The organism is Novosphingobium sp. CCH12-A3, from assembly GCF_001556015.1.
In the GTDB taxonomy this organism is placed as follows: domain Bacteria; phylum Pseudomonadota; class Alphaproteobacteria; order Sphingomonadales; family Sphingomonadaceae; genus Novosphingobium; species Novosphingobium subterraneum.
Map to the genome: position 1 here is coordinate 1 of NZ_LSIA01000116.1, position 55,318 is coordinate 55,318.

Annotated in this window: 55 protein-coding genes, 1 tRNA gene and 1 pseudogene (1 of these 57 cut by a window edge); 33 read left to right on the forward strand and 24 right to left on the reverse strand. The window is 63.4% G+C overall.

The genetic code is table 11. The features are described 5' to 3' along the window. The 3 genes from AX703_RS08195 to sucC all read right to left on the reverse strand — a co-directional run. Positions 1-806, reverse strand: an 806-nt coding sequence (locus AX703_RS08195; protein WP_062343583.1) for an electron transfer flavoprotein subunit alpha/FixB family protein, incomplete at its 3' end; no start/stop codon positions are given. Next, positions 806-1,558 (reverse strand): electron transfer flavoprotein subunit beta/FixA family protein, encoded by a 753-nt coding sequence (locus AX703_RS08200; protein ID WP_039337173.1) that lies wholly within the window; start codon positions 1,556-1,558, stop codon positions 806-808. The genes AX703_RS08200 and AX703_RS08195, both read right to left, overlap by 1 nt. 236 nt (positions 1,559-1,794) lie before the next feature. Continuing rightward, a complete protein-coding gene (gene sucC, locus AX703_RS08205) occupies positions 1,795-2,994 on the reverse strand; it encodes an ADP-forming succinate--CoA ligase subunit beta (protein WP_039337175.1) in 1,200 nt (399 codons plus the stop codon). 489 nt (positions 2,995-3,483) lie between these two features. Here sucC and AX703_RS08210 point away from each other — a divergent pair, with 489 nt between their 5' ends. Further along, the gene (locus tag AX703_RS08210; RefSeq protein ID WP_197423653.1) at positions 3,484-4,011 is read left to right on the forward strand and encodes a PA2169 family four-helix-bundle protein; all 528 of its coding nucleotides are present in this window, start codon (positions 3,484-3,486) and stop codon (positions 4,009-4,011) included. A 20-nt stretch (positions 4,012-4,031) separates the two neighbouring features. Here AX703_RS08210 and AX703_RS08215 read toward each other — a convergent pair whose 3' ends face one another. Beyond that, positions 4,032-4,889: a TetR/AcrR family transcriptional regulator gene (locus tag AX703_RS08215; RefSeq protein WP_231735459.1), complete on the reverse strand. Its 858-nt coding sequence runs from the start codon at positions 4,887-4,889 to the stop codon at positions 4,032-4,034. On the opposite strand from AX703_RS08215, the gene AX703_RS08220 reads away from it, so the two are divergent. The 5 genes from AX703_RS08220 (at position 4,803) to AX703_RS08240 (ending at position 10,928) form a co-directional block, all read left to right on the forward strand. Then, complete coding sequence (locus tag AX703_RS08220; protein WP_062343657.1) at positions 4,803-5,720, forward strand: sugar phosphate isomerase/epimerase; 918 nt, start codon at positions 4,803-4,805, stop codon at positions 5,718-5,720. The two genes, AX703_RS08215 and AX703_RS08220, sit on opposite strands and share 87 nt — an antisense overlap. Then, on the forward strand, positions 5,713-6,117 hold the full coding sequence (locus AX703_RS08225) for a DUF6379 domain-containing protein (protein ID WP_039338632.1): 405 nt from the start codon (positions 5,713-5,715) through the stop codon (positions 6,115-6,117). Before AX703_RS08220 ends, AX703_RS08225 begins: the two co-directional genes overlap by 8 nt. 89 nt (positions 6,118-6,206) lie before the next feature. Continuing rightward, a complete protein-coding gene (locus AX703_RS08230; RefSeq protein ID WP_082734487.1) occupies positions 6,207-8,585 on the forward strand; it encodes a TonB-dependent receptor in 2,379 nt (792 codons plus the stop codon). A gap of 92 nt (positions 8,586-8,677) precedes the next feature. Beyond that, positions 8,678-9,595 (forward strand): alpha/beta hydrolase, encoded by a 918-nt coding sequence (locus AX703_RS08235; RefSeq protein WP_062343659.1) that lies wholly within the window; start codon positions 8,678-8,680, stop codon positions 9,593-9,595. 1 nt (position 9,596) lies between these two features. Then, positions 9,597-10,928, forward strand: a complete 1,332-nt coding sequence (locus AX703_RS08240; RefSeq protein WP_062343584.1) for a glycoside hydrolase family 1 protein — start codon at positions 9,597-9,599, stop codon at positions 10,926-10,928. 3 nt (positions 10,929-10,931) lie between these two features. Here the strand turns inward: AX703_RS08240 and AX703_RS08245 are convergent, their stop codons facing one another. The 4 genes from AX703_RS08245 to hppD all read right to left on the reverse strand — a co-directional run bounded on the left by AX703_RS08245 (position 10,932) and on the right by hppD (position 15,506). After that, on the reverse strand, positions 10,932-13,244 hold the full coding sequence (locus tag AX703_RS08245; protein WP_062343585.1) for a molybdopterin cofactor-binding domain-containing protein: 2,313 nt from the start codon (positions 13,242-13,244) through the stop codon (positions 10,932-10,934). Next, positions 13,241-13,762, reverse strand: coding sequence for a (2Fe-2S)-binding protein (locus AX703_RS08250; protein ID WP_039338637.1), 522 nt, complete (start codon positions 13,760-13,762; stop codon positions 13,241-13,243). Before AX703_RS08250 ends, AX703_RS08245 begins: the two co-directional genes overlap by 4 nt. Before the next feature lie 86 nt (positions 13,763-13,848). Further along, positions 13,849-14,391, reverse strand: coding sequence for a VOC family protein (locus tag AX703_RS08255; RefSeq protein ID WP_062343586.1), 543 nt, complete (start codon positions 14,389-14,391; stop codon positions 13,849-13,851). Then, entirely contained in the window at positions 14,388-15,506 is a 1,119-nt protein-coding gene (gene hppD, locus AX703_RS08260) for a 4-hydroxyphenylpyruvate dioxygenase (RefSeq protein ID WP_369821001.1), read from the reverse strand. The genes AX703_RS08255 and hppD overlap by 4 nt, the downstream gene beginning before the upstream one ends. Positions 15,507-15,704: 198 nt before the next feature. On the opposite strand from hppD, the gene AX703_RS08265 reads away from it, so the two are divergent. Then, entirely contained in the window at positions 15,705-15,953 is a 249-nt protein-coding gene (locus AX703_RS08265) for a hypothetical protein (RefSeq protein ID WP_156451977.1), read from the forward strand. Between the two features lie 21 nt (positions 15,954-15,974). On the opposite strand, the gene AX703_RS08270 is transcribed toward AX703_RS08265, so the two are convergent. From AX703_RS08270 to AX703_RS08280, 3 genes are all read right to left on the reverse strand, one after another. Beyond that, a tRNA-Thr gene (locus AX703_RS08270) sits at positions 15,975-16,050 on the reverse strand. 30 nt (positions 16,051-16,080) lie between these two features. Beyond that, positions 16,081-16,965 carry a hypothetical protein gene (locus tag AX703_RS08275; RefSeq protein ID WP_062343588.1) on the reverse strand — a complete coding sequence of 295 codons (885 nt, stop codon included), beginning with the start codon at positions 16,963-16,965 and terminating at the stop codon, positions 16,081-16,083. Further along, positions 16,962-18,284 carry a replication-associated recombination protein A gene (locus tag AX703_RS08280; protein WP_039338647.1) on the reverse strand — a complete coding sequence of 441 codons (1,323 nt, stop codon included), beginning with the start codon at positions 18,282-18,284 and terminating at the stop codon, positions 16,962-16,964. Before AX703_RS08280 ends, AX703_RS08275 begins: the two co-directional genes overlap by 4 nt. Positions 18,285-18,382: 98 nt before the next feature. Between AX703_RS08280 and AX703_RS08285 the strand changes: the two genes are divergently transcribed. Both AX703_RS08285 and AX703_RS08290 read left to right on the forward strand, forming a co-directional pair. After that, positions 18,383-19,033, forward strand: a complete 651-nt coding sequence (locus AX703_RS08285) for a PadR family transcriptional regulator (protein ID WP_062343660.1) — start codon at positions 18,383-18,385, stop codon at positions 19,031-19,033. A gap of 86 nt (positions 19,034-19,119) precedes the next feature. Continuing rightward, on the forward strand, positions 19,120-19,572 hold the full coding sequence (locus AX703_RS08290; protein WP_062343589.1) for a hypothetical protein: 453 nt from the start codon (positions 19,120-19,122) through the stop codon (positions 19,570-19,572). A 9-nt stretch (positions 19,573-19,581) separates the two neighbouring features. Here the strand turns inward: AX703_RS08290 and AX703_RS08295 are convergent, their stop codons facing one another. After that, the gene (locus AX703_RS08295; protein ID WP_039335294.1) at positions 19,582-20,772 is read right to left on the reverse strand and encodes a glycosyltransferase family 1 protein; all 1,191 of its coding nucleotides are present in this window, start codon (positions 20,770-20,772) and stop codon (positions 19,582-19,584) included. A gap of 172 nt (positions 20,773-20,944) precedes the next feature. Between AX703_RS08295 and AX703_RS08300 the strand changes: the two genes are divergently transcribed. Further along, positions 20,945-21,571 carry a hemerythrin domain-containing protein gene (locus AX703_RS08300; protein ID WP_039335232.1) on the forward strand — a complete coding sequence of 209 codons (627 nt, stop codon included), beginning with the start codon at positions 20,945-20,947 and terminating at the stop codon, positions 21,569-21,571. 112 nt (positions 21,572-21,683) lie between these two features. Further along, the gene (locus tag AX703_RS08305; protein ID WP_062343590.1) at positions 21,684-22,577 is read left to right on the forward strand and encodes an outer membrane protein; all 894 of its coding nucleotides are present in this window, start codon (positions 21,684-21,686) and stop codon (positions 22,575-22,577) included. A gap of 636 nt (positions 22,578-23,213) precedes the next feature. On the opposite strand, the gene typA is transcribed toward AX703_RS08305, so the two are convergent. Further along, positions 23,214-25,040 (reverse strand): translational GTPase TypA, encoded by a 1,827-nt coding sequence (gene typA, locus AX703_RS08315; protein ID WP_039335228.1) that lies wholly within the window; start codon positions 25,038-25,040, stop codon positions 23,214-23,216. A gap of 410 nt (positions 25,041-25,450) precedes the next feature. Here typA and AX703_RS08320 point away from each other — a divergent pair, with 410 nt between their 5' ends. After that, positions 25,451-28,141 carry a TonB-dependent receptor gene (locus tag AX703_RS08320; RefSeq protein WP_062343591.1) on the forward strand — a complete coding sequence of 897 codons (2,691 nt, stop codon included), beginning with the start codon at positions 25,451-25,453 and terminating at the stop codon, positions 28,139-28,141. Between the two features lie 75 nt (positions 28,142-28,216). Here AX703_RS08320 and AX703_RS08325 read toward each other — a convergent pair whose 3' ends face one another. From AX703_RS08325 to pdeM, 4 genes are all read right to left on the reverse strand, one after another. Beyond that, positions 28,217-28,903, reverse strand: coding sequence for a hypothetical protein (locus AX703_RS08325; RefSeq protein ID WP_369821002.1), 687 nt, complete (start codon positions 28,901-28,903; stop codon positions 28,217-28,219). Positions 28,904-29,057: 154 nt separating this feature from the next. Then, positions 29,058-29,357, reverse strand: a complete 300-nt coding sequence (locus AX703_RS08330) for a hypothetical protein (protein WP_039335290.1) — start codon at positions 29,355-29,357, stop codon at positions 29,058-29,060. A 316-nt stretch (positions 29,358-29,673) separates the two neighbouring features. Next, complete coding sequence (gene infC / locus AX703_RS08335) at positions 29,674-30,195, reverse strand: translation initiation factor IF-3 (RefSeq protein WP_039335224.1); 522 nt, start codon at positions 30,193-30,195, stop codon at positions 29,674-29,676. A gap of 146 nt (positions 30,196-30,341) precedes the next feature. Next, positions 30,342-31,031 carry a ligase-associated DNA damage response endonuclease PdeM gene (gene pdeM / locus AX703_RS08340; RefSeq protein WP_062343592.1) on the reverse strand — a complete coding sequence of 230 codons (690 nt, stop codon included), beginning with the start codon at positions 31,029-31,031 and terminating at the stop codon, positions 30,342-30,344. Between the two features lie 64 nt (positions 31,032-31,095). Here pdeM and hemF point away from each other — a divergent pair. The 5 genes and pseudogenes from hemF (at position 31,096) to AX703_RS08365 (ending at position 36,362) form a co-directional block, all read left to right on the forward strand. After that, positions 31,096-31,945: pseudogene (gene hemF / locus AX703_RS08345) on the forward strand (oxygen-dependent coproporphyrinogen oxidase). A gap of 88 nt (positions 31,946-32,033) precedes the next feature. Then, positions 32,034-32,570, forward strand: coding sequence for an N-acetyltransferase (locus AX703_RS08350; protein WP_082734495.1), 537 nt, complete (start codon positions 32,034-32,036; stop codon positions 32,568-32,570). A gap of 74 nt (positions 32,571-32,644) precedes the next feature. Beyond that, positions 32,645-34,732, forward strand: coding sequence for a bifunctional (p)ppGpp synthetase/guanosine-3',5'-bis(diphosphate) 3'-pyrophosphohydrolase (locus AX703_RS08355; RefSeq protein ID WP_062343663.1), 2,088 nt, complete (start codon positions 32,645-32,647; stop codon positions 34,730-34,732). A 148-nt stretch (positions 34,733-34,880) separates the two neighbouring features. Then, complete coding sequence (locus AX703_RS27850) at positions 34,881-35,798, forward strand: RNA 2'-phosphotransferase (RefSeq protein WP_231735460.1); 918 nt, start codon at positions 34,881-34,883, stop codon at positions 35,796-35,798. Positions 35,799-35,846: 48 nt separating this feature from the next. Continuing rightward, complete coding sequence (locus AX703_RS08365; protein ID WP_156451979.1) at positions 35,847-36,362, forward strand: hypothetical protein; 516 nt, start codon at positions 35,847-35,849, stop codon at positions 36,360-36,362. A gap of 12 nt (positions 36,363-36,374) precedes the next feature. On the opposite strand, the gene AX703_RS08370 is transcribed toward AX703_RS08365, so the two are convergent. Then, complete coding sequence (locus AX703_RS08370; RefSeq protein ID WP_062343594.1) at positions 36,375-37,115, reverse strand: transglutaminase family protein; 741 nt, start codon at positions 37,113-37,115, stop codon at positions 36,375-36,377. 95 nt (positions 37,116-37,210) lie between these two features. After that, complete coding sequence (locus AX703_RS08375) at positions 37,211-37,618, reverse strand: DoxX family protein (protein WP_082734488.1); 408 nt, start codon at positions 37,616-37,618, stop codon at positions 37,211-37,213. Positions 37,619-37,998: 380 nt separating this feature from the next. On the opposite strand from AX703_RS08375, the gene rpsM reads away from it, so the two are divergent. The 15 genes from rpsM to AX703_RS08445 all read left to right on the forward strand — a co-directional run bounded on the left by rpsM (position 37,999) and on the right by AX703_RS08445 (position 50,794). Continuing rightward, complete coding sequence (gene rpsM / locus AX703_RS08380) at positions 37,999-38,367, forward strand: 30S ribosomal protein S13 (protein ID WP_062343665.1); 369 nt, start codon at positions 37,999-38,001, stop codon at positions 38,365-38,367. Positions 38,368-38,416: 49 nt separating this feature from the next. Then, on the forward strand, positions 38,417-38,806 hold the full coding sequence (gene rpsK, locus AX703_RS08385; protein ID WP_008065643.1) for a 30S ribosomal protein S11: 390 nt from the start codon (positions 38,417-38,419) through the stop codon (positions 38,804-38,806). Between the two features lie 120 nt (positions 38,807-38,926). Next, complete coding sequence (locus AX703_RS08390; RefSeq protein WP_039335210.1) at positions 38,927-39,991, forward strand: DNA-directed RNA polymerase subunit alpha; 1,065 nt, start codon at positions 38,927-38,929, stop codon at positions 39,989-39,991. A gap of 118 nt (positions 39,992-40,109) precedes the next feature. Next, positions 40,110-40,535 (forward strand): 50S ribosomal protein L17, encoded by a 426-nt coding sequence (gene rplQ, locus AX703_RS08395; RefSeq protein WP_039335208.1) that lies wholly within the window; start codon positions 40,110-40,112, stop codon positions 40,533-40,535. Positions 40,536-40,668: 133 nt separating this feature from the next. Further along, the gene (locus AX703_RS08400; RefSeq protein WP_062343596.1) at positions 40,669-42,798 is read left to right on the forward strand and encodes a prolyl oligopeptidase family protein; all 2,130 of its coding nucleotides are present in this window, start codon (positions 40,669-40,671) and stop codon (positions 42,796-42,798) included. A 65-nt stretch (positions 42,799-42,863) separates the two neighbouring features. Then, positions 42,864-45,095 (forward strand): prolyl oligopeptidase family protein, encoded by a 2,232-nt coding sequence (locus AX703_RS08405; protein ID WP_082734496.1) that lies wholly within the window; start codon positions 42,864-42,866, stop codon positions 45,093-45,095. A gap of 109 nt (positions 45,096-45,204) precedes the next feature. After that, complete coding sequence (locus tag AX703_RS08410; protein WP_039335203.1) at positions 45,205-45,798, forward strand: hypothetical protein; 594 nt, start codon at positions 45,205-45,207, stop codon at positions 45,796-45,798. Positions 45,799-45,922: 124 nt separating this feature from the next. Next, positions 45,923-46,444: a hypothetical protein gene (locus AX703_RS08415; protein WP_231735461.1), complete on the forward strand. Its 522-nt coding sequence runs from the start codon at positions 45,923-45,925 to the stop codon at positions 46,442-46,444. 104 nt (positions 46,445-46,548) lie between these two features. Then, positions 46,549-46,872 (forward strand): DUF1476 domain-containing protein, encoded by a 324-nt coding sequence (locus AX703_RS08420; RefSeq protein WP_039335200.1) that lies wholly within the window; start codon positions 46,549-46,551, stop codon positions 46,870-46,872. Beyond that, the gene (locus AX703_RS08425) at positions 46,872-47,105 is read left to right on the forward strand and encodes a BolA family protein (RefSeq protein ID WP_039335197.1); all 234 of its coding nucleotides are present in this window, start codon (positions 46,872-46,874) and stop codon (positions 47,103-47,105) included. The genes AX703_RS08420 and AX703_RS08425 overlap by 1 nt, the downstream gene beginning before the upstream one ends. Positions 47,106-47,129: 24 nt before the next feature. Continuing rightward, positions 47,130-47,453 carry a Grx4 family monothiol glutaredoxin gene (gene grxD / locus AX703_RS08430; protein WP_039335195.1) on the forward strand — a complete coding sequence of 108 codons (324 nt, stop codon included), beginning with the start codon at positions 47,130-47,132 and terminating at the stop codon, positions 47,451-47,453. Positions 47,454-47,764: 311 nt separating this feature from the next. Next, the gene (locus AX703_RS08435; RefSeq protein WP_052242485.1) at positions 47,765-48,562 is read left to right on the forward strand and encodes an NUDIX domain-containing protein; all 798 of its coding nucleotides are present in this window, start codon (positions 47,765-47,767) and stop codon (positions 48,560-48,562) included. A gap of 70 nt (positions 48,563-48,632) precedes the next feature. Beyond that, positions 48,633-48,926, forward strand: a complete 294-nt coding sequence (locus tag AX703_RS27305) for a hypothetical protein (protein ID WP_156451980.1) — start codon at positions 48,633-48,635, stop codon at positions 48,924-48,926. A gap of 23 nt (positions 48,927-48,949) precedes the next feature. After that, positions 48,950-49,423 carry a hypothetical protein gene (locus tag AX703_RS08440; RefSeq protein ID WP_039335193.1) on the forward strand — a complete coding sequence of 158 codons (474 nt, stop codon included), beginning with the start codon at positions 48,950-48,952 and terminating at the stop codon, positions 49,421-49,423. A gap of 84 nt (positions 49,424-49,507) precedes the next feature. Next, positions 49,508-50,794, forward strand: coding sequence for an amidohydrolase family protein (locus tag AX703_RS08445; protein ID WP_062343598.1), 1,287 nt, complete (start codon positions 49,508-49,510; stop codon positions 50,792-50,794). A gap of 7 nt (positions 50,795-50,801) precedes the next feature. Here the strand turns inward: AX703_RS08445 and AX703_RS08450 are convergent, their stop codons facing one another. Both AX703_RS08450 and AX703_RS08455 read right to left on the reverse strand, forming a co-directional pair. Continuing rightward, positions 50,802-51,275: a hypothetical protein gene (locus AX703_RS08450; protein WP_156451981.1), complete on the reverse strand. Its 474-nt coding sequence runs from the start codon at positions 51,273-51,275 to the stop codon at positions 50,802-50,804. Next, positions 51,272-51,652, reverse strand: coding sequence for a winged helix-turn-helix domain-containing protein (locus AX703_RS08455; protein WP_062343667.1), 381 nt, complete (start codon positions 51,650-51,652; stop codon positions 51,272-51,274). The genes AX703_RS08450 and AX703_RS08455 overlap by 4 nt, the downstream gene beginning before the upstream one ends. A gap of 66 nt (positions 51,653-51,718) precedes the next feature. On the opposite strand from AX703_RS08455, the gene AX703_RS08460 reads away from it, so the two are divergent. Next, positions 51,719-52,855 (forward strand): aminotransferase class I/II-fold pyridoxal phosphate-dependent enzyme, encoded by a 1,137-nt coding sequence (locus tag AX703_RS08460; protein WP_062343600.1) that lies wholly within the window; start codon positions 51,719-51,721, stop codon positions 52,853-52,855. A gap of 10 nt (positions 52,856-52,865) precedes the next feature. On the opposite strand, the gene AX703_RS08465 is transcribed toward AX703_RS08460, so the two are convergent. The 3 genes in view from AX703_RS08465 to AX703_RS08475 are tightly spaced (at most 13 nt apart) and all read right to left on the reverse strand, a layout consistent with a single transcriptional unit that may run on beyond the window. After that, on the reverse strand, positions 52,866-53,906 hold the full coding sequence (locus AX703_RS08465) for an alcohol dehydrogenase family protein (protein WP_062343601.1): 1,041 nt from the start codon (positions 53,904-53,906) through the stop codon (positions 52,866-52,868). Positions 53,907-53,919: 13 nt separating this feature from the next. Further along, positions 53,920-55,146: an acyl-CoA dehydrogenase family protein gene (locus tag AX703_RS08470; protein ID WP_062343602.1), complete on the reverse strand. Its 1,227-nt coding sequence runs from the start codon at positions 55,144-55,146 to the stop codon at positions 53,920-53,922. Between the two features lie 11 nt (positions 55,147-55,157). Continuing rightward, positions 55,158-55,318: the end of an SDR family NAD(P)-dependent oxidoreductase gene (locus tag AX703_RS08475; RefSeq protein WP_062343603.1), read on the reverse strand. Its footprint extends 577 nt past the window's final position; only the last 161 of its 738 coding nucleotides appear in the window; its start codon lies off the right edge, out of view; the stop codon is at positions 55,158-55,160.

The following is a 55,318-nucleotide window of genomic DNA, read 5'->3' on the forward strand; positions in this document are numbered from 1 at the left end:
CCGGCAAGGTGCTGGATCGCGCCCGAGATGCCGACGGCGATGTAGACTTCGGGTGCCACGATCTTGCCGGTCTGGCCGACCTGATAGTCGTTGGGCACGTAGCCTGCGTCGACCGCGGCGCGGCTGGCGCCGATGCCGGCGTTCAGCTTGTCGGCCAGCGGGGTGATGATCTGCTCGAACGTGGCAGCGTCCTTCAGCGCGCGGCCGCCCGAGACGATGATCTTGGCGCTGGTCAGTTCCGGCCGCTCGGACTTGGCGATCTCGGCGCTGACGAAGGTCGACAACCCGCTGTCACCGGTGGCTGCGACGGCTTCGACGCTGGCCGATCCGCCAGTGGCGGCAGCCTTGGCAAAGGCGGTGCCGCGCACGGTGATGACCAGCTTGGCGTCGGAGCTTTCGACCGTGGCGATGGCGTTGCCGGCGTAGATCGGACGGGTGAAGGTCCTGGGCCCCTCGACCGAGAGGATGTCCGAGACCTGCATCACGTCGAGCAGCGCGGCAATGCGCGGGGCGACGTTCTTGCCGGTGGTCGTGGCAGGGGCGACGAAGGCGTCGTAATCGGCCATCAGGCCGGCGACGAGCGGGGCGACGTTTTCAGCGAGCGCGTTGCCCAGCGATGCGTCGTCGGCCTTGAGCACACGGGCGACGCCGGCGATCTGCGCAGCAGCCTGTGCAGCAGCGTCGCAGTTCGATCCGGCAACAAGGGCAGTCACTTCGCCCAGTTGAGATGCGGCAGTGACGGCGGCGAGCGTGGCGTCCTTTACGGAAGCGTTGTCGTGTTCGACGAGAACGAGAACCTTGGACATCAGGCTACTCCCATTTCCTTGAGCTTGGCGACCAGCGTGTCGACATCGGGCACCTTGATGCCGGCTGAGCGCACCGGCGGTTCGCTGACCTTGAGCGTCTTGAGGCGCGGCGCGATGTCGACGCCGTAGTCGGCGGGCGACTTGGTGGCGAGCGGCTTGGACTTGGCCTTCATGATGTTGGGCAGCGAAGCATAGCGCGGCTCATTGAGGCGCAGGTCGGTGGTGACCACCGCGGGCAGCGCCAGCTTCACCGTCTGCAGGCCGCCGTCGATCTCGCGCTTGACGACAACCGCATCGCCCTCGACCGAAACTTCGTTGGCAAAGGTGCCCTGGGGCCGTCCCAGCAGCGCGGCGACCATCTGGCCGACCTGGTTGCTGTCATCGTCGATCGCCTGCTTGCCGGTGATGATCAGCGCGGGCTGCTCCTCATCGGCAATCCCCTTGATGATCTTGGCCACGGCCAGCGGCTCGACCTCGGTGCCGTCCTCGACCTGCACCAGCACCGCCCGGTCCGCACCCATCGCCAGCGCCGTGCGCAGCGTTTCCTGGCTCTTGGCCACGCCCACCGACACCGCCACGATCTCGCTCACCACGCCCTTTTCCTTCAGGCGAATGGCTTCCTCGACCGCGATCTCGTCAAACGGGTTCATGCTCATCTTCACGTTCGCAAGATCAACACCACTCCCATCCGCCTTCACACGTGGCTTCACGTTGTAGTCAATCACCCGCTTCACGCAGACCAGGGCTTTCATCGCCAGGCGTCCTTTCCTTGATTCCGTAGGCCTCGGCATAATTCGCGCTTACGTAAACGTCAACTGCACATCTGGCCATGCGTTTGTCGGCAGGGTTGGAGTGCTGGGCGGCGCAAAAAGTTCGCCGCCGAGAAGCCCTCGTCAGCGTGGCGTGTTCGAAAGGACGTGCGGCCGGCAAATGAAAAGGGGCGCCGGTTGCCCGACGCCCCCTGATCAAACCGCAGTCCGGTGAAAGGTCAGGCAACCTTCCGGACTTCAGCGACGATCTTCTTGGCGGCATCGCCGAGGTCGTTGGCGGGGACGATGGGCAGGCCGGAATTGGCGAGGATGTCCTTGCCCTGCTGGACGTTGGTGCCTTCGAGGCGGACGACCAGCGGAACCTGCAGGTTCACTTCCTTGGCCGCGGCAACGATGCCGTCGGCGATGATGTCGCACTTCATGATCCCGCCGAAGATGTTGACGAGAATACCCTTCACCGCCGGGTCCTTGAGGATGATCTTGAACGCCGCGGTGACCTTCTCGGTCGTCGCGCCGCCGCCCACGTCGAGGAAGTTGGCGGGGAATTCGCCGTTCAGCTTGATGATGTCCATCGTCGCCATGGCAAGGCCGGCGCCGTTGACCATGCAGCCGATGTTGCCGTCGAGCTTGATGTAGGCAAGGTCGTACTTGCTGGCTTCGATCTCGGCCGGGTCTTCCTCGGTCTCGTCGCGCAGCGCCATCACGTCGGGGTGGCGGTAGAGCGAGTTCGAATCGAAGCTCATCTTGGTGTCGAGGACGAGCAGGTTGCCATCCTTCGTTTCCACCAGCGGGTTGATCTCGAGCATGTCGCAATCGAGCGCGACAAAGGCGTTGTAGAGCTGCTCGGCGATCTTGCCGGCCTGCTTGTTGAGATCTCCGGTCAGCTTGAGCGCATAGCCGACGGCGCGGCCGTGGTGCGGCATGAAGCCTTCAGCCGGGTCGATGGTGATCGTCGCGATCTTCTCAGGGGTCGAATGCGCGACCTCCTCGATGTCCATGCCACCCTCGGTCGAGACGATCATCGCGACGCGGCTCGAAGCGCGGTCGACGACCATCGAGAGGTAGTATTCCTTCGCGATATCAACGCCATCGGTGATGTAGAGGCGATTGACCTGCTTGCCGGCCTCGCCGGTCTGCACCGTGACGAGCGTGTTGCCGAGCATTTCCTTTGCAAAGGCCTCGACTTCCTCGATGCTCTTGGCCAGGCGCACGCCGCCCTTGGCATCGGCAGGCAGTTCCTTGAACTTGCCCTTGCCGCGACCGCCAGCATGGATCTGCGCCTTGACCACATAAAGCGGCCCCGGAAGCTGCTTGGCCGCAGCAACCGCTTCCTCAACCGTCAGCGCCGCAATCCCAGCCGGAATGCCGACACCAAACTTCGCAAGCAGTTCCTTCGCCTGGTACTCATGGACGTTCATTCAACATCTCCTTGGCGCCGAGCGCCATATCGACCACCAGTACGCAGGAAGCATGAAGCTTGCCGCCCTGTTCACTGGTGCAAAGTTCGCCACAGCGCGCTCTCAACCCTGTATCAGCAGCCCGCAGGCCGGTCAGGAGATACCGCAAGCACGGGTTTCCCGGACAGATCAGGGCCGTGAGCGGCCTTCCGCGCAGCCTCCGTGCATTCCACGGCTTGGCCTGTCAAATGCAATTCCGCAAACTTGCGAATCTCCGATTTGCAACCATCCACGCCATCGGACAGCTCATCCACAGTGCTTGGCCGGGGCAAGGCGAGGCGACGCAGCATCGCTCATCGTCTCCCGCCTGGGGCGACGCCACCGATCGGCTTGGTAAATCGACAGAACGCCCGCTGCGTGGGGGATGCCGTTGCCATGGCAGCGACTTGGCCCGGACCCGCCGACGGCTTCCGACCGTTGAAGGGGGACACCCTCAACCGGAGATTAACGATGGATTCGAACAACCCGACATTCGGCACGACTGTAAGCACGAACGGGGCAAGCATGAACGGGGCGAGTGTGACTGGCGGCGATCCGGATGGCGATGTCACCGTACTCAACACGCTGATTGCGACATTGCTGGACAGCGTCGAGGGCTACCAGACATCAGCCGAAGATGTCGACAACGAGCAGTATCGCCGCATCTTCCTTGACCGTGCCCGCGAACGGCAGTCGGTGGTAACTAAACTGCAGGCTGCAGTTGGCCAGCTTGGCGGGAATCCCGAGGACGACAGTTCGACCATGGGGGCGATCCATCGCGCGTTTGTCGATCTGAAGTCGGCAGTCATGGGCCGCGACGACAAGGCTATCATCAACGAGGTCGAACGTGGCGAAGACTATCTGAAGGAAAAGTTCGAGACCGCGATGAACAATGCGGACCTCTCGGCTATTGCGAGGCAGGCCGTCAACGAGGCCTGGGGCTCAGTGCGCGAAGGCCATGACCAGATGCGCAACCTGAAGCACGGACTTACGCGCTGAGCCAGCCGTTTTCCTGACCATCAGGCCATCAGCCTGAGTGCCTGCCGGACGATCTCGGGTGCGAGTTCGTCCGGCATTGGTTCCAGCGGATGTGCGCGCAGCATCGCTCGGTTGGTCTGAAGCGCAAACCCGAAGATCGCGCTCCAGATCGTGGCGATGCGCAGGCTGCGCTCACGCTCGGACAAGTGCCCCGTGGCGCGCGAGACTTCACGTCGCAACATCTGGAAGCCCACTTCCTGTTCAGGGGCAAGCTCGGGCGCTAGCTGTGGGCGGACCAGTTCGCTTTCGTACATCAGCGTGAACATGTTCGGATTTGCAGCAGCAAACCGGATGAAGTGAAGAAGGTTGGCGAAAAGCACTTCCTCTGGCGCATCTGCGACCGCTTTTTCGGTTTCGGCGAAAAGTTGGCGATACCCTTCGAGGGCCACCGCAACGAGCAGCGCCCGTCGATCGGGAAAATGGTGATACGGCGCCCCGGGGGACACGCCGATCTCCTCAGCCAGCTTTCGAATCGACAACCCTTCATGACCTTCGCGCGCGACGAACGCGCAGGCCGCTGCGAGCAGCTCGCTGCGTAGATCATCGCGGTGCGAAGGCTTGCCCCGCCGTTCCCGTATCGCTGCGTTCCCCGTCATTCCTGCAGCTTTGCTTGGTTTGACGCCAATGCGCAAGCCGCTTGCGCACCCTCTTGCGCCCCCCTTGCCCTCGTATTGATCATCGATTAATAGGCGCTCAAATAAGCGGTGATCAATAGCGTCAATCCGGACGCCGCCGCGACAGGAGAGGTTAGCGTGAGCAGCTTCAAGTATGGCGTATCGCTGTACAGCTACACTGATGACTTCGGCACGGTGATGACGCTGGACGATGCGTTCGATCATGTTGCCGACACCGGCTCGACCGGCATCGAGATCCTTGGCGAGACGAGCGTGCCGCTCTATCCTGAGCCGCCCGTTGCGTGGATCGACGACTGGTTTGCCAAGCTTGAGCGCTTTCGGCTCGAGCCGACCAATTTTGCTTGCTGGGTCGACACGCGCATCCAGCTGGACCGCAACATGAGCGTCGAAGAGGGCGCGGCGCAGATTGCGCAAGACCTGCGTCTGGCGCACAAGCTGGGCTTCAAGTTCATCCGGCCCAAGTTCGGCGTGATCGACCATGACCTGACGCCGGACCCAATCTGGGAAGGTGCGGTCGAACGGAATCTCGATCTTGCGCACGAGCTGGACCTGGTGATCCTGCCCGAGATCCATTCGCCCACGCCAATCCGTCATCCCGTTACCGACGCCTATGTGAAGTTCATCGAGCGCACCGGCACGAAGAACTTCGGCCTGATGATCGACACCGGCATCTTTCAGGATCGCCCGATCGATCACTGGGGCGGCGGCATCACCGACGAGATCAAGAAGGGCGCGCTGAGCTTCCTCAATGGCATCAACACGCCGGTCGAGCATCTGGCCGACGTGATCCAGTACGTGCCGTTCATCCAGGCGAAGTTCCACAACATCGACGAGACGCTGCACGACCACCAGATCCCGTGGGAGCGCATCGTGCCGATGCTCAAGAAGCTCGGCTACGCCGGTTATCTGTCGAGCGAGTACGAGGGTAAGCGCGACCCTTGGGTGGCGATCGAGCAGGTGCGCCGCCAGCACGCACTGATCCGCAAGCTCGAAGAAGAATATGACGCCGCGAGCATGGAGGCGGCCAATGCTTGAGCGCAGCCATATCCAGAGCACCGGCTTCCGCAACGTGGGGCCTGAAGGTGCGCGCACCGGGTTCGAGGTCCGCATCCGCCAGGCCAACTACCGCTCCTCGCGCCTGAGCCTGATCGAGGGCGTGGACATCACCGTCGACGGCGTCGTCTATCCCGCCGAGGGCAACCTGTTTCGTCTCGGTGACAAGGAATATACCCGGGATGAACTCAACGAAGCGACGCAGACCCGTCTTTACGTGGGCGACTACTTCACCGTGGTCGTTCCCAAGGAGGGCGGCCTGACGCGCGGGGTTCATCTCGTGGGCAGCGCGATCCGATACCGCCACCCCTATTTCCCGCCCGAATTTCAACCCGCCATCGTCCGCAACGAACGCCACGCGACGATCATCCTCCCCTGAAGGGCCGAACCTCCGGGGTGGAGCGCCGGCGGTGCGGACCGGTGGGCACCAGCACATTTCCGCATAATCGTTCAGAGGGAGGATAATCCGTGAACATCAGCAGGAAGACCCGGCTCGTGCAGTCGGCATCAATTGCAGCCATCGCGCTGTTCTCGTCTGTACCCGCATTCGCGCAGGCTGCCGACCAGTCGGCAGCGGACGAAGCCTCGGCACCCGGCGAAATCATCGTTACTGCCCAGCGTCGCAGCGAGAACGTGCTCAAGGTCCCGGTCAGCGTGACCGTGGTCGGCTCGGAGCAGCTGATCCAGCGCGGCGCCAATGATCTTACCGCCGTGACCAAGCTCGCACCGAGCCTTCAGGTGGCGCAGGACAACACTTTCTCGGTACGGGGTGTCGGTACGGCCACGTTCTCGAACACTGTCGAGGCCAGCGTCTCGCAGGTCATCGACGATGTCGTTCTCGGCAACCGTGAATATGCCGCCAATGCCTTCTACGACGTTGCTCGCGTCGAAGTCCTCAACGGCCCGCAAGGCCTCCTGTTCGGCAAGAACGCCTCGGCCGGTCTGGTGAACATTACCACCAACAAGCCGAAGCTGGGCGAGTTTTCGTTCAGCGCCGACGGCGAACTGGTGCAGCGTGCACGCCCGGGTGACGACGGCACCGGCTACCAGATCCGTTCCACCATCAACGCTCCGCTGGGTGACAAGGCGGCACTGCGTCTCAACGCCATCTACAGCGATCAGGACCCGATCACTGTCGGCAAGGTCAACCCCAACGTGCGCAATGACCTCGGTCTCGAGAACCTTGGCCTACGTGCCAAGCTGCTGTTCGAGCCGACCGACAACCTCTCGGTCTACGTGATTGGCGACTACAACCGGCAGCGCGGCATCACTGGCCGCTATGACATTACCTTCCGCCAGTTCGGCCCCGGCAGCCAGTACCCGGCGCGTGGCCTTGTCGCAGGTACGGACAACCTGAACTTCGCGGCTGAAGCGCCGAATTTCCGTGACAGCGATACCGGCGGCCTTCAGGCCAACATCAATCTGCGCCTCGGCAACGGCATGGAGCTGAGCAGCATCACCGCGTGGAAGCAGGCCAAGGTCGATTTCCAGTTCGATTCCGACCAGACGCCGTTCAACTTCTTCAGCTTCAACGGTGCCAATCAGAAGTACGACCAGTACTCGCAGGAACTGCGTCTGGCCCTCCCCAGCGGCAATGCCCTGTCGGGTCAGTTCGGGCTCTACTATTACCGCTCGGTCGGCAACAGTTCCGGCTACCGTGGTGGCAACAACGGCGTGCCAGACTTTGTCGCGGTCGGCTTCCCGTTCTGCATCGGCGCCACTGTCACGCAAGGGCCGCCGCCCGCTTGTGGCGTGAACAACCGCTCGTTCCTCGGCCAGGACTTCCAGTATCGCCTGCAGAACGACAGCTATGCTGCGTTCGGCCAGCTCGGCTACCAGCTGACCGACACCCTCAAGCTGACCGCTGGTGCGCGCCTGACCTACGAAAAGGCGCAAATCAACTTGCGCGAGAACTTCGGAAACTACTTCGTCACGCTTGGCGTGAAGAAGAACGTCACCGACCAGAGCACCGACGCCACCGATCTCAGCTACAAGCTGGGCTTCGACTGGCAGGCGACGCCGGACCTGATGGTCTACGGCTTCTACGGCGAAGGCTTCAAGGGACCGGGCTTCTCGAACACGGCACCCGCGCCGAATGCCGATCTCGCCGTACGTCCGGAAATCTCGCGCGGTGGTGAACTCGGCATCAAGGGCAAGGCTCTCGATGGCGCGCTGACCTTCAGCGTTTCAGGCTTCTACACGAAGTTCTATGACCTGCAGGTTCAGGCCTTCGTGCAGGCGCTCCGCACCTTCGTGCTGGGCAACGCGGCCACGGCAACGACCAAGGGCATCGACTTCTCGTTCCAGGCACGGCCCTTCGAAGGCCTGACCCTGTCGGGTTCGGCGTCTTATGCCGATGCGACGTTCGACGACTACCCGGGCGCGCAGTGCTACCCGACGCAGACGACCGGCGGCTGCAAGGCCGACATCAACTCGTCGCTGCCCGGCTTCGTCGGCACGTTCAACGCCAAGGGCTACCAGCTGCCGCTGTCCTCGAAGTTCACCGCGACGCTTGGCGCTGAATATGCTGCGCCGATCTCGGAAGGCCTCGAAGCACAGTTCGGCGTCGGCTACTACCACCGCTCGCCGCAATCTGCCGGTATCGGCGCACCGTTCACGATCCCGACCTGGGATACGATCGACCTGCGCGCCGGGATCAAGGCCGACAACTGGACCATCAGCCTGTTCTGCAAGAACTGCACGAACGAGATCCGTCCGATCTCTGTCGGTTCGGACGGTGGCGATGCCAACCCGGTTGGTGTCGCTCCGCCAGTGCTGACGTTGAACCAGCGCTTCAGCTTTGAATCAGTCCGCACCGTCGGCGTGCGGGCAGGCATCAACTTCTGATGCAAGAGGGGCCGCCGCCTTCGGGTGGCGGCCTTTGCTTCTGCCGCATCCGTCGAAGAGCGGACCGGCACCTGTCGAGAAGGATGAACTGGATGATCATGGCCGGACTTCGGCATTCGATGCTTGGCTTGGGCCTTGCACTCCTTGCGAGCGCATCCGTGGATGCGCAGAGCGGCATTTCGACCGAGACGGTCGCCGCACCGGCCCAACCGAACACCTTCACCCTGCCCACAGCCGGGAAGGTGGACCGCGAGGTCTGGCATCCCAGCGACCTTGGGCGCTATGCCGTGCGCAACGTCACCCGGCCGACGCTCACCGTGTTCCAGCCCGTCGGCAAGCCGTCGCCCGCGTCGGTGATCATTGCTCCTGGCGGGGCTTTCCTCGGCCTCGAGATGGACAAGGAAGGGTGGGAAGTAGCCCGCTGGTTCGCCAATCGCGGCGTGACCGCGTTCGTGCTCAAGTACCGCACCCTGCCAACACCGCCTGACCAGAAAGTCTTCGTCGCCGAACTCGACAAGATGATCAGCGGGCAGAAGGCCGCGTTCGCGCCTCCGGCCGACACGCCCGCCGAAGCGCTGGCGGATGGCATCGCTGCCCTGCGGCACGTCCGCGCCAATGCCGCCACCTTCGGCATCGACCCGAAGCGCGTCGGCTTCATGGGCTTTTCGGCAGGGGGCTTCCTGACGCGCAGCGTGGTGGAGAAGGGTGGCGCAGATCGGCCCGACTTTGCCGCGCCGATCTATCCCAACATGGCTGCCATGACTGTCCCTGCCGATGCGCCGCCGATGTTCGTAGCCATTGCAGCCGATGATTTTCTGCTGGCGCGCGAAAAGGGTCTGCCGCTGCTCGACAGTTATCGCGCTGCCGGCAAGTCGATCGAATTCCACCTTCTTTCATCGGGCGGTCACGGTTTCGGGGCCGGACCCGCTGGCTCTCCTGCGGAAGGATGGCTTGAGTTGATGTATCGCTGGATGCGCACGCAGGGCCTGCTGGCAACGGAGAAGAAGTGAGATGATCGATCGTCGCAGCTTGATGGCTTCGGCCGTGGCCCTCGGCGCTTCCGCCGCGGTTAGCAGCAGTGCGCTCGCGCGGGGTGCGAAGATCAAACCGCTTGATCCCAGGTTTCCCGAAGGCTTCCTGTGGGGTGCTGCAACTGCTGCTCACCAGATCGAGGGCAACAATCTCAACGCCGACCTGTGGGTGATCGAGAACGTCCCCGGCACGATCTTCGCCGAGCGATCAGGCGATGCCGCAAACAGTTTCGAGCTGTGGCCAGTTGACCTGGACTTGGTGAAGGGCATGGGCCTCAATTCCTATCGCTTCAGCCTGGAATGGGCGCGGATCGAGCCGAACGAGGGACATTTCTCCAACGCCATGCTCGACCATTACAAGGCGATGATCGAAGGGTGCCGCGCGCGCGGCCTCAAGCCGGTCGTCACCTTCAACCACTTTACCACCCCGCGCTGGTTCGCTGCCAAGGGCGGATGGCACAATCCTGAATCGTCCACGCTGTTCGCCCGCTTCTGCGATCGCGCCGCGCGGCATCTGGCTGCGGGCATCGAACTCGCCACCACGCTCAACGAGCCGAACCTCGCAGGCGTGATCGGCGAAATCCTGCCGCCGCAGTTGCTTGCCGGTGATCAGGCGACGCAGGAAGCCGCCGCAAAGCAGCTTGGCGTGCCGCTTTATACGCCGGGGGTCTCGCTCTACATCAAGGACCCCAAGACTTACCGTGCCAACATGATGGAAGGCCATCGTCGTGGCCTCGCCGCGATCAAGGCGGTGCAGCCTGACCTTCCGGTCGGCGTGAGCCTGGCCATTCTCGACGATCAGGCGGTCGGCAAGAATTCGATGCGCGACCGGATCCGCGAGCGCTACTACAATGAGTGGCTGCGCCTGGCGCGTGAGACCTGCGATTTCATTGGCGTGCAGAACTATGAGCGCAAGGTGTGGAATGCCAAAGGTCCGCTACCCGCACCTGCCGATGCGCGCCGCAATGCCGGCGGGATCGAGGTCTGGCCGGGCTCTCTGGCTGGTGCGGTGCGGTATGCCTACGAGGTTACCAAGCTACCGGTCTACGTCACCGAGCACGGCGTCAATTCCGACGACGATGCCTTGCGCCAGTGGCTGATCCCGGCCGCGCTTGCCGAATTGAAGCGGACAATGGACGATGGCGTACCGGTGCGCGGCTATTTCCACTGGTCGCTGATCGACAACTTCGAATGGGGCTTCGGCTACCACCACCGCTTCGGGCTGCATTCGTTCGACCGCGAGACGTTCAAGCGCACGGCCAAGCCCAGCGCCGAAATGCTGGGCTCGATCGCGCGAAGGAACTCGCTCTAGGACTCAGGCCAGCGCCGCTTTGACGTATGCCGGTCGGAGCGGCAGGCGGCGCACGGGTTTGCCGGTGGCGTCAAGGACGGCTGCGGCAATGGCCGGGGCGGCCAGGGCGTTGGCGCTTTCCGAACCTTGGCCATAGTTGCCCGCAGCAAGGTTGGTTTCGAACACCACCTTGATTTCCGGCGCTTCGGCCATGGTCAGGATCGGGTAGCTGGCCCAGTCGGCCGCGGTGATCGCGCCTCGGTCGAAGCTGACTTCCTCATGCAGCGCCTGGCTCACGCCCATCAGGCAGCCAGCCTGGATCTGGCGGCGCAACTGCAGCGGATTGATGACGATGCCGACATCGGCGACCATGGTCATCCGTTCGACCTTGATTTCACCGCTCTCCGGCATGACCGCGACGTGCGCCGCGCAGGCCCAGTAGCCGTTGTCGCGCAGCATGATCGACATGCCGCGGCCCTTGACCACGCCTTTTCCGCTGGCGCGGGCGCCGGGGGCGGGTGAGGGGCGGCTGTCCCACGCGGACTCGGTGCGCAGCTTCTCGATGATCGCCTTGAAACGCGGGTCGGTAACGTGATCGAGGCGGAATTGCAGCGCGTCCTTGCCCGCCAGCATGGCCGCTTCGCTCATTGCCACTTCACGCGGGAAGTTCTGCTGGAACTGGATCGGCGTGCGCATCGAATGGTCCCGCAGGCCCACTGCGATCGGCGATTCCTTCTCGCCGATCTGCCAGGTGCTCATCGCCTTTTCGTGCACGGCGGGGACGTTGCCGTAGACCCAGGTATCCTGCATCTCATTGATGCCGTTCTGGAACGGATCCTTGGTAACGGCCGCAGGGGCATCGATCACCGGCAGGCCGGCAAGCAGCGCACCGACCAGGCGATCATCCTGCATCGGCGGCACGCGGTGTTCGGCTGCATAGCCTGCAATGCGCCCGTCCTTGTCGAGCTTGATGGCGATATCCGCCAGCGCGCACGAGGATTGCGTGGTCCACTGCATCTCGTCGGCGCGCATCCACTGCACACGCACCGGCCGGCCAAGTTCGCGCGAGAGAAGCACGGCTTCGTCCTCGCTCCCTGCGCTGCCACCATTGGAGCGGCCATAGTGGCCCGATCCTGGATAGGTGCGCACTACCACCTTGTCCTCGCCCACGCCGAGCATCTTGGCGATCATGTGGCGCAGATGCTGGGGGTTCTGGCTCAGAGTGTGCAGGGTGACCGAGCCATCGGGGCGGTAGTCGGCCAATGTGACCATCGGGCCGATCGGGGCGTGCTTATGGTAAGGCAGGAAGTACGATGCCTTGTGCTCCCGCGCAGCCGTCACCTTTTCGGGCTCACCCTTGTTGGCCGCGCCATCGCGTGACGGGAAGACGGTCCAGTCGGCCTTCGACCGCAAATGGTCTGCCAGGCCTTCGTGGCCAGGCAGGCCCTGCCAATCGCTCCACTGCGTCTCGGCGGCAACAGCCTGAGCAGCCTGTACCGCCTCCCACTCGTCAGGTGAAACCACGGCAAGGAGGTTGCCGATCGTCACCAGTCGCGCGCCCGGGAACTGCGCTCCGTCCAGCTTCCCGGCCTTGACCAGCTTCGAACCCAGCGTTGCGGGGTGGATGGTGCGGGCGTGGAGCATGCCCGGCAACTTGACGTCGCCGACCCAGACCGCTTCGCCTGAAACCTTGGGGCGGGTCATGGGGTTGGCCGATGGCTTGCCAATGATCGTGTATTCGGACACCGGTTTCAGCGGCGGCTCGCCCTTGACCGTCAAGCCCATCGGGCTGGTCAGTTCGCCTTCTACCGGGATCGTCAGCTTGAGGTCCTGTCCTTTCACGAGATCGGCATAGCTTATCGCCTTGCCGCCGCCGGAGATGACGCCGTCCTTCACGCTCAACGCCTTGCGGTCGACCCCAAGCTTGCCCGCGGCGAGTTCAAGCGCCGCCTCGCGCATGTAGGCTGCAACCTTGCGCAGGTTCTGGACATAGCCAAGCAACCAGAACGTGCCGCCACCATCGGGCGTGCGGTCGGTGTCGCCGGTGATCACCGTGGTCATCGCCGAGAGCGGGACGCACAGTTCCTCGGCCACGATCTGGCGATAGGCGGTGTTGACGCTGCTCTGGCCGAAATCGCATTTGCCGGTGCGGATCGTGACCGTTCCATCCGCCTTGAGCTCGATCCAGCTGGCAGCCGTGGTTGCGTCGAGCGAGGCCGGGGCGGCGGTTGGCGAAGCCTTGACCGGCAGGCTGACCGCGACGGCGAGCGCTCCCCCGCTGCCGATGAAGGCGCGGCGGGAAAGTCGGGCGCCGTGGATGTCAAGGGCTGCGCTCATGCTGCACCTCCCTCGGCCATCAGCTTGGCCGCACGGTGCGCGCCTTCGAGGATCGCGGCATAGCTGCCGCAGCGGCACAAGTGCGGGGAGGGGCCGGAATTGGTCAGCGCCTCGCGGATATCCGCGTCGGTCGGCTTGGGGTTCGCCTCGAGCAGTTCGGTGACCTTGATCATCATGCCGAACTGGCAGATCCCGCACTGCGGCACCTGTTCGTCCACCCAGGCCTGCTGGACCGGGTGCAGCCGCTGCGGGTCGGGCGCGAGGCCCTTTTTCTCGGCCCAGCGCGCGGGCAGGCCGTCAACCGTGGTGACCGGCTTGCCTTCCACCGCCGAGACCGGCGTCACGCAGGCGCGCACCTCTTCGTCGCCAAGCAGGATCGAGCAAGCCCCGCATTGCGCAAGGCCGCAGCCGAACTTCACGCCCATCACATCCAGTTCGTTGCGAAGGACATAGAGCAGAGGCGTATCGGGCGAAGCCTTAACCTCGCGCTGCTTTCCGTTGACGACGATCTTGGTCACACGCAACTCCCCCGCGATGAAGAAACTGTTCTAACGGCAAATTCCGCCGTTGAACAGCGAAGGAGGGCGCGTCCCTGTTCCTTTGGTCAGGCCGTTGCCGGGTCCTTGTGCAGCCATTCGGCATGGCGTGGGGCGCGCTTGGTCTGGCTCCATTCCTCAAGCATCACCGGTGCAAGATCGGCCAGTTCGGCATATTGCTCTGCCGTGCCGATGTTGCAGGCCAGTTCGAGCCGGTGGCCGTTGGGGTCAAAGAAATAGATCGAGCGGAAGATGCCATGGTAGGTCGGCCCCAGCACGTCCACGCCTTCCGCCTCGAGATGAGCCTTGGCTGCCTGCAGGGCTGCCTCGTCCTCCACCTCGAAGGCGATGTGCTGGACCCACGCGGGCGTATTGGGATCCTTGCCCATTTCGGGCTGGTTTGGCAGTTCGAAGAAAGCCAGAACGTTGCCGCCCCCGCAGTCGAGGAAGATGTGCATGTAGGGGTCGTCTTCGCCGGTGGAGGGCACCTTGTCCTCGGCGAATGCGGTGGTGTAGCGCATGCCCATCACGCGCTCGTACCAGTCGACCGTTTCCTTCGCATCGCGGCAGCGATAGGCGACATGGTGGATGCGCTTGATCTGCGGGATCATTCTGCCGTTTCCTCGACCTGGAGGACGCCACGGCGCATCTGATCGCGCTCCATGGACTGGAACAGCGCGGTGAAGTTGCCTTCGCCGAAGCCCTCGTCCTTCTTGCGCTGGATAAACTCGAAAAACACCGGGCCGATCTGGGTTTCCGAGAAGATCTGCAGCAGCAGGCGCGGATCGCCCTTTTCGGTCGAGCCATCGAGCAGGATGCCGCGGCGCTTCAGTTCGTCCACCGGCTCGCCATGGCCGGGCAGGCGTTCGTCCAGCATCTCGTAGTAGGTGTCGGGCGGGGGCGACATGAACGGTGTGCCGGTGGCCTTGAGCCTGTCCCAGCCGCCGATCAGGTCATCACAGGCAAAGGCGATGTGCTGGATTCCCTCGCCATTGTAGGCGCGCAGGAATTCCTCGATCTGCCCGCCACCGGCCTTTGCCTCCTCGTTCAGGGGAATGCGGATCTTCCCGTCCGGCGCAGTCATCGCGCGGCTGGTGAGGCCGGTGTATTCGCCCTTGATGTCGAAATAGCGGATCTCGCGGAAGCCGAACACGCGCTCGTAAAACGCCGCCCAGTGGGCCATGCGCCCGCCGTAGACGTTGTGGGTGAGGTGGTCGATCGTGTGGAAGCCCGCTCCCACGGGGTGACGGTCCACCTCCGGCAGGTATTCGAAGTCGATGTCATAGATCGAAAGATCGCCGAACGCGCCGCCCTCGTAGCGGTCGATCAGGTAGATGATCGAACCGCCGATGCCCCGGATGGCCGGCAGGCGCAGTTCCATCGGACCGGTGCGCACTTCGACCGGCTCTGCCCCACGCTCGATCGCGGTGGCATAGGCCCTGGCCGCGTTGCGCACGCGCCAGCCCATGCCGCAGGCGGACGGCCCGTGTTCGGCGGCGAAATAGGCGGCGGGGCTGCGCGGCTCGTAGTTGGCGATGAGATTGATGCCGCCCTGGCGCCACAGTTGCACGGCTTTCGAGCGGTGGTTGGCGATATGGGTGAAGCCCATTCGCCGGAACACCGGTTCGAGGCTCCCGGCCTCGGGCGCGGAAAATTCGATGAACTCGAAACCATCGAGGCCCAACGGGTTTTCGAACAGGTCGGTCGAACTTGGGGACTGGCTCAAGGATATCTCCGATTCACCCGCGCGAAAGCGGTGGTTATGCAAAAATGGTTTCATTTAATACCAGATTGAAGCCTGCCTGTCGTGCACAATCTGCACCAGGTCGGCACGCGTCGCACCACCGCTGCCTTGCGACGAGCCGAACCGTGCCAATGCCGCGCCGCGCGGCATCGATCGAATTCTTCGTATTTTCAGGCAACCATGGTAGAAGGAGCCATGCATGGTGGGGTTCGGTCAGGTCCCAGCGATCAGCGCCTGCGCGAGATTGCCGCGCATCTGCGCACGGCTTTCCGCGTCAGCGACGATCATGACGTGACCCTTTCCGACCTTGCAACAGCCGTCGATTCCCCTGAACTGGCTGAGATCTATCAGGAGATAAGGGCGCTTCAGACGGAACAGGTTCAGCGTCTCGAGCGATTGCTTGCGCGAATTGCCGACAACGACACCTGACGTTCACAGCGCTGCGAAAAATGGTGCCGGCTACAGGATTCGAACCCGTGGCCCCCTGATTACAAATCAGGTGCTCTACCAACTGAGCTAAGCCGGCGTTGCGCGGTGCGCGTAGCGCTCCCTAGCCTTAGACGGCCCCAAACGTCCAGCCCTCGGTGCGCGCAATTTCGTCTGAAAGTTCGCGCGGGTGCCACAGGCGGGGATCGTGGGCGGCGGTGCGCAGCCATGCAGCCGTTACCAACGCGTCGCAGGTATGGTCGTCGAGCGGACCCGCAAGCCCGGAAGGAGGCGAGCCCAGAGCCGCGAGAGCTTCGTCGAGTTCCAAGGCCGAGCGCATCTTCGATCGCGAGGGCGTCCGTCCCGCCGCCATCGCCGCGATCGTGGTGTAGATTTCGCAGATGACCGGGCCCTCGTCCGGCAGGCCATCCACCGGCCACACGCTCGCCCGGTCGGCCAGACGGTGGAGGAGTCGCATCCCCGATAGGCTGGACTTGCCGACTTGCGCCGCGCCGACGAGATTGAAATTCGAATAAGGCTTGCAACCCATCCTGCGCTGGGCGGCCTCGGTGGCCCGGAACCTCCCCTGGCCGCCACCGAACAGAGCGCCTTCGCGGCCACCGTGACGGCGGAAGAAGGCGCACAAGTCAGGGTGATCGACCAGGGCCGAGACGCCGAGATGCGGTTCGTCCCCACAAATCCCGTCAATCAGCGCCCAAAGCTCGCGGGCACTGGCTGGCGTATCCCGCCACCCGGGAAAGAATGCGCCGTGATCCGCAAACGGCAGCGAGATGCCAAGATCCATGCCGACAAGCGCATCGTCCGGCAATTCGTTGCGCAGATAGTCCAGCACCTCGTTGCGCGACCAGCGATGGCCGGGGCGGATGCTCCTGGGCGCAGCATTGCCACGTGTCGCCATGGCAAGCGCGATGCCCTTGTGCCGCTCTCCTGCTGCGCCAGACCAGTCTATCGCAATGAAATGACCGAAGCGGTTTCCATGACTGCCAGCTGTCATTCGCCCTGGCGCTCGCGGCGCTTGCGCTCCCACCATTCGAGGCGTTTTGCCACCTCGCGTTCGAATCCGCGTTCGACCGGGGCGTAGTAGGTCTGCGGTGCCATGCCTTCTGGCCAGTAGTTCGCGCCGGAAAAACCGTCCTCGGCGTCGTGGTCGTACTGGTAGCCCTTGCCGTAGCCGATGTCCTTCATCAGCTTGGTTGGCGCGTTGAGGATGTTCGATGGCGGCATCAGCGATCCTGTATCGCGGGCCGATTTCCAGGCCGCCTTGTGCGCCATGTAGGCCGCGTTCGATTTGGGTGCGGTGGCAATGTAGAGAAGGGCCTGTACGATCGCCAGTTCGCCTTCCGGACTGCCGAGGAACTCGTACGCGTCCTTTGCAGCAAGACATTGCACCAGCGCTTGCGGATCGGCCATGCCGATGTCTTCCACCGCCATGCGCACCAGCCGACGCAGGACGTAAAGCGGCTCTTCGCCCGCCACCAGCATGCGCGCCATGTAATAGAGCGCGGCCTGCGGGTCGGAGCCGCGCACCGCCTTGTGCAGGGCCGAGATGAGGTTGTAATGCCCTTCGCGGTCCTTGTCGTAGACCGCCACGCGCCGCATGAGGAACTTGCCCAGGCCCTCGGGATCGAGCGGTGCCGGCAGCGATACGTCAAACAGCATTTCCGCCTGATTTAGCAGGAAGCGTCCGTCGCCATCGGCGGACGCGACCAGTGCTTCCCGGGCGGGCGGGGTAAGCGGCAGGCGCAGGCCGGTGATGTCTTCGGCCCGGTCCAGCAGCGTACCCAGCGCAGCGGCATCAAGCCGATGCAGGATCAGCACCTGCGCCCGCGACAGCAGCGCCGCGTTCAGCGCGAAACTGGGGTTTTCGGTCGTCGCGCCGACCAGCGTTACCGTGCCGTTCTCCACGAACGGGAGGAAACCGTCCTGTTGCGCGCGGTTGAAGCGGTGAATTTCGTCCACAAACAACAGCGTCCGTCGGCCGGCCAGTGCCATTGCTTCTGCTTCGGCAAAGGCCTTCTTGAGATCGGCGACCCCTGAAAACACGGCACTGATCGCGACATAGCGCATGCCCACCGCTTCGGCGAGCAGGCGCGCGATGCTGGTCTTGCCGGTGCCGGGCGGGCCCCACAGAATCATCGAGGTCAACTTGCCCGCCGCGACCATGCGCCCGATCGCGCCGTCCGGACCGGTCAGGTGGTCTTGCCCGATGATTTCCGCAAGCTCGCGCGGGCGCAGGCGATCGGCCAGCGGCGCTTCGGCGCTGGCTTCGGGCGGCGGGCGGTCCTGTGGAGGCGGGGCGAAGAGGTCGGCCATTTCCGCCGAGATAAGGTGCGCGCAGAAAAATTGCACGGGGCACTTGTCAGAATACATTTAAGATATATCTTAGACGCATCATGAAAGGATATGAATACATGAGATTCGAAAAAGGCCGCCATGGACGCGGTCGGCATGCCGTCGCGATGATGGCAATGATGGGTGGTCGGTTCGGCGGCCCGTTCGGAAGGAGCGGACCCTTCGGCGAAGATGGTCCCCCCGGTGGCGGCCCGTTCAGTGGCGGCCCGTTCGGCGGTGGCCGGGGCGGCCGGGGTGGCGGTCGTCGGGGCGGGCGCATGTTCGGTAGCGGTGAGCTTCGCCTGCTTCTGCTGCATCTCGTGGCAGAACAGCCGCGCCATGGCTATGACCTGATCCGCGCGATCGGCGAGCTTGCCAGTGGCGAATATGCGCCAAGCCCGGGCGTGGTCTACCCTACGCTCAGCCTGCTGGTTGACGAAGGGCTGATCGCGGAAGAGGCAGGTGAAGGCCCGCGCAAGGCTTTCGCTGTTACCGACAGTGGCCGGGCCGAACTGGTTGGCAAGGATGCGGAAATCGACGCGGTCCTCGCCCGGCTCAAGGCGCTGGGCGAACAGCGTGATCGTGCGGACAGTCCGCCGGTCCGCCGGGCAATGGGCAACCTTCACGCAGCCGTGCGCAATCGCGTCATGGCAGAAGGTTTCGATACCGAGACTGCCCATGCCATTGCCGACATCCTCGACGAGGCCGCACGCAGGATCGAACGCCTCTGATGCTCCATGAATCCGCGCTTTCGCGCCGCTTTGAGGATGCATTGGGCCATGATATCCTCTCCCCGGGTAACAGGGGGAGAGGACCCATGGATAACCTGCAAGACAATCCCGTGAAGACACCGGGCCATCTCTGGGCTGTCGGCGTGATCAGTCTGTTATGGAACAGCTTTGGTTGCGTCGACTACGCGATGAGCAAGCTCGACCCGCTTGGTTACATGAAGTCCGTCGGCATGACTGAAGCCGAGATCGCCTACATGCTCGCCATGCCCGCCTGGCTCAGCGCGTTCTGGGCGCTTGGTGTCTGGGGTTCGCTGGCAGGCTCGCTCCTGCTGCTGGTGCGTTCGCGCCATGCCGTTACGGCATTTGCGGTTTCGCTGGGCGGCCTTGGCGCAAGCCAGCTTGCGCATCTTCTCGACAGCACGATGCCCACATCCATGAACTCGGGCGCAATGATGGCGATGAACCTCCTGATCTGGGGCTCGCTCGTGTTCTTCCTGTGGTATGCGATCCGGATGAAGGCTGCAGGCGTGCTGCACTGAGCCTGGCGTCTATTGACCCGCCCGCGACTTGGACTTCTGGCGCACCAGCCTGAGGTAGGTATCGGCGACTGCCTGATTGATCCGGTCCCAGGAGAAGTCGAGACTGCGTTCCTCGCCCGCCATGCCGTGGCGGGCGCGAAGCCCTGCGTCTTCCACATAGCAACGCAGCGCCTCGGCAAACTGGCGGACGGCACCCGGCGTGATCAGGCGGCCCGATACGTTGTCGTCGACGAGGCTCTGGCTTCCGGTCGCTGCTGCGGCAACGACCGGTACGCGGCAAGCCATTGCTTCAAGAGTGACGTTGCCGAAGGTCTCGGTGACCGACGGATTGAAAAGCACGTCCATGCTCGCGACCGCGCGGCCGAGATCGTGCCCGCCCTGGAACCCGGCGAAGACCGCATCGGGCAACCGGGCGGCAAACCAGTCGTGTGCCGGGCCTTCACCAACCACGAGCACGCGATGTTTGACGCCCTTGCGCACCAGCTGGTCGACCGAGTCGGAAAAGACATCGAGGCCTTTCTCCATGACCAGGCGGCCAAGGAAGCCGATCACCACTTCGTCATCACCAATGCCGAGCGAGCGGCGCCATTCGAGACTGCGCGCTCCGGGGTGGAAGATCTCGCGATCGACCCCGCGCGACCAGATGTCGATGTCGTAATTCATCCGCTGGTCGCGCAGCACCTGCGCCATCGATTCCGACGGCGCGACCAGCGCATCGCAGCGGCGGTAGAAGCGACGCATCAGGGCTTCGACCACGGGTTCGGCCCAGGCCATGTTGTAGTAGCGGAAGTAGGTCTCGAACCGGGTGTGGACCGAGGCGAGGATGGGAAGCCTGCGGTGTCGCGCCCACGAAACCGCGCGGTGCGCGACGACGTCGGGTGAGGAGACGTGCACGACGTGGGGGGCAAACGTGGCCAGATCGCGGCGGATGCGTGGGGACAGGGCAAGCGGGAAGCGATACTCGGGACGGCCCGGGATCGCGAACGAGGGTACACCGATCAGCGTGCCGGTTGCCTCGAAGGCGGGTTCATCCACCTTGGGGGCATAGATGCGGACATCCGCGCCCTGGCGCAGAAGATAGCCGACGAGGCGGTTCAACGCCTGGTTCGCGCCATCGCGGACGTAATTGTAGTTGCCGCTGAACAGCGCGACGCGCAGCTTTGAAAGATCGGTCGGGAAGGGGGAGTTTGCCTCGCTCATCGGCTGCGCCATAGCCGGGCCGAAGCCGAATGGCGAGTGACGGTGACCGATTTGCGCGACATTTGCGCGGTTCGCGTCAGGCGTTGCACGACTGGCCGAGCGCTGCAACTAGCCTTGGAACTGACACCAAGCCTGTCCGCTCACCCTGCAAGGCTCAGCAGGAGTGGAGCAAATGTCCTTTCTCGACAAGATCGTAGCCGTCATCACCCCACCTGAAAGCGATGAAGATCGTCGCGAGGCGCGAGACAAGGCGCAGGCCTTGGCGCGGCCCGGCGACTGGATGACGCATGCGCTGGAACATCATCGCCGCATCGAGGCATGCTTCGAACTGGCGCTGGGCGCCAATTCCGTCGCCGAGCGGCGTGCCGCACTGCGCGACCTTTCGATGGTGCTGACCGCGCATGCCAATGCCGAAGAGGCAGTTCTCTATCCAGCGATGGCCAATGAGAGCAGCAAGGCAAGTGCTGGGCTGGCGTTCGAGGAGCACGCGATGACGCGCATCCAGATGGGCGCATTGGAGACGCTTGATCCGATGGGCCAGGACTGGCGCGACAAGCTTGGCCATATCCGCGGTGCTGTGCTCCACCATGTCTACGAGGAAGAGGGCAGCCGCTTTCCGGAGCTGCGCCACGCCATAGATCCGCAGGAAGACAAGCGGCTGACGCGGCGGTTCCTTGAGGAATTCGATCGCTACATGGGTGCCCAGGCTTTCGAACAGCCGCGGCAGATGGCGGCGGAAATTCCGAAGGATACCGGAAACCGGAATCCGCCCAGCAATTGGGGCGCGGCGGACTACTGAACCTGCCCCAAGTGCCGTACCCGTCCGATCCGGTGCGGTTTTGCGGAAACCAATCCCGCTCGCAGGGATTGGGGCTGCACGACCGGTCTCAGGCAATCCAGAGGGAATATCAATGACTTCGAAGAGCATTTTCACGAGGCCGCTGGCCGCGACGCTGGCGCTCGTCGCCGCTCCGGCCATGGCGCAGGACAGCATGGACAATTCCGACACCACGATGTCCACGGCCACCACCGCCGATGGCTTTGATCGCGACAGCCACTTCGACGGAGTCTACATCCAGGGCTTTGGTGGCATCAGTCTGCTCGGCAATAATCGTGGCCAGTTCGAGTTCGATACCGATCGCGATGGCAACTACGGCAACACCGTCCAAACGACGACGGGCGCCAATGCGTTCTCGCCTGGCTTCGCCAATTGCGGTGCCCAGGGCGCACAGCGTGGGGCTGGATGCGTGGCCGACAAGCAGGGAGCGGAATACGGCGTTCGCGTCGGCTTCGATGCGCGGTCGGGCAACATGGTGTTCGGCGGCCTGATCGAAGGTTCGCGCAATGAATCGATCTATCGCTCGACCGCTTTCAGCACCACGCCGGCGTCCTACCGTATCGACCGCCAGCTCGACTACGCCATTTCGGCGCGCGCGCGCCTTGGCTATACCCCGGGCGGCGGCGCTCTGTTCTACGTCACCGGTGGCGGCAGCTACGCCAAGATCAATCATGATTTCTCGACCACCAATACCGCCAATTCGTTCACCGAGCGCGACGACGGCAAGATGATCTGGGGCTGGCAGGCTGGTGGCGGCACCGAGATCATGCTGTCGAACAACCTGTCGCTGGGTTTGGAGTACCTCTACAGCCGGTATCAGGACGACAAGTATGAAGTCGAAGTGGGCCAGGGGACCGCGCCTGCGACCAACCCGTTCCTGCTGAACGGCGGCGGGACCAACCTGCGGGTTGCCGACCGGGTGTTCGACACGCACGCCCTGCGCGCTACTGTTGGCCTGCGTTTCTAAGAACGAGACGAAATACCTGCCGCGCGCCAGAAACGCGCGGGAAAGCGAACCCGGAGAAGCTGCGGCGACATGCATCGCCGCAGCTTTTTCGTGTCCCGCGCGGCCCGCATGGGCATCGCGCCGGACCTCGTCGACCGCCCGGCGGGCGCCAGAGGGTTGACGCTGTTTACACAGTTCAGGAGCGCAATCGCGGGCAAGCGATCGGGGCAGATCGATTGGCTGTGGGAATGCGCGGCCTGCGCCTTCCAAGAGGGCGTCGTTCAGGCGAATCAGCATTCCCGGAACCTGGCCACCCCCGGCCCATCCTGCCTGCAGGAGCGAGGAAAATCAGCGGTTTTCCGGTGTTTGAGCGGTGGTGGTGTTGGCGGGCAGCGTGATGGGGGCAGGGTGCGACATGGCGGGGATGCTATGTCAGCTGATGCCTTGTAGGACAGCGGTTTTTGTGCCTGTTTTGTTCAGGAAAGCTGGCGATTGTTCGCCACTTATGCTGACGTGGGCGTCAGCATCCCGTGGTGGTGAAATGCCCACCCCGAACCCTTCCGCCTGCCGGTGCGGAGAAGGTTGAAGCGTCTCTACGCACGTCGCTTGACGGACAAGCAAAGAGGGCGGCCCGAGGGAGCCGCCCTTTGTTATTCCTTATGCCGCTTCCTTCTTCCGCGACGCCTTCTTGCGCTCGTTCGGGTCGAGGATGGCCTTGCGGATGCGGATCGACTTTGGCGTGACTTCGACCATTTCATCGTCGTCGATGTAGGCGATGGCCTGCTCCAGCGTCATGATCTTGGGCGGGGTCAGGCGGATGGCGTCGTCCTTGCCGCTCGAACGGAAGTTCGTCAGTTGCTTGGACTTCATCGGGTTGACCTCGAGGTCTTCCGGCTTGGCGTTCTCGCCGATGATCATGCCTTCGTAGAGCGGGGTGCCGACGCCGACGAAGAGGATGCCGCGCTCTTCAAGCGGACCAAGCGCATAGGCAACGGCTTCGCCGGTGCCGTTGGAGATCAGCACGCCGTTCTTGCGGCCTTCGATCTTGCCCTTGTGCGGACCGTACTTCTCGAACAGGCGGTTCATGATGCCGGTGCCGCGGGTGTCCGAGAGGAATTCGCCGTGGTAGCCGATCAGCCCGCGCGAAGGGGCCGAGAACGTGATGCGGGTCTTGCCGCCGCCCGAGGGGCGCATGTCGGTCAGCTCGGCCTTGCGCATGGCCATCTTGTCGACCACGGTGCCCGAGTGCTCGTCGTCCACGTCGATCATGACGGTTTCGTACGGCTCGAGCAGGTTGCCGTCCTCGTCCTTCTGGAACAGCACGCGCGGGCGGCTGATGCCGAGTTCGAAGCCTTCGCGGCGCATCGTCTCGATCAGGACGCCCAGCTGGAGTTCGCCACGGCCGGCGACTTCGAAGCTGTCCTTGTCGGCCGATTCCGTGATGCGGATGGCGACGTTGGATTCCGCCTCGCGCTCCAGACGGTCGCGGATCATGCGGCTGGTGACCTTGCTGCCTTCGCGGCCTGCCATCGGGCTGTCGTTCACGGCAAAGCGCATAGACAGGGTCGGCGGGTCGATCGGCTGGGCCTTGATCGGCACGGTGACTTCCGGCGCGGCGATGGTGTTCGACACGGTGGCGACGGTGAGGCCGGCGAGGGAGATGATGTCGCCCGCGCGGGCTTCATCGACCGGCACGCGATCGAGGCCACGGAAGGTCATGATCTTGGAAGCGCGGCCGGTTTCGATGACCTTGCCGTCCATGTCGAGCGCACGGATCGGATCGTTGACGCGGATCACGCCCGACTGGACGCGGCCGGTGAGCACGCGGCCAAGGAAGTTGTCACGATCCAGCAGCGTGGCGAGGAAGGTGAACGGTGCGTCTTCATCGAGGTTCGGCGGCGGCACGTGATCGACGATGAGCTGGAACATCGGCTCCAGCGTGCCTTCGCGGCGATCGGGATCGGTGCTGGCATAGCCATTGCGGCCCGAGGCGTAGAGCACGGGGAATTCGAGCTGTTCGTCGTTGGCATCGAGCGTGACGAAGAGGTCGAACACTTCGTCGAGCACTTCCTGGATGCGCTCGTCCGGACGGTCGACCTTGTTTACCACGACGATCGGGCGCAGGCCGAGGGCGAGCGCCTTGCCGGTGACGAACTTCGTCTGCGGCATCGCGCCTTCCGAGCTGTCGACCAGTAGGATCACGCCGTCGACCATCGAGAGGATACGCTCCACCTCGCCACCGAAGTCGGCGTGGCCGGGCGTGTCGACGATGTTGATGCGCACGCCGTTCCATTCGATCGAGGTCGGCTTGGCGAGAATGGTGATCCCGCGTTCCTTTTCGAGATCGTTGGAATCCATCGCGCGCTCTTCCACGCGCTGATTGTCGCGGAAAGTGCCGGACTGGCGGAAGAGCTGGTCGACGAGCGTGGTCTTGCCGTGGTCAACGTGGGCGATGATCGCGATATTGCGCTGCTGGGCGGACATGAAAACGGGCTTTCAGTTGGAATCGGCTGGAGTCGGCACAAGCAAGGCTCGCTCCGGTTTCGGCGCGCGCTTACTCGCAATTGTGCGTTGCGGCAAGCACGCTTCTATAAAGGCATGCGTTGCAGCGAACACGCTTCTGTAAAGGCCTGCATTGCTACAAGCACGCTGAATGCGGGAAGGCGCGTTGCGGCAAGCTGGGCGTGGAACAGCAGCCAAGCGGTTGCAGGTGTGACTATCATGCAACAGCGCATGAAAATGCATGGGGACCGCGAAGGATTTCATCGAACTGGAATTGTTCGCATGTTTTCCGCGCCCTAGAAGGTCGGGTGGGAAACAGGATGACCTTCCGGCCGGATGACGGCCACCGTCCGGCGAAGGCCCGGCGGGTGAATAGAGGAACAGTTTTGCAGATGAAATCCTTGTATGCCGGTCGTGCCGGCCAGGCCGCGCTTCTTGCTGGAGCTTGCGGACTTGCTCTTGCGTTTTCCGCCACCGCCCACGCGCAGGACGCTGCCGTCGCGGCCGAGGAGGAAGCTCAGCCGGCACCGCCCGCGCCCGATCAGGCGGCAGAGGGCAACGAGATCATCGTCACCGCCACGAAGCGCGAACAGACCCTGCAGGACGTGCCGATTGCCGTCTCTGTAACGAGCGCGAAGACGCTGGAGCAGGCGCAGATCCGCGATCTGAAGGACCTGACGAGCGTGGTGCCCTCGCTGCGGGTGACGCAGCTGCAATCGAGCGCGAACACCAACTTCATCATCCGCGGCTTCGGCAACGGCGCCAACAACGCCGGTATCGAACCATCGGTCGGCGTGTTCATCGACGGCGTCTACCGCTCGCGCTCTGCCGCGCAGATCGGCGACTTCCCCGACGTGCAGCGCATCGAAGTGCTGCGCGGGCCGCAATCGACCTTGTTCGGCAAGAATGCCAGCGTCGGCGTGATCTCGATCGTGACCGCCGCGCCCAAGTTCGACTTCGGTGGCAATGTCGAGGCGAGCTACGGCAATTACGATGCGGTCGTGCTCAAGGGCGTGGTCACCGGGCCGGTGACGGACGGGCTGGCGGTGAGCCTTGCCGGTGGCGTCAACAAGCGCGACGGGTACAACAAGGACCTCGGCACCGGCAACGAAACCAACGAGCGCAATCGCTGGTTCGTGCGTGGCCAGGCGCTGTGGGAACCCAATGCCCAGGCCCGGGTGCGCCTGATCGGCGACTATTCGAAGATCGACGAGAACTGCTGCGGGGTGGTCAACCTCCGGCCCAGCTCTGCGACGCAGGCGATCCGTGCTCTGGGCGGGCGCGTCAACGGACCTGACGAGATCTACGCCAACCGGGTCTATTCGAATATCGATTCGGTCAACGACATCGAAAACTGGGGGGCTTCGGGCCAGGTCGACTACGACTTCGGTCCGCTGACCTTCACCTCGATCACTGCCTACCGGCGGTTGGACGCCTTCACCAATCAGGATTCCGACTTCACCAGTGCGGATCTGATCGGGTTCAATGCACAGGATCAGGGCATCAAGACCTTCACGCAGGAACTGCGTGCGGCCACCAACATGGATGGCCCGCTCAACTTCCTCGTAGGCGGATATTACTTCAACGAAAGCATCCGTCAGTCCAACCAGCTTGGCTGGGGCGAGGACGCGCGCGGTTATGCCGACGTGCTGATCCGGGGGCTGACGCAGAACACCCAGTCGCTTTCGAGCATCGAGACGACGATCAGCGGGCTGACCGGCACCAACTACACGGGCCGGTTCTTCGTGGCCGGGCAGAAGCTGGACGAGCGCTATCGCCTCAAGAATGAGGCTTTCTCGGTCTTCGGCCAGGCAGACTTCAAGATCGGTGACCGGCTGACCGTGACGGGTGGCATCAACTACACCAAGGACAAGAAGGACTTTGCCGCCTCGGCAACGTCGTCTGACGTGTTTGCGAACCTCGATCTGGTGCAGATCGGCGGCACGGCCTTGAGCCGCGGCTTCATCTCGACCGCGCTGGGCACGACGGACCCGCTGGCCATTGCCGCCTTCGCACAGGCCAATCCGACGGTGTTTGCCAACCTGCAGGCCCAGGCTTCAGGCTTTGCGGCGCTGAACGCGAACCTTTCGACCCAGCAGGCGGCTGCAGACAGCAATCCTCTTACGGTCGGCAATCCGCTGCTGGCGCTGCAGGATCTGCAATATCTGCCGCCCTTCCTGGCCGTGCCCAACGCGGTGGAGCCGGGCCGGACCCGTGACGACAAGTTCACCTACATCGTCCGCGTTGCCTATGACCTGACCGACGACATCAACGTCTATGCAAGCTATGCGACGGGTTTCAAGGCGAGCTCGATCAACCTCTCGCGCGACAGCCGCCCGCTGCTGAGCGATCGCGACGCGCTGATTGCGCGGGGACTGACAGTCGTCAACCAGACCTATGGCAGCCGGTTTGCCGGCCCTGAAAGCTCCACCGTCTATGAAATCGGGCTGAAGGCTGACTGGGGGCTGGTCACGGCAAACCTTGCCGCGTTCGACCAGCGGATCAATGGCTTCCAGTCCAACACCTTCACAGGGTCGGGCTTCGTGCTGGCCAACGCCGGCAAGCAGTCTGTTCGCGGTATCGAGTTCGAAGGTACGGTGAAGCCGGCCAAGGGCTGGCAGTTCAACGTGGCGATGACCTACCTTGATCCGAAGTACGACAGCTTCGTGCTTTCGGCGGTGGGCGACCTTTCGAAGACGCGACCGGCAGGCATTCCGGCGATCTCCTCGACCTTCGCGGCGAGCTATGACCATGAGTTCGACAGCGGCCACCACCTGATCCTGCGCGGCGACTTCCATTATGAATCGCCGGTGCAGATTGCCGAGGGGCTGCCCGGCTTCCTCGATGGCGGCACGCGCGTGGCGATCGAAGCGGCGCGGCCGTTCCGCCGTGAAGTGAACGAGGCCAATGCCTCGATCACCTGGGCCATGCCGAGCGGGTTCGAACTGACGCTGTGGGGACGCAACCTGACGGACAACCGCTATCTCCTGCAGATCTTCGATACCCCGGCCCAGCCCGGATCGATCTCTGGCTATACCAGCCAGCCGCGCACTTATGGCGTGGCGGCACGCTACCGGTTCTGAGGCGCGGGCTTCGGAAGGGGGAAGGGGAGCTTCGGCTCCCCTTTTTCGCATCAGGGCTGCCGCCGAGCGGCCAGGTCAGCGGCTGGGCGTGCTCTCGGCTGTTGCGACCTGTGCGGGGGTGAAGGGCCTGGCATGGAGTGGCGGGAAGGCGTCTTCCAGCGGCTTGCTATCGGGCAGGATGTAGACGTAGCCGCCCTTCTTGCCGAACATGGGGGCGATCTTACCGTTGTAGAGCGCCTTGGGGACGTTGATGCAGCCGAAGGTTATGCGGTTGTCGTCCACGTCGGGCGAAAGCATGCGTTTGGCCCGGTTCTCCTTGGGATTTCCCGGCGGGATGGTGTGGATGGCGACCGAGGTGGCGTAATCGACCCAGAGAACGCGGGTGTTGGCCGCAGCCTTGCCGAAGCGGGCAAGGAAGCGACCGGCCGGGGTGGTCTTCTCGGCGGGGCCGATTTCGGCAAGGCTCTTGTTTCCGACGCCAGGTGTGGCGTCGTCACCCAAGGCGCGGCCGATCAGCACCGGACCGAAGCCCACCGGCTTGCCGCTCGCATCGAAGGCGAAAATCGTGGCGCTTGGCTTGTCTATCACGAGGAAGGGCAGCCCGTTGTTGTCTGCGGTCTCCGTCACCCATGACGTCACGCGTTGTGTCGGGATCGTCAGGTCGGGCAGTTGGACGGGCTTCTGGACGGATTTCGTGCTCTTGCGCTTTTGCGCCTTGGCCTTCGAAGCTGTCGCGGTTGCCGCTTCGGCGGGGTCGGTCATCACAGAGGGGAGAGCCAGCGCCAGGCCGGCAAGCGCCGCAAGAGCCTTCATCATTTCGAACTTCACTCGCACCAAAGACGAAAAACCGGACAGGCCTTCCCTGGTTGTCTGACCACAGAAGACCTGTCCGGCACTTTAACGCGACAGTGGCCGATTAGTTGCGCGGACGCTTCTGCTGGGCCTGCATCATGCGCTGGTCCATGCTGTCGACGCGGCCAGTGAGCTGGTCGAGACGCTGGGTGTTGGTCTGGGCCTGCGCGTTGGCGGCTTGCGCTTCGCTGCGGGCAGCCTGGGCAACGCCGTCAGTTGCCTGGAGGCGGCTTTCCACGCCATCGATACGCTGGTTGACCGTGGCGATCTGCTCGTTGACGTAGCCCTTGGTGGCGCAACCGCCGAGGCCCAGCGAGCCAGCGAGAATCGCTACGGCGGGGATGATCTTGAGAGACGGCGTCATGTAATGCTCCTTGATGAAACCTGTTGGTTTTTTGGCGAACCGCAGCGGCAACGCGCAGATGCGCCAAACAGACATGGTTGAATCGGTGGAGCGTTGGTTGGTGGGGGCGAGTTGCGGAACGCGCGCCAGGGCGTTTCGGGGCGTCGATGACCGGTGTGCAGGCAAGGCGATCCGACAGCGTGCGGATTGCAGGTGCCGAGTGCCCACCCCGACCTCTTCCGCGTGCGGGAGGGGTAGATAACTGTCGCCTGTTCGGAAACGAAAAGGGCGCGCCTTGCGGCACGCCCCTTGCGGTTTGCAGCGTGTGGTCTCGTGCCTACTTCGGCGCGAGGACCATCAGCATCTGGCGGCCTTCCATGCGGGGGAAGGCTTCGATCTTGGCGATTTCAGCCACATCGTCCTGCACCTTGCGCAGGAGGTTCATGCCGAGCTGCTGGTGCGAAAGCTCACGGCCGCGGAAGCGCAGCGTGATCTTCACCTTGTCGCCTTCACCGATGAACTTCACGACGTTACGCATCTTCGTGTCGTAATCGTGGTCATCGATGTTCGGACGCATCTTGATCTCCTTGATCTCCTGCGTCTTCTGGCTCTTGCGCGCGAGGTTGGCCTTCTTCTGCGCCTCGTAGCGGAACTTGCCCACGTCGAGGAACTTGCAGACCGGCGGATCCGCATTCGGGGAAACTTCAACGAGGTCGAGGCCGACTTCGGCGGCCTGTTCGATCGCTTCACGGGTGTACATCACACCCAGGTTCTCGCCGTTCTCGTCGATCACGCGCACCTTGGGCACGTTGATCATCTGGTTGTAGCGAGGCCCGCTCTTGACGGGGGGCGCCATCATGCGCCGCGGTGGGGGAGCTATAGTGCTTTCTCCTGCAGTTTTTGCCCAATATGGTTCCGCGCGCTCATATCACAATGCGCGCACAGATAAAGGGCGGTTTTGCCCTTGGTTCTAAAGCCGACGGGTTTCGCGAAAGCATGTTGCTTTCAGGCTGCAGCGCGCCAGAGATTGAAGCGGGCCAGCTTTGCCCCGGCAGGGACGATCGCATCGATCGAGCGGGCGGGCTGCAATGCCGCCAGAATTGCCGGGTCGCCTGCGTCCATGCCTCCGGTCAAAGCGCCGAAAGCGGGAAGAATCAGGCGGTTCTCGCTCGCGACGGCACAGGGGCGGGCGATGGTGCGACCGCGGATCGAGACGCGCAGCTTGGGGTGGAAGTGCCCTGAGACTTCGGCTTCGCCGGTGCCTTTGCGGGCGATGTGGCGCAGGGTGAGACCGCGAACGGCCAGCTCGTCAACCAATGTGCCGCCGGGGGCAGATGCGTCTTCGTCGTGGTTTCCGGTGATCCAGACCCAGTCTGTCGCGCGGGTGAGGGCATCAAGCATGCCAGCGGCGTAAGGCTCCATTCGAGCGACGGCGGCGGCATCGTGGAACGAGTCGCCCAGGCAGAAGACGCGGCGGGCGCCGGTCTCGCGCAGGGCCTCGGCAATCCGTTCGAGAGTGGCGCGACTGTCATACGGGGGGAGCATCTGGCCGTGGCGCGCGAAGAAGCTGGCCTTTTCGAGGTGAAGGTCAGCCACCAGCAGCGCATTTTCTTCCACCCAATAAAGCGCGCGGGATGCACCGAGGCGGAATTCCTGCCCCATGAACTGAAAAGGTGCGAACGAAAAGGGAACCATGGCTTTCCCTTGCCGGATCGCGATTCCCTTGGCAAGTCGCCATGACAGACCTTTGGGGGAATGCATGACCGACTGGACGACCCACACTACCCGCGCTCGCGCCTGGTTCGAGAGCTTGCGTGACCGGATCTGCGCGGAGTTCGAGGCGATCGAGCGCGAAGCGGGGTCGGATGCGTCGTTTGCCTATACGCCGTGGAACCGGGAGCATGACGGCGAAGCTGTCGAAAACGGCGGCGGCGGTGTGCAGGGCCTGATGAAGGGCAAGGTGTTCGAGAAGGTCGGCGTCAACGTCTCGACTGTGCAGGGCGAGTTCTCGAAGGACTTCGCCGGATCGGTCAACGGGGCGAGCGCAGAGGCACCGGGCTTCACTGCGACGGGGATCAGCCTGGTGGCGCACATGCGCAATCCGCACGTGCCGGCGGTCCACATGAACACGCGCTTCCTGACGACCAGCAAGGCGTGGTTCGGCGGTGGCGGCGATCCCCTATGAGGAAGACACGGCCGAGTTCCACGCCGAGTACAAGGCGGCCTGCGACAAGCACGATCCGGAATACTACCCGAAGTTCAAGAAGTGGGCGGATGACTACTTCTGGATCCCGCACCGCAAGGTCCATCGCGGCGTTGGGGGCATTTTCTACGACCACCTCGAATGTGCTGACGATGCCGCATTCGAAGCCAACTTCGCCTTCACGCGCGATGTGGGCGAGGCGTTCATCAACGTCTTCCCGCGTCTGGTGAGGAAGCGGATGGGAATGGACTACTCGCCGGCAGAGAAGCTGACCCAGCTCGAATATCGCGGTCGCTATGCCGAGTTCAATCTGGTGTGGGACAGGGGTACGCTGTTCGGTCTCAAGACCGGCGGGAACATCGATGCGATCCTGATGAGCCTGCCACCGGAAGCCGTCTGGAGCTGACGTGATCGAGGCGGAAGGCCCGGCGCTGGCGCGTGGGTTCCACAACGTTGCGCCGGGCGATCTGGCCTGCGTCGTGACCTCGCTCGAAATGCGCCAGCCGCCGGCGGGCTTGCGTCGGCTGGTGCCCGAAGGCGACGTTCCGGTGCAACTGGTGCGCTGGAAGGACTGCGCGCCCGAGAAATACCGGCTGCTCTATCGTCGCGTGGGTGAGCCCTGGCTGTGGTGGTCGCGGCTGGCCATGTCGGACGCGGCACTGGCGGCGATCATTCACGATCCGCAGGTGCAGGTCCATGCCGTGGTGGACAGGGCGCGGGTCGAGGTCGGCATGCTGGAGCTGGACTTCCGTGCGGCCGGGACGTGCGAGATAGCGTTCTTCGGACTGATCCCCGGGGCGACCGGCAAGGGCCTTGGCAAGTGGTTGATGCGGCGGGCGCTGCAGATGGCCTGGGTGCCCGGCGTTGAGCGGGTGTGGGTACACACCTGCACGCTCGACGATCCACGCGCCCTGGGGTTCTACATGGGACAGGGCTTTGCGCCCTATGCACGGCACGTTGAAATCTTTCCTGACCCCCGCGTCTCAGGACTGTTGCCGGAAAGTGCCGGAACCGAGCCGATCATCGGCTGATCGACCAATACGATTGCATTCATGCGGCTTTCCCCCTTGCGGGAACCGCTCCGATGCCGCCATTTAGGGCACAGATGCTCCGCCAGTACGAACTTGTCGAACGTGTGCTTGCCTATGATCCCGATGCGGACGAGGCGATGCTCAACCGTGCCTATGTCTATACCGTGCAGAAGCACGGCACCCAGAAGCGGGCGAGCGGGGACCCGTACTTCTCGCATCCCGTGGAGGTGGCCGGCCTGATGACCGAGCTCAAGCTCGATCAGGACACGATCATCACTGCGCTGCTCCACGATACGGTGGAGGATACGCTTGCCACCGTGGACGAGATCGAGCGCCTGTTCGGGCCGGACGTGGCGCGGCTGGTCGATGGCGTGACCAAGCTCTCGAAGATCGAGACGATGAGCGAGAGCGAGCGCGCCGCAGAGAACCTGCGCAAGTTCCTGCTGGCGATGAGCGAGGACTTGCGCGTCCTGCTGGTGAAGCTGGCTGACCGCATGCACAACATGCGCACGCTCCACTACATCAAGAGCGAGGAAAAACGGCGGCGCATCGCGCGCGAGACCATGGATATCTATGCCCCGCTGGCCGAGCGGGTGGGCATGTACGAATACATGCGCGAGATGCAGCTGCTGGCTTTCGAGCAGCTTGAGCCCGAAGCCTATGCCACGATCACCGGCAGGCTGGCGGCGATCCGCAGCGAGGAAGGCGCCCAGGTCGATGCCATCGCGCTGGAGATCAAGCAGGCACTGGCCGAGGCGGGCCTGCGCGTCGAGGTTTCGGGGCGCGAGAAGCACCCCTATTCGATCTGGCGCAAGATGGCCGAGCGGCACGTGTCGTTCGAGCAGATCACCGACATCATGGCCTTCCGCGTCCTGACCGACAACGAGGACGACTGCTACAAGGCGCTGGGCATCCTGCACCGCGAATGGCAGATGATTCCGGGGCGGTTCAAGGACTACATCTCGACGCCGAAGATGAACGGCTATCGTTCGCTGCACACGGCGCTGATCTATTCCAACGCGATGCGCGTGGAAGTGCAGATCAAGACGCACGAGATGCACGAGCGCAACGAGTTCGGCCTTGCCGCGCATTGGGCCTACAAGCAGGGCGGCACGCCCGATGGGCAGGTGGGCTGGCTGCGCGACCTGATCGAAATCCTCGAATCCAGCCACGACGCCGAGGAACTGCTCGAGAACACCAAGATGGCGATCTACCAGGATCGCATCTTCGCCTTCACGCCGAAGGGGGCGCTGTTCCAGCTGCCCAAGGGGGCGACGCCGATCGACTTTGCCTTCGCCGTCCATACCAAGCTTGGCGCGCAGGCGGTGGGTGCGAAGATCAATGGTCGGCATGTGCCGCTGCGCACGCCGCTCGGCAATGGCGACGTGGTGGAGATCATCAAGAGCCGCACGTCCGAGCCGCAGCTATCGTGGCTGGGCTTTGTCGTCACCGGCAAGGCGCGGGCCGCGATCCGCCGTTTCGTCCGCCAGAAGGAGCGCGCCGAAGTCGCCGCCATCGGGCGCAAGCTCTATGAGGAAATCGTCGAGCGGCTGCCGACCAAGATCGGCAAGAAGGCGCTGACCGATGCGCTCAAGCGGTTGAAGCTGGCGAGCGAGGAAGACTTCATGTTCGCCATCGGCTCGGCCAAGCTGGACGACCGGCAGGTGATGGAAGCGCTGGTGCCGGGCAGCGCGGCGAACATTCCGGAAGAGAACTGGCCGAGCCAGAAGCGTGCGATTGCCGTGCGCGGCCTGACGCCGGGCATGGCGTTCAAGCTGGCCGACTGCTGCCACCCGGTGCCCGGCGACCGCATCGTCGGCCTGCGCCGCCCCGGCAAGGGCGTCGAAGTCCACGCGATCGACTGCATGAAGCTCGCCGATGGCGTCGATGCCGACTGGATCGACCTGTCATGGGACGCCCGCACCGACGGCGCGATCGGGCGGCTGCGTGCTGAGTTGTATAACCGACCGGGGACGCTGGCAGAGATGGCCGGCATCTTCGCCAAGAACCACGCCAACGTGGTCAATCTCGAGATGACGCAGCGGGAGAACCCGTTTCACACCTATGAGGTGGATCTGGAGGTGCGGGACCTGGCGCATTTGACGCGGATCATCTCGGCGTTGCGGGCGAGTGAGGCGGTGGCGCAGGCGGAGCGGATTTGAGGGGATAGATAAGTGTATTTAGTAAAGTGTCGCCGTAATCCCGGGAGAACTTTGGCGACGCGGTCACTAATAGAATTAGCAACGAGAATTCCATATTCCGTAATCAATATCCCTACGGATCACCATTTATTGGATCGAATCACTGATGATGGAATATCTTATTCCCGAGGAAAAATCTCCAGGATGGTTTTCCTATCCGAGTGAATTTGTCACAGCTGTCGAAGGCGGCCTGTTAGATGTCGGGCCATGGCAAATCCTTACAGGGGAGTGGCTACTTGTTCGCCTTGAGGGCCTCAAGAAGAGGTTCCCGGATCGGCAGTTGGTCCCGTTTGCGCGCCGCCTTGATAGCGATGACGTCGCTTGTTGGGAGCAGGATGCTCCTCTCGAGGTTCGGATCGTCCATGACTTCGCTGCCCCTGGCTGGGAAGAACGGGCAGGATATCCATCCTTCGCGGCATGGCTGCGCGCAGCACAATCCGAGAGCCAGAGTTCGAAGGCTAGGGCGTTGATGTTGAGTGACCTTAGCCGCGTCGTCTCGCATGCGCTGCGCCACGAACCTTGGCTCTACGAGTTGGAGCTGGACGACGCGGGCTGGGTCTCCGTGGATGGGCTGCTCGCGGCGGTGCGGGTCGAAAAGCCGACATGGGCTAGCCTGAGCGAAGCCGATCTGGCGCAGATGATCGAGCAGTCGGAAAAGAAGCGCCACGAACTGCGCGACGGTAAAATCCGCGCGCTTTATGGGCACTCTGTGCCTCATAAGCTCTCGAAAGAAGCGGCTCAGCCCCCTGCCGTTCTGTATCACGGCACGGCCCCGGCGACGGTCGCTTTGATCAAGGAAAGTGGGCTACGGCCCATGGGGCGACAGTACGTCCACCTGTCTGCGGACACGGCGACCGCCGAGCAAGTTGGCAAGCGCAAAGCCGGAAAGCCAGTGATCCTCAGCGTGAGGGCGGGCGACGCGTATCGAGCCGGCGTGCCCTTCTATCTTGGCAATGATCAGGTCTGGCTCGCTGACATGATCGGTCCCGAGTTCATTGACGAAGGGGCGATAAATGGCGCGATTTAGCGAAAGCAAGATAAAAGGAACGACTCCCCCTTTGTCCATCTCGTGCTGGTGCCATCCGACGCCGATGGCCTTTGGCGGACGCTGGGAGATGTGCACCGGCGCTATACCGGCTTCGTCAATGCAAGGCGCCGGTCGACCGGCCATCTCTGGCAGGGCCGCTTCGGATCGGTGGCCATGGACGAGGCGCACTTTGTCACCGCCCTGCGCTACATCGCGCTGAACCCGGTCCGGGCAAGGCTTGTGGCCAAGGCTTATGACTGGCGCTGGTCGAGCACCCGTGCCCTGCTTTCAGGGCAGGACGACCACGTCGTCACCGTTGCCCCGGCGCTGGAGCGGGTGGGCAACTTCGCCGCATTCCTGGGTGAAGCGTTCGACGAGGAGCTTACCTATGCCGCCCTGCGCAGGGCGGAGAGCATCGGCCGCCCGATCGGCTCACCCGAATGGCTCGCACAGATGGAAGAGCGGCTCGGCCGGTCACTCGCACCGCAGAAGCGAGGGCCGAAGAAGCGGGACCCCGGGTCGGGGCCCGGGGTGACGGTAGATTTTAGCATCGGGCAGAGTTGAGCGTCGCGTCCGTCAGTCCTGCAATGTCACCTCAACAACCTGCGCATTCAGCGTCGCTGCCCCGAAGATCGTCAGAAACGCGATGTCCGCTGCGTCGCGGCCTACACCGATGATCGCGGTCGTCGCAGGGTCGGCCATGCCCGTGGCATCGACGAGGTGCCAGTCTCCCGCCAGCCAGACCTGGGCGAGGGCGTGGAAGTCTTGCGGGGTGACGTCGGGGCTGTAGGCGCTGACCATTCGGGCCGGGATGCCAAGGCTGCGCACCAGCGCGATCAGGAGGTGGGCGTAGTCGCGGCAGACGCCTTCGCGGGCGTGGAAGGTGTCGAGCGCGGTGGTGCCGCCGTGGCTCGCGCCGGGGACATAGGCGAGGTGGGTGGTGATCCAGTCGCGCACGGCCTCTACCGCCGCACCGCCAGTCAAGTGGCCAAACATGTCGACCGCGGCGGCGTGCATCGTGTCGACCGGGCAGTAGCGCGAGGGAAACAGGTATTCGAGCACTTCGCCGGGCAGGGCAGTGAGGCTGTCGGCGGCAAGATTGGCCAGCGGCAGGGGCTGGCGGTCGATCTCGACGGTGACGTTGTAGGATACCTCGAACCGCGTTTGCGGCTCGAGCCAGAGGCGCTCGCCCAGGCCGTCATGCCCGGGGACGGTGTGGGCGATGCCGGGCGTGGTGATGCAACGGGTTTCGAGCAGGCGCTGTCCCGCCAAGTCCGCAACGCCGATCTGCATCAGCACCGGAGCGGGGCCAGCCATGGCATAGTCGAGCGATGCGGCGATGCGCAGGCGAGTGGTGATGGCGATATCCGACGCTGGAGGGACGGCCGCCCAGTCGGCGCCGTAACGCTTCGCTATCTAGCGGCCGCAGCCCTTTGCGCAAACAGCCATGCGACGACGGCCGTTATAAAGATCGACAGCAGGTTCTGGACGAGCGACGCGCCGTCCTGCGCGAGTTGATGGGTTACGGTCGAGACCAGTTCGAGCGCGATGAAACCATATGCTGCCATCATGCCGATCCGGCTGTACCCCGGCCGGAACAGTGCCAGCAGCAGCAGGAGCGTAAGCGCAAGCTCGGTGATCCCGACAAGGCGTCCGAGCCATTCCGGCAGATGCACGGTCCAAGCCGTATGGCGCATCAGTTCCTCGCGGGAGGAGAAGACCTTGTGCCAGCCGACGAAGCCGTGGAATGCCGAAAGCAGCAGGGTCAGCGGCACGAGCAATGCGAGCCGAGCCAGTGCGGGCATGGGGGTTGCAGGCATCCAATCTTCTCCATTATATATTTAGAATGAAACATCTAATATGAGTTCGCTCGCCGTGCAATCGCGCTGTCAGGAGGCGAGGCGGACCCAGGCACGGTCGTGTAGTTTTGACGCCAGCGCAGATTTGCAGTATGTTTCACCATATAGGAGCAGGACCGTGCCACGAACGGCGCGCAGTCCGCCTTTTGTGCTTGCGTAACGGTTGACGTTGCAGTCGAAACCGCCTAATCGCGCCTTTCACTCATTTCCGGGCAACGTCTGCACAATCAGGATCAAGATCCTGAAACCATGCAGAAATCCGGGATTTCCCGAGTGAGTTTTCGCGATGAGATAGGCGGCGCGAGCGATTCGCGCGGCCTGTGGAGCAAACGGAGAAGCAAGTGGCTCGTATTGCCGGGGTCAACATCCCCACCAACAAGCGCGTGATCATCGCGCTGACCTACATCCATGGCATTGGCGCACACAAGGCCAAGCAGATCGCCGACAAGCTGGGTATTGAACACACCCGCCGCGTGGCCGACCTTTCGGACGCAGAGATCCTTCAGATCCGCGAAACGATCGACGCCGAGCACACCGTGGAAGGCGATCTTCGCCGCGAAGTGGCGATGAGCATCAAGCGCCTCATGGACCTCGCGTGCTATCGTGGTCTGCGTCACCGCAAGGGCCTGCCGGTCCGCGGTCAGCGCACTCACACCAACGCCCGCACCCGCAAGGGCAAGGCCAAGCCGATCGCCGGCAAGAAGAAGTAAGATCTGAACAGATCCTTCTTCCGTCCAAAGTTTCTCGAGGATATTTACCATGGCACGCGAACCTCAGCGCATTAAGCGCCGCGAGCGCAAGAACATCACCAGTGGTGTTGCGCACGTAAACGCCAGCTTCAACAACACCATGATCACCATCACCGATGCTCAGGGCAACGCCATTTCGTGGTCGTCGGCCGGCATGATGGGCTTCAAGGGTAGCCGCAAGTCGACCCCGTACGCAGCGCAGGTCGCTGCTGACGATGCCGGCAAGAAGGCTGCGGAACACGGCGTCCGCACCCTCGAAGTTGAAGTCAAGGGTCCCGGTTCGGGCCGCGAGAGCGCCCTTCGCGCCCTTCAGGCGGTCGGCTTCACCATCACGGCGATCCGTGACGTGACCCCGATCCCGCACAACGGCGTTCGTCCGTCGAAGCGTCGTCGCGTCTGATCCTGCCTATGGTGGATGGGCGCAGGTACCGGCGCCCCTTTCACCCAATATCTCGACCGGAGCCGGGAATTAAGCATCCCGGCAACCGGCAAAAGCCCGCACAAACCCCAGGGGAATTCCATGACTGTCAACATCAAGAACTGGCAGGAACTGAAGAAGCCCAACAATCTCGAGATCAAGCCGGGCAACGACGCCAAGCGCCGCGCGACATTCGTCGCCGAACCGCTTGAGCGTGGCTTTGGTCTCACCCTCGGCAACGCGCTGCGTCGCGTGCTGCTCTCCTCGCTTCAGGGCGCGGCGGTCACCTCGATCAAGATCGAGAACGTTCTTCACGAATTCTCGTCGCTCGCCGGCGTCCGCGAAGACGTGACCGACATCGTGCTCAACGTGAAGCAGATCGCCCTCAAGATGCAGGGCGAAGGCCCCAAGCGTCTGCAGCTCTCGGCCACTGGTCCGGGCGAAGTGAAGGCAGGCGACATCGCCGTCACCGGCGACATCGAGGTCATGAACAAGGACCTCGTGATCTGCAATCTCGACGAAGGCGCGACGTTCAACATGGAACTGACGGTCGATACCGGCAAGGGCTATGTCCCCGCCGTTTCGAACCGTCCGGTTGACGCGCCGATCGGCCTGATCCCGGTCGACTCGCTGTACTCGCCGGTCCGCCAGGTTTCGTACAAGGTCGACAACGCCCGTATCGGTCAGGAGCTTGACTACGACAAGCTCAATCTGACGGTCGAAACCGATGGCACGATCACCCCGGAAGACGCCGTGGCCTATGCCGCGCGCATCCTTCAGGACCAGCTCGCGCTGTTCGTCCACTTCGACGACCAGGTGCCGGTCGGCCACGTTCCTTCGGTTGCTGGTGGCGTCGCTGCCCATGCACCGGAAGAGAGCGATGCCAACCAGCTCAACCGCTACCTTCTCAAGAAGGTCGACGAGCTCGAGCTGTCGGTGCGTTCGGCCAACTGTCTCAAGAACGACAACATCATCTACATTGGCGACCTGGTCCAGAAGACCGAAGCCGAGATGCTGCGCACGCCGAACTTCGGCCGCAAGTCGCTCAACGAGATCAAGGAAGTCCTTTCGTCGATGGGCCTGCGCCTCGGCATGGACATCCCGGGCTGGCCGCCTGAGAACATCGAAGAGATGGCCAAGAAGCTCGAGCAAGAGCTTCTCGGCTAAGGAAATTCGGGGCGTCCTTCGGGGCGCCCTGTTTTCAAGGGTGACTTGGCGGCAGCCCTAATCGCCGCCTGGATCGGGGTACCTCGTACGGCCCCCCTACGAACGGAAGGGAAATACCATGCGTCATAAACTTGGCCAGCGTAAGCTGGGTCGTACCTCTGCCCACCGCATCGCGATGCTGCGCAACATGGCAGCGGCTCTGATCAAGCACGAGCAGATCACCACGACGACGCCGAAGGCGCGCGAACTGCGCCCCTACATCGAAAAGCTGATCACGCTTGGCAAGAAGGGTGGCCTTTCGAACCGCCGTCTCGCCCACGCCCGTCTGCTTGACGATGCCCAGCTGCAGAAGCTGTTCACCGTTCTGGCCGAGCGTTATGCCGATCGCAACGGTGGCTACACCCGCATCATCAAGGCCGGTTTCCGCGCTTCGGACGCCGCGCCGATCGCCGTGATCGAACTGGTCGACCGTGACACCTCGGCCAAGGGCCAGGACTCGGGCCCGGTGATGACGGCTGATGAAGACGAATACGAAGCCGCATAATTCGCGCTTCGTTTCGGACGAGATTGACGGGCGGGGCCGCTGGCTCCGCCCGTTTTTCGTGCGCGGGGCTTGTGCGTGACGGGAAGCTGGCTAGTTTCGGCTGCAACCGAATGATTCACCGGAAAGCTCCCCCATGCCCATGCGCCAAATTCTGTTCGCCACTGCGGTGGCGGCTGTCAGCCTGTCTGCACCTGCCTTTGCCGGAGATACAGCCTTGAACTACCCTGAGACTGACCGGGGGTCGGTGGTCGAGACCCTATTCGGCGAACAGGTTGCCGATCCCTATCGCTGGCTGGAAGCAGACGTTCGTGTTGACAGCAAGGTTGCGGCGTGGGTCGACGGCCAGAGCAGGTTTACCGATAGCTATCTCAAGGCCCTGCCGGAGCGGGCCGGGTTCGAGAAGAAGCTTAAGGGGCTGTTCGACTATCCGCGCTGGGGCGTTCCCCGCGAGGAAGGAGGCCGACTGTTTCACACCTACAATTCGGGTCTGATGAACCAGGCGCAATTGGTCGTGCGGGATGCCGCCTCGCCTGAGGGGCGCGTTCTGCTGGATCCCAATGGCTGGGCGAAGGATGGGGCGACTGCGCTCGACGCCTGGGAGCCTTCGCCGGACGGGGCAACGCTCGCCTACACCGTGCAGGATGGTGGATCGGACTGGCGGACGATGAAGTTCGTTGGCGCGGGTGACGGGAAGGCCCTTGCGGACGAGATCAAATGGGTGAAGTTCAGCGATATCGCATGGGTCGGCAATGACGGCGTGCTCTATTCACGCTTTGAGGCACCCAAAGAGGGCGAGGCGTTCCAGGCGCTGAATTACAACCAGACCGTTTGGTATCACAAGCTGGGTACACCGCAGGCTGAGGACAGGCCCGTTTTTGCCACCCCTGACAAGCCGAAGTGGGGACACGTGGCGCAGGTCAAGGGCGAGGGGCGCTGGCTGGTGGTGACCAGCCATGAAGGCACCGACCCCCTTTCGGCCGTGTTCGTGGCGCCAATCGGCAAGGCTGACTGGAAGTTGCGCCCGTTGGTTCCCGACATGACCGCCCAGTGGGACTGCTTTGACGCGACAGGCGACACGCTGTGGTTCGTGACCAGCAAGGACGCGCCGCTCAAGAAGGTAATGAAGGTCGACCTTTCGGGGGCAGAGCCGGTCTGGACCACGGTGGTCGAGCAAAGCGATGCGAACCTCGAGGGGGCCTCGATCGTTGGGGGCAAACTCTACCTCAATTACCTGAAGGACGTGAAATCGCTGATCAAGGTCTACGCCCTTGACGGGACACCTGCCGGAGAGATGGCGCTGCCGGGGATCGGATCGATCACCGGGTTCAGCGGCAAGCCGGGGGACCGGGCCGGATTCTTTGGCTTTACCAGCTTCACCACCCCCGGAACCGTCTACAGCTTCGATACGGTCAGCGGGAAAGTGGCGCCATGGCAGAAGGTGCCGCTGAACTTCGCGCCCGAGGACTACAAGGTCGAGCAAGTGTTCTATCCATCGAAGGATGGCACAAGGATCCCGATGTTCGTGGTCCGGCGCAAGGACGCAAAGGGGCCGGTGCCGACGATCCTCTATGGCTACGGCGGCTTCAACATTTCCTTGCCGCCAGCCTACTCGGCAGCACGCATGGCGTGGTTGTCGAGCGGCGGGGCCTATGCCGTGGCGAACCTGCGTGGCGGCGGCGAATATGGCGATGCCTGGCACGATGCCGGGCGGCGGGCACGCAAGCAGAATGTGTTCGACGATTTCATTTCGGCAGGCGAATGGCTGATTGCCAATAACGTGACCCCCAAGACGGGGCTTGCGGTGGAAGGCGGTTCGAACGGCGGGCTGCTGGTGGGCGCAGTGGTGAACCAGCGGCCCGACCTGTTCGCGGCGGCGCATCCGGCGGTGGGCGTCATGGACATGTTGCGCTTCGACCGCTTTACCGCCGGGCGTTACTGGACCGACGATTACGGCCGACCTGATGTCGAGGCAGACTGGCGCGTGCTGCGGGCCTATTCGCCCTACCACAACGTGAAGGCTGGCACGCCCTACCCGGCAGTGCTGGTGACGACGGCTGACACTGACGACCGCGTGGTGCCGGGGCACAGCTTCAAGTATGCAGCAGCGCTCCAGGCCGCCGGACTTGGACCGAAGCCGCAACTGATCCGCATCGAGACTCGCGCCGGACACGGGTCGGGCAAGCCGATCTCGAAGTTGATCGAGGAAACGGCTGACGTTTACGCGTTTCTGGCGCACTGGACGGGGTTAAAAGCCACGGACTGAGGAAGAAGGGCATCTCCCGCATATCGTTGCGCTGTGCTATGCCTTGGCCAACGATGATGCGGGAGATGGCAAGGTCTGCGCGCGGCCTGTTGGGCGGCGCACTTCTGTTGGCGGCGGTGCTGCCTGCAGGCCCTGCAGTTGCGGACAGTTCCGAGGTGGCCTTTCCGGAGGCCTCTGGAGGTTCCAATCCAAGCAGCAGTAATGCCAGGCTTGTCCTTCCGAAGACGGCTTATCCATCGACCCGGGCCGATCCGCTGGTCGAGCAGGTTTTCGGGCAGCGCGTTGCCGATCCTTTCCGTTGGCTTGAAGCCGATCCGCGAACGGATGGCGCGGTCGCTACCTGGGTGGCAGAGCAGAATGCCTTGAGCGGGGATTATCTGGCGAGGCTACCCGCCCGTGAGCGCTTTGCCGGTCGTATCCGATCCTTGTTCGATTTCGAGCGCTATGGCCTGCCGCGCAAGGCTGGACGAAGCTATTTCTACACGCGCAATGCAGGCTTGCAGAACCAGTCGGCATTGTGGGTGCGCAAGGGGGTCGAGGGCAAGCAGCGCCTGCTGATCGATCCCAATGGCTGCAGTGCGGACGGGTCCTTGGCGCTGGCCCAATGGGAGCCATCACCGTCCGGCAAGTATGTCGCCTTTGCCGAGCAGGAGGCGGGCAGCGACTGGCGCACCTTGCGCGTGGTGGATGTCGCGACCGGCCGCATCTTTGACGAGCGTATCGCGTGGGCCAATGATACGGAGATCGCCTGGGTTGGCGACGAGGGCTTCCTCTATTCGCGCTTTCCGGCACCCCGGGCGGGCGATGATCCCCGGGCGCCGCGCTTCAACAAGGCGGTATGGTTTCACCGCGTCGGCACCGCGCAGGATCACGATGAACTGGTCCACGCAACGCCAGAGAACCCCGCATGGAGCCACAAGGCACTGGTGACGAGCGACGGGCGCTGGGCCGTGGTGGTGAGCGAAGTCAGCACCGACAAGCGCAATGCAGTTCATCTGATCCAGCTCGACGGGCGCAGGTCGGGCGAATGGAAAGCGCAGCCGCTGGTGCCCGAGATTGCAGATCACTGGAAGCTGGTGGCGGGGATCGGCGATCGCTTGTGGTTCCTGACCGACCGGAGCGCTGCCAATTACCATCTGGTCAGCATCGATCTGGCCCACCCGAAGAAGGGCTGGACCGTGGTCGTGCCCGAGCGCGGCAATACGCTGGAAGGGGCGCGGATGATCGGCGACCGCTTCCTGTTGTCGTATCTCAAGGACGGCCAGACGGTGGCGGTGATGACCGATCGCAAGGGCAAGCCGGGCAAGGCGATAACGCTGAACGGGATCGGCACGGCCAGCGGGTTTGGCGGACGACCCGGCGACCCGGAGACATTCTACCAGTTTACCAGCTTCAACCTGCCGCCTGCGATCTATCGCATGGACCTGCAGAGGGGAACGGTAACGCCGTTTGCGGTGCCGAGAATGGCGTTCGATCCCGCTGACTATCTGGTCGAGCAGCGTCAGTACCCTTCGAAGGACGGGACGATGGTGCCGCTCTATGTCGTTCGCAAGAAGGCGCTGGCGGCGGCAGGCAAGCCTTTGCCAACCCTTCTTTATGGCTATGGCGGTTTCGACATTGCGCTGACGCCGGGCTATTCGCCGGTGCGCATGGCCTGGCTAGAGGCGGGCGGGGCGTTCGCGCTGGCCAGCGTCCGGGGTGGCGGCGAGCTTGGGCGCTCCTGGTACGAGGCCGGACGGCGCCAGAAGAAGCAGAACAGCTTCGACGATTTTATCGCTGCGGGCGAATACCTCGTGAAGGAGGGGATCGCGGCCAAGGGCGGTCTTGCGATCCAGGGCGCATCCAATGGCGGGCTGCTGGTGGGAGCGGTCGTGAACCAGCGGCCCGATCTGTTCGCTGCGGCCAATCCCGACGTGGGCGTCATGGACATGCTGCGGTTTGACCGCTTCACCTCCGGCCGGTTCTGGGTGGATGATTATGGCCGTCCTGACCGGGAGGAAGACTGGCACACGCTGCGCAGCTATTCACCCTATCACAATATAGACGGGGGCAGGGCCTATCCCGCAATCCTCGTGACCACTGCGGACAATGACGACCGCGTGGTGCCAGCGCACAGCTTCAAGTACGTGGCTGCGCTGCAGGCCGCGGAGATCGGCGAGCGGCCGCGCCTGTTGCGCGTGGAGGCGCGCGCGGGGCACGGGACGGGCAAGCCGGTGGAGAAGGTGATTGGTGCGGGCGCCGATGTGCTGGCGTTCTTGGCCTACTGGACGGGGCTGGACAGCGAAGCAGTACGGTAGCAGGCCTGTTCATCTTAGAGGCTGTTTTGATGAACAATCGCTGTCGGCGCGGTTCAGCGTCCCATCACGGCGAATCAGGCAATCCTTGATGAGTGGCGGGATCTGAGCCATGAAGACTTTGCCCAAGGCCCTGGTCGGAACTGCTGCCGCCGCTGCGGTCGCGGTGTCTTCGGCCTCTCCCGCAGTTGCCCGAGACCATCGCGGCGGCATCGACGGGGGTGACATCATTGCAGGTGCGCTGGTGATCGGCGGCATTGCCGCGATCGCCGCTGCAGCAAGCAACAACAATAACCGCGACTATGACCGCTATGGTTATGGCGACGACTGGCGGGGCCGTGATGGCTGGAACGACGGGCGCTATCGCGATGGCTACTACGGCCGTGGCAACCCGCGCCAGGCGATCGAACAGTGCGTGCGCACAGCAGAGCGCAACGCCGCCCGCTACAGCTATGGCCGGGCCGACGTGACCGACGTCCGCGAGGTGCGGAACACGCGGTGGGGCTATGAGGTTCGCGGCCGCATAGCCGTGAACACGCGCGGTCGCGATTGGCGCGATGGCGACCGCTACTACGGCAACGGCTGGGGTGGCGACTATCGCGGCTGGAACAATTCCCTGCGCGGCTATGACAGCGGTTCGTTCAAGTGCAAGTTTGAACGGGGCCGGGTCGTCGACCTCGACTACAGCGGCATTCGCGGTCTCTGAAGCATGATAAGGCAGGCGGTTCAGGCATCGGAAAGCCTGGGCCGCCTAGCCTTGCAAGAATGACGGGCACCGACTGCTGGCCCATGGATCGGGGCAGGCGGTCGGTTGTGAAGGGATGATCATGGTGGGACGTTTTTCCGGGATTGCGATGGCGCTGGCTGCGCTGGCGACGACCGCACTGCCGGTTGCTGCCGAGGCGCATGGACGCTGGGATCGCGGCGGCTGGGGCGGGCGCGGATGGCACCGCGATCGCGGCGGCGTCGACGGCGGCGATGTGCTGGCCGGGCTGCTGATCATCGGCGGCATTGCGGCAATCGCGACCGCTGCGAGCAAGGCCGAGAAGAAGCGCAATTCCGGGGAGGACGATGGCTATCGCTATCGCCCCGAAGATGATCAGCGAGACGTGCAGCCCGATGACTGGCGGGACGACAGCCGGGCAGGCGTCGGTTCGCGCGGGTTGAACGACGCGGTCGATTCCTGCGTCACCGAAGCTGAGCGTAAGGGCGAGGTGGACGAGGTCTACGACGCCACGCGCAATGGCGATGGCTATCGGGTGTCGGGCACGCTTCGCAATGGTGACAGCTTCTCCTGCGACGTGAGCCGCGAAGGCGGCGTGCTGCTCGACATTCGCCGCGGGCGGATCTGACTCCACGCTGCTTGTGCCCCAGTGTTTCTTTTCGTGATGCCTTGCAGGGAACGCGCTCGCTGATTATCGGCTGGAGAAACCCTTTTACGAAGGATATCCGGCCGATGACCACGTTCGACGATCGCGAGAAGGCTTTTGAGGCCAAGTTCGCCCGTGACGAGGAAATGATGTTCCGCGTCCACGCCCGCCGCAACCGTCTGCTGGGCACCTGGGCGGCTGAGCGCATGGGCCTCGATGCGGCCGAGACCGAGGCTTATGCCAAGTCGGTCGTGCAGGCCGATTTCGAGGAAGCCGGTGACGAGGACGTGATCCGCAAGCTGCTGGGTGATCTGGTTTCGGCCGGCATCGAAACCGACGAAGCCGAAATCCGCGCGGCGATGGAAGCCAAGCAGGTCGACGCCCGCCGCCAGCTGATGGGCGAAGCCTGATGGCAATGCCTGCGGCCGAGATCGAGGCGATGATCCGTGCGGCTTTGCCGGACGCCGAGGTCGAGATCACGGACCTTGCGGGCGACGGCGATCACTATGCCGCCCGTGTCACGTCTGCCGCCTTTGCCGGCCTGAGCCGTGTCAAGCAGCACAAGCTGGTATATGATGCGCTTGGCGGGCGCATGGGCGGCGAGCTCCATGCCTTGCAACTGACCACTGCCGTTCCCAACTGAGGACGGAAAGGAAACTCATCCACCATGTCGACCGAGCAGCGCATCTCCGAAATCGTCAACGGCAACGACGTCGTCCTGTTCATGAAGGGAACGCCGCTGTTCCCGCAGTGCGGCTTTTCCAGCAAGGCCATTGCCATCCTCGAGCATCTGGGCGTCGAATACGCCTCGGTTGACGTGCTGCAGGACATGGAAATCCGCAGCGGCATCAAATCCTACTCTGACTGGCCGACGATCCCGCAGCTCTACGTCAAGGGCGAGTTCGTGGGCGGATCGGACATCATGATGGAGATGTTCCAGGCTGGCGAATTGCAGCAGCTGATGGAAGATTCGGGCGTCAAGGCCGCCTGATCCCCTGAGACTTCGGCATTTCATGAGGCGCGGTCGGCAATGCCGGTCGCGTCTTTTTTTGTGGTCTGCCTGTTTGAGGGAGGTCCCGGGAGAGGCGGAGCCATAGAGACCGGGGGGACTGGCTCCGCCTCGAGAAGAAGCTACTCTTCGGGACATGATGACCTAAGCATTCTTCGTGCCAGTTTGCGGAAAGGGCCTGTTTTTCGGGATTCTCTGTGCCTAATACCATCAGGCTGAAGCGGCGAATGTAAAGTGATCCGACACTTTCTCGAGACTTGGCAAGCGCGCTTGGGCGGGACATGATCGCCAGGATGGAAACGCATGATATCGAGCCCGAAAACTGGCTGAGCAAGACCACTCCGGCGGCAACCGTCATCATCTTTCGGCATGCTCCTGCCGGTGGGGCACCACAAATTCTCATGGTGGAGCGCAATGCCAGCCTGAAGTTTGCAGGGGGTGCCACCGTCTTTCCGGGCGGCAAGATCGATCCATCGGACTTTTCGCTGGCGGAAAGCCTGGGGCAGAGCGCTGGGGGAGACCTAGGCGATCTGGCGGCGCGAGTGGCTGCTGTCCGCGAAACCCTGGAAGAGACCGGCCTGGTGGTTGGAATTTCGGGCGAGGTCGATGGCAGGCTTGCGGCCGAAGCGCGACGCATGCTGATCTCGGGCGGTGATCTTGCGCCGGTACTGGCAGAGTTTGGCTGGGAGCTTGAGATTGATCGGCTGGTGCCCTTCGCTCGCTGGTGGCCGAAACACAGGACTGAAAGAATTTTCGACACCCGCTTCTATCTCGCGGATCTGGGCACCGGGGCGGTCGATATCGAGGTTGATGCCACCGAGAACCGGCACCTCTTCTGGGCAAGTGCGCGCGAAGCGCTCGATCTTGCCGAAGAAGGCAAGATCAAGGTCATCTTTCCGACGCGACGGAATCTTGAACGCCTGGCGTTGTTCGGCAATTTCGACGAAGCGCGCAATCATGCCGAGACGACACCGATCGGCACGATCAGTCCGTTTGTGGAAGAGCGGGAGGGGCGTCGCTGGCTGATGATCCCGGACGGGTTGGGTTACCCGGTCCGTGGCGAACCGCTCGAAATGGCGCAACGGGGCTAAGCGTAAATCCCTAGGTTTGTGGTGAGCTGTCGTTGGTGACCTCATGGCAGAGTGATGCCGAGGAGCCACCATGTCGGGATCGCCGGTACTGTCTGCCAAACTGCCTTCAGGTGTAGCCGAGAGCGTCGCGCCAAACATCGCGGTGCCCCGTCCTGCACGGCAGGAGGACGCCCCGGTTCGTTCACCCGTCCATCAGTTACAGGAAGAACTGATGGCCGGGCGATTCGGGCAGGCGGAGGGTGATTCGCCAACGGAAAGTGCCTCGGGCTGGGTTCGTCTCGGGCTGCCGCTGGCGTTGTCGGTCCTGCTATGGACTGTAATTTTTGGATTTATTGAGATCATTTCTGGACCTTTCGTGCCGTAACGAATTGTTGAGAGGCTTGGGCAATGATCCTGCGCATGCGTAGCCCACTCGACATGCTGACCCCTGGTCAGATTTCCCGCACCGCCCGTGTTGTCGCAGTAGCCAGCGCGGTTGCGCTCGGCTTCGGTTATGTGACGGACCAGCTCAGCGTGACGACGGCCGGTGTCGGCTCGTTCTTCCTCGCGTGCTCCCTGCTATTGGCGGCGCCACGCCAACGCGCGACCGAGCTGCTTGGCGCTGCGACTGTATGGCAGTGCTTTGCCGAATTCCTGTCGACCGTGCAGAGCGGGCAATTCGCCATGTGGCGCCTGGGCGTTTCGATCGCGACGCTTGGTTGCGTGATGGCCGTGATCCGTGTGCAACACTTGCGCGATCTTACCCGCCAAAGTCCTGACATACAGCTCCAGCATCTCGATCGTCGGACCATAAATGGCATGGGTATTTTGCCTCGGACCGACGCGCAGCTTGCAGAACTGCGGCACGAGGAAGCGGCCTGAACCCGGATTGAGGAAAAAGGACGGCGCAGATTGTTGCCGCTCCTTGTTGCGCAGGTATGATGGCGCCATTCGAAAGGATGGCGAATGCGGATTGTCCTACAGGTTCTTGCTGCTGCCCTGACGCTGACCGTTGCGGCTCCTTCGTTTGCCGGCGAGCGTTCCGAGGCGCTGACCCTGTTGCGGCCTGACGCCGTATTCGACGGTGAGACCGCAGTGCTGCGCAAGGGCTGGGCGGTTCTGGTAAGGGGCAACCGCATAGAAGCGGTCGGTCCTGACATTGTCGCGCCAGTCGAGGCTTCGGTCATTGCGCTGCCAGGCACCACCTTGATGCCGGGCATGATCGAGGGGCACTCGCACCTGTTCCTGCCCCCCTACAACGAAAGCCCGTGGGACGATCAGGTCCTGCATGAGTCCCTGGCGCTGCGCACGGCGCGCGCCACGGTTCACGCGCGGGTGACCTTGCTGGCGGGCTTCACCACGGTGCGCGATCTCGGCACCGAAGGCGCTGGCTATGCCGATGTGGGACTGAAGCAGGCGATCGAGCAGGGAATCGTGCCCGGGCCACGCATGCTGGTGGCGACGCGCGCCATCGTTGCGCCGGGGGCCTATGGTCCCAGAGGGTTCGAGCCGGGGGTGACGGTGCCGCTTGGTGCGGAGGAGGCTGGCGGGCCAGACCTGATCAATGCCGTGCGGCGGCAGATCGGCGCCGGGGCGGACCTGGTGAAGGTCTATGCCGATTATCGCTGGGGACCTGGCGAACCGAGCAGGCCAACCTTTACGGAAGCGGAGCTTAAAACTGTGGTGGAGGCTGCGCACGGTGCCGGACGGCAGGTTGTCGCCCACGCCAGCACGGCAGAGGGGATGCGTCGTGCCGTCGCAGCCGGTGTCGACACGATCGAGCATGGCGACGAAGGGACGCCTGACGTGTTCGCGGCGATGAAGGCCAAGGGCGTGGGCTTCTGTCCGACGCTTGCCGCAGGCGATGCGATTGCACGCTATCGCGGATGGAATGGTGAGGCGCCGGTGCCCAAGGGCGTGCAGGAGGGGTTCGAGGCCCTCGCCAAGGCGCGCAAGGCCGGGGTCGCCATCTGCATGGGCGGAGACGTCGGCGTTTACGCCCATGGCGACAACGCGCGGGAAGCCGAACTGATGGTGAAGGGGGGCATGACGCCCGCCGAAGTGGCAATCGCAGCGACATCGGGCAACGCGAAGATGTTTGGCATCGGTGACCGGCTGGGCAGCGTGAAGACGGGAATGCTGGCCGATCTGGTGGCGGTCGAGGGTAATCCGCTCACCGACATTACCGCAATCCGCAAGGTATCGCTGGTGATGAAGGACGGCGTGCTGTGGAAGGGGCCGGTGGGGCGCTAGGTAGTTATCAAGGCTTCTGGGCCAGCAATCTGGCGGCATGTGATGGCCTTATGGCGAGCAAGTAGCCAATTTCGTCCGATGTGATGTCCGGTCGTTTACGTTTCAGCTCGTGAGCGGTGGCCACCAATGCGTGGCAGTTCGGATCCAGGAAGTGTGCAACCTGTCCGCATTCACGTTCCAGTCGTAGCACCGCGCCAAACTCAAGAAAGTCTTCAGGCCAGATAGCATCCGTGACGATCCGTGCTGCATCCTCGGCATCAATGCGCTTCAGGCAGAAATTGTCATGAACCCTTTCTTCTTGCGCGATCATCCAGAACTGTTGGCATTGGTTGCACCGGGACATGTAGAGCCACCATTGCAGGCCTCCGTGTTCGCTAACAAGATCAAGCGAACCTAGCACTTCCTCGTCTGGCTCAGAGCCCATGCCAATGACTGCAAGGTTGCCGAGCTCTGCGCAGCGGCAATTCGTGTGCGATTTCAAGTCCTGTCACCTTTGCGGCTTGCCTTCGGTTCCGCCAGGAGCGCCTCTGCGAGGGCCAGATAAGCTGCGCATTCGGAGCTTCCTTGCAGGCGTTCTTGCAGCGCCCGGTAGTGGTGCAGAACGGCAATGCCCAATGCAGTCAGCCTGGCTCCGCCGCCTTTTGCGCTGCCGGGAGAGGTTTGGACCAGAGGTTCGCGCCAGCAGCGATTCATGGCATCGACCAGCAGCCACGCGCGGCGGTAGCTCATGTCCATGGCGCGCGCGGCGCCGGAAATGGAGCCTTCGCGGTCAATCGCATCAAGCAGGTCGGCCTTGCCGGGACCCATCGCGATCTCGTTGCCGCAGTAGAGCTGGATCTTCAGTTTGAGGCGCTGCATCGGCGGCAGGTTATCGGCGCGGCCGGCAGGGTTGCAACTTGTTTCGGCGGCAACTAGCACGCTGCCATGATCGCCGAAGTCGAACCGTTTCACGCCATCGCCGTTTCCCGCATCGCGCACGATATGGAGGCAGCGGGCGCCAGTGTCATCCACATGGAGTTCGGCCAGCCGTCGACCGGCGCTCCGGCCAAGGCGATTGCGCTGGCGCACGCGGTGCTGGACAGCGAGGCGATGGGCTATTGGGAAAGCGTGGCCCTGAAGGACCGCATCGCCCTGAGCTATGCCGAGAACTATGGCGTGACGGTGGAGCGCGAGCAGGTGATCCTGACGTGCGGTGCTTCGCCGGCTTTCGTCATGGCGTTGTCGTGCCTGTTCCGGCCGGGTGCGCGCATTGCTCTGGCCCGGCCGGGCTATGTTGCCTACCGCAATTCGTTGAAAGCCATGTACCTCGAGCCGGTCGAGATGGATTGCGGCCCGGCAGAGCGGTTTCAGGTCACCGCTGCCGCTGTCGAAGCGCTTGATCCGGTGCCCGATGGGCTGATCGTGGCGAGCCCGGCCAATCCGACGGGGACGATCATAGAGCCGGCAGAACTGGCCGCGATCGCAGAGGTCTGTCGCCGGAAGGGTATCAAGGTCATCTCCGACGAAATCTACCACGGGCTGAGCTACGGCGCGAAGGCGGCGTCGATGCTCGAGCATCTGCCCGACGCAGTGATCGTCAATTCGTTCTCGAAATACTTCAGCATGGCCGGGTGGCGGCTCGGCTGGCTGGTCGTGCCGGCCTCGCTCATCGACGCGGCGCGGGCGCGAATGGGCAGCCTGTTCCTGACGCCGCCGGTGCTGGCGCAGAAGGCCGGTCTCATGGCCTTCGAGTGTCGCGACGAGCTTGACGGGCATGTCGCGACATATGCGCGGAACCGCGCGATCCTGCTGGAGGCACTGCCTCTCATGGGGCTTGGGCGCATCGCCCCGCCCGATGGCGCGTTCTACATCTATGCCGATGCCAGCGAGTTCACCGACAACAGCCTGGCGCTGTGCGAGGAGCTGTTGCGCGATACGGGCGTTGCGACCGCGCCGGGGATCGACTTCGATCCGGTCAACGGCAAACGCTTCATCCGCTTCAGCTTCGCGGTTTCGACGCCTCTGGTGGAAGAGGCGATGCGCCGGATCGGGCCCTGGTTCGCCGCACGACGCAAAGGCTAGGGTCCTGACCCTAATCCGGGGTCAGCACCATCTTGAGCGCACCTGCCTCGCGCGCTTCGAACAGGCGGTAGGCTTCGGCGCCCTGTGACAGCGGCAAGCGGTGGCTGATGTAGCGTTCTGGCTTGAGGCGACCCGAGGCGACCAGCGGGAACAGCGCCGGCAGTTCCTCGGGCACGGAGCAGGTGCCGACGCGGAAGGTAAGACCGCCAGCAAAAGCGCGTTCAAGCGGGAAGGGGAAGCGTCGCGACTGCTGGACGCCGATCACCGAGACAGTGCCGCGCACGCGCACCAGGCGCAGCGCCATGTCCACCGTGGCATCGGCGCCCACGACTTCGACAACGCAGTCCAGCCGCTTGCCGTGCGTGTCCTCCTTTATCCGCGCAGCGGCCTCGTCCGGGTGCAGGACAATTGCGCCGAGGCTTTCGGCAATTGCGCGGCGCTCGGGCACCGGATCGATCGCGTAGACGACATGCGCACCCATGACGAAGGCGCTTTCCACCACCATCAGGCCAATCGGGCCGAGGCCGATCACGCCCACTGACGAGCCGGGGTGGATGTCAGCCTGCCGCGCCCCGAACCATGCGGTGGCGAGGGCATCGGTCATCATCAGTGCCTGATCGGTGCTGATCCCGTCCGGGATCGCAACGGCATTGGCATCGGCGGCAGGCACGCGCACCGCTTCGGCCTGTGAGCCCTGGAGTTTTGCCGAAAGGCCGTAGCAGCCCGATCCGTTGTTCTCGCAAGTGTTGACGACGCCTGCGAGGCATGAGCGGCAGGCGCCGCAGCCGACCGCTGCCGGAATCATCACCTTCCGGCCGACCTTCAGGCGATGGACGCCGCGGCCCACCTCGACCACTTCACCCACGGCTTCGTGGCCGACACAGAAGCCGACGTCTTCAGAGAAGCCGTGGCCATGGTAGATGTGGAGGTCGGAGCCACAGATCGAGCAGGCATCGACCTTGACGATGGCATCGCGATCCGAGTGCAACGCGGGGTCGTCCATGCTTTCGTGGCGGATGTCGCGTGCGCCGTAATAACGCAGGGCTTTCATGGCTGCGGCTCCTTCAACGGGCGTTCGAGGCGACGTATTCGGCGATCTTGAGCTTGCCCAGCTGGCTCATGTGGACTTCCTCCGGCCCGTCGGTGAGGCGGACGTAGCGATTGAGCGTGAAGAAATAGGCCATCGGGCCGTCCTCGCTGACGCCCATGCCGCCGTGGACCTGGATCGCGCGGTCAGCGACCTGCTGCGCCATCGAGGGAGCGACGACCTTGATCGCGGCGATCAGGTCTCGCGCTTCCTTGTTGCCCTTGCGATCCATCGCGTCGGCAGCCTTGAGCGTGAGCAGCCGCGCCATCTCCACTTGGCAGAACGAGCGGGCGACGTCCTGCCGCACGCTCGACTGGTCGGCCAGCTTCTTGCCGAAGGCGACACGGCTGTCGGCGCGGCGGGCCATCCATTCGAGCGCGCGCTGAGCCTGGCCGATCGAGCGCATGCAGTGATGGATGCGGCCCGGCCCGAGGCGACCTTGGGCGATCTCGAAGCCGCATCCTTCGCCGAGGACCATATTTGCGCGGGGCACGCGGACGTTGTCAAAGCGCAGCTCGACCTCGCCGCCCGGTGAATTGTGCGAGCCGAAGACCTTGAGGTGGCGGACCACGGTGACTCCCGGCGTATTGCGCGGAACGAGGATCTGCGAGTGCTGGCTGTGGCGCGGTCCGTCGAAGAAGGTCTTGCCCATGACGATCATGAGTTCGCAGCGGGGGTGCATGGCATTGGAAATCCACCACTTGCGCCCGTTGATCACGTAGTCATCGCCATCGGGAATGATCGAGAGTTCAAGGTTGGTAGCGTCCGACGAGGCCACCTGCGGTTCGGTCATCACATAGGCGGAACGGATCGTGCCTTCGAGGAGCGGGCGCAGCCAGCGCTCCTGCTGTTCGGGACTGCCGAACTTGGCGAGGACTTCCATGTTACCGGTATCGGGCGCCGAGCAGTTGAACACCTGGCTGGACCAAGGCACGCGGCCCATGACTTCGGCCAGAGGCGCATATTCAAGGTTGGTGAGGCCGGGCGACCACGCACCATATTCGTGAGGAAGGAACAGGTTCCACAGGCCGGCCGCGCGGGCCTTTTCCTTGAGCGGTTCCATCCCCGGCCATTCGGCCCAGAGATTCTGCTGGTCATGGACGAAGTTGTAATAGTCCTGCTCGGCCGGATAGACGTGTTCGTCCATGAAGGCTTCGAGGCGGGCAAGAAGATCCTTGACCTTGTCGGTATGTTCGAAGTGCATCCGGCAATCTTTCAGAGCGAGAGGCCGCCGTCGACCACGAGGGTGTGGCCGGTGACGTAAGAGGCAAGCGGGGAGGCGAGGAAGATTGCGGCACCTGCCATGTCGGCAGGAGTGCCCATCCGGCGCTGCGGAATGCTGGCAAGGGCCCCTTCGAGGCGCTGCGGGTGGGCGG

What these genes read in the sequence shown, in the direction of transcription:
- AX703_RS08200 (WP_039337173.1), bottom strand. Translation starts at nt 1,558, where the DNA reads ATGAAAGCCCTGGTCTGCGTGAAGCGGGTGATTGACTACAACGTGAAG.
- sucC (WP_039337175.1), bottom strand. Translation starts at nt 2,994, where the DNA reads ATGAACGTCCATGAGTACCAGGCGAAGGAACTGCTTGCGAAGTTTGGT.
- AX703_RS08210 (WP_197423653.1), top strand. Translation starts at nt 3,484, where the DNA reads ATGGATTCGAACAACCCGACATTCGGCACGACTGTAAGCACGAACGGG.
- AX703_RS08215 (WP_231735459.1), bottom strand. Translation starts at nt 4,889, where the DNA reads ATGATCGAACGCATCGTCCAGCGTCATCACCGTGCCGAAGTCATCAGT.
- AX703_RS08225 (WP_039338632.1), top strand. Translation starts at nt 5,713, where the DNA reads ATGCTTGAGCGCAGCCATATCCAGAGCACCGGCTTCCGCAACGTGGGG.
- AX703_RS08235 (WP_062343659.1), top strand. Translation starts at nt 8,678, where the DNA reads ATGATCATGGCCGGACTTCGGCATTCGATGCTTGGCTTGGGCCTTGCA.
- AX703_RS08240 (WP_062343584.1), top strand. Translation starts at nt 9,597, where the DNA reads ATGATCGATCGTCGCAGCTTGATGGCTTCGGCCGTGGCCCTCGGCGCT.
- AX703_RS08245 (WP_062343585.1), bottom strand. Translation starts at nt 13,244, where the DNA reads ATGAGCGCAGCCCTTGACATCCACGGCGCCCGACTTTCCCGCCGCGCC.
- AX703_RS08255 (WP_062343586.1), bottom strand. Translation starts at nt 14,391, where the DNA reads ATGATCCCGCAGATCAAGCGCATCCACCATGTCGCCTATCGCTGCCGC.
- AX703_RS08265 (WP_156451977.1), top strand. Translation starts at nt 15,705, where the DNA reads ATGGTAGAAGGAGCCATGCATGGTGGGGTTCGGTCAGGTCCCAGCGAT.
- AX703_RS08275 (WP_062343588.1), bottom strand. Translation starts at nt 16,965, where the DNA reads ATGACAGCTGGCAGTCATGGAAACCGCTTCGGTCATTTCATTGCGATA.
- AX703_RS08280 (WP_039338647.1), bottom strand. Translation starts at nt 18,284, where the DNA reads ATGGCCGACCTCTTCGCCCCGCCTCCACAGGACCGCCCGCCGCCCGAA.
- AX703_RS08285 (WP_062343660.1), top strand. Translation starts at nt 18,383, where the DNA reads ATGAGATTCGAAAAAGGCCGCCATGGACGCGGTCGGCATGCCGTCGCG.
- AX703_RS08290 (WP_062343589.1), top strand. Translation starts at nt 19,120, where the DNA reads ATGGATAACCTGCAAGACAATCCCGTGAAGACACCGGGCCATCTCTGG.
- AX703_RS08295 (WP_039335294.1), bottom strand. Translation starts at nt 20,772, where the DNA reads ATGAGCGAGGCAAACTCCCCCTTCCCGACCGATCTTTCAAAGCTGCGC.
- AX703_RS08300 (WP_039335232.1), top strand. Translation starts at nt 20,945, where the DNA reads ATGTCCTTTCTCGACAAGATCGTAGCCGTCATCACCCCACCTGAAAGC.
- AX703_RS08305 (WP_062343590.1), top strand. Translation starts at nt 21,684, where the DNA reads ATGACTTCGAAGAGCATTTTCACGAGGCCGCTGGCCGCGACGCTGGCG.
- typA (WP_039335228.1), bottom strand. Translation starts at nt 25,040, where the DNA reads ATGTCCGCCCAGCAGCGCAATATCGCGATCATCGCCCACGTTGACCAC.
- AX703_RS08320 (WP_062343591.1), top strand. Translation starts at nt 25,451, where the DNA reads ATGAAATCCTTGTATGCCGGTCGTGCCGGCCAGGCCGCGCTTCTTGCT.
- AX703_RS08325 (WP_369821002.1), bottom strand. Translation starts at nt 28,903, where the DNA reads ATGACCGACCCCGCCGAAGCGGCAACCGCGACAGCTTCGAAGGCCAAG.
- AX703_RS08330 (WP_039335290.1), bottom strand. Translation starts at nt 29,357, where the DNA reads ATGACGCCGTCTCTCAAGATCATCCCCGCCGTAGCGATTCTCGCTGGC.
- infC (WP_039335224.1), bottom strand. Translation starts at nt 30,195, where the DNA reads ATGATGGCGCCCCCCGTCAAGAGCGGGCCTCGCTACAACCAGATGATC.
- pdeM (WP_062343592.1), bottom strand. Translation starts at nt 31,031, where the DNA reads ATGGTTCCCTTTTCGTTCGCACCTTTTCAGTTCATGGGGCAGGAATTC.
- AX703_RS08350 (WP_082734495.1), top strand. Translation starts at nt 32,034, where the DNA reads ATGCGCCAGCCGCCGGCGGGCTTGCGTCGGCTGGTGCCCGAAGGCGAC.
- AX703_RS08355 (WP_062343663.1), top strand. Translation starts at nt 32,645, where the DNA reads ATGCTCCGCCAGTACGAACTTGTCGAACGTGTGCTTGCCTATGATCCC.
- AX703_RS27850 (WP_231735460.1), top strand. Translation starts at nt 34,881, where the DNA reads ATGGAATATCTTATTCCCGAGGAAAAATCTCCAGGATGGTTTTCCTAT.
- AX703_RS08370 (WP_062343594.1), bottom strand. Translation starts at nt 37,115, where the DNA reads ATGGCTGGCCCCGCTCCGGTGCTGATGCAGATCGGCGTTGCGGACTTG.
- AX703_RS08375 (WP_082734488.1), bottom strand. Translation starts at nt 37,618, where the DNA reads ATGCCTGCAACCCCCATGCCCGCACTGGCTCGGCTCGCATTGCTCGTG.
- rpsK (WP_008065643.1), top strand. Translation starts at nt 38,417, where the DNA reads ATGGCACGCGAACCTCAGCGCATTAAGCGCCGCGAGCGCAAGAACATC.
- AX703_RS08390 (WP_039335210.1), top strand. Translation starts at nt 38,927, where the DNA reads ATGACTGTCAACATCAAGAACTGGCAGGAACTGAAGAAGCCCAACAAT.
- rplQ (WP_039335208.1), top strand. Translation starts at nt 40,110, where the DNA reads ATGCGTCATAAACTTGGCCAGCGTAAGCTGGGTCGTACCTCTGCCCAC.
- AX703_RS08400 (WP_062343596.1), top strand. Translation starts at nt 40,669, where the DNA reads ATGCCCATGCGCCAAATTCTGTTCGCCACTGCGGTGGCGGCTGTCAGC.
- AX703_RS08405 (WP_082734496.1), top strand. Translation starts at nt 42,864, where the DNA reads ATGGCAAGGTCTGCGCGCGGCCTGTTGGGCGGCGCACTTCTGTTGGCG.
- AX703_RS08410 (WP_039335203.1), top strand. Translation starts at nt 45,205, where the DNA reads ATGAAGACTTTGCCCAAGGCCCTGGTCGGAACTGCTGCCGCCGCTGCG.
- AX703_RS08420 (WP_039335200.1), top strand. Translation starts at nt 46,549, where the DNA reads ATGACCACGTTCGACGATCGCGAGAAGGCTTTTGAGGCCAAGTTCGCC.
- AX703_RS08425 (WP_039335197.1), top strand. Translation starts at nt 46,872, where the DNA reads ATGGCAATGCCTGCGGCCGAGATCGAGGCGATGATCCGTGCGGCTTTG.
- grxD (WP_039335195.1), top strand. Translation starts at nt 47,130, where the DNA reads ATGTCGACCGAGCAGCGCATCTCCGAAATCGTCAACGGCAACGACGTC.
- AX703_RS08435 (WP_052242485.1), top strand. Translation starts at nt 47,765, where the DNA reads ATGGAAACGCATGATATCGAGCCCGAAAACTGGCTGAGCAAGACCACT.
- AX703_RS27305 (WP_156451980.1), top strand. Translation starts at nt 48,633, where the DNA reads ATGTCGGGATCGCCGGTACTGTCTGCCAAACTGCCTTCAGGTGTAGCC.
- AX703_RS08440 (WP_039335193.1), top strand. Translation starts at nt 48,950, where the DNA reads ATGATCCTGCGCATGCGTAGCCCACTCGACATGCTGACCCCTGGTCAG.
- AX703_RS08445 (WP_062343598.1), top strand. Translation starts at nt 49,508, where the DNA reads ATGCGGATTGTCCTACAGGTTCTTGCTGCTGCCCTGACGCTGACCGTT.
- AX703_RS08455 (WP_062343667.1), bottom strand. Translation starts at nt 51,652, where the DNA reads ATGCAGCGCCTCAAACTGAAGATCCAGCTCTACTGCGGCAACGAGATC.
- AX703_RS08460 (WP_062343600.1), top strand. Translation starts at nt 51,719, where the DNA reads ATGATCGCCGAAGTCGAACCGTTTCACGCCATCGCCGTTTCCCGCATC.
- AX703_RS08465 (WP_062343601.1), bottom strand. Translation starts at nt 53,906, where the DNA reads ATGAAAGCCCTGCGTTATTACGGCGCACGCGACATCCGCCACGAAAGC.
- AX703_RS08470 (WP_062343602.1), bottom strand. Translation starts at nt 55,146, where the DNA reads ATGCACTTCGAACATACCGACAAGGTCAAGGATCTTCTTGCCCGCCTC.